The following is a 55,686-nucleotide window of genomic DNA, read 5'->3' on the forward strand; positions in this document are numbered from 1 at the left end:
TATAGACAATGTGCTTCTTCCGGCCATCAACGGCGCCCGCAAGGATAACCCGAGTGAACTCGCTGCCTCCCTGTCACTGTTCCAGACGAAGATCGGGGAAGTGAAGTTTCTGCTATCCGAACTTTTTCAGGCGGCTGCGGCCATGGAAACGGGTCGCGATCCTCTGACCCGCGCGCTCAATCGTCGTTTCATGCCCTCGATCCTGACCCGCGAAGTGCGCATGGCGTCCCAAAAGGCAATGGATCTTAGCGTTCTGATGATCGATATCGATCATTTCAAGAACATCAATGACACCCACGGGCACAGCAGCGGCGATGCGGTTCTTCAGCAGGTGGCCGAAACGATCCTTTCGCTCTGCCGTCCAAGCGATTTCGTGTTCCGCTATGGCGGGGAGGAATTTCTGGTCGCGCTTGTCGAAGCCGACGAGGACAAGGCATTTGCAATCGGCGAGGAACTGCGCAGACAGATAGCCCAACAACCTATGAACCTGCCCGATGGCGCACGTCAGTCTGTCACCCTGTCCATCGGTGTTGCGGCATTCAACGGCCATCCGGATTACAGCCACCTCGTGAACGCTGCTGACCGGGCGCTCTATCGCGCCAAGCAAGCCGGTCGCAATCGCTGTGAAAAGGAAGTGCCGCTCGCGATTGATTGATTGCAGAGGCATTTTGACATCTGGCGGTTACACTGCAAAACCGCCATATGCTCCCATTATGACGAATAGCTCCGTTTTCCCCGTTTCCGAAATTGCCTCACCAAAGCCGCGCGAGCGCGACGCGCTGGAGACGCTTTTCCTGCCGCAACAGGCTGATGCACCGCCCGTGGACTGGATTGTCGCAGACGGGCTGACGGACTACGAGGAAGCACTTGCCTTCATGGAAGCGCGTGTGCAGGCCATTCGGGAAGGCACCGCTAACGAACTCGTATGGCTGGTCGAACATCCTTCGCTTTACACGGCAGGAACAAGCGCCAATGCAAGCGACCTGCTGGCGCCCGACAGCCTGCCCGTGTTCAACACGGGGCGCGGCGGGGAATATACCTATCACGGGCCAGGCCAGCGTGTTGCCTATGTGATGCTGGACCTGAAACGCCGCCGCGAGGATGTGCGTGCCTTCGTGACGGCGCTCGAACAATGGATCATCGAGAGCCTGGCCGAGTTCAACATCAAAGGCGAACGGCGTGAGGATCGCGTTGGCGTATGGGTAACGCGGCCTGAAAAGCCCCGCCTGGCCAATGGCGGCATGTGCGAAGACAAGATCGCGGCTATCGGCATCCGTCTGCGGCGCTGGGTGAGCTTCCACGGCATAGCCATCAATGTCGAACCGGATCTCAACCATTATTCCGGCATCGTGCCTTGCGGCATCTCCGAACATGGCGTTACCAGCCTTGTCGATCTGGGCTTGCCGGTGACGATGGGCGACATGGACGTCGCTTTGGGAAAGGCGTTCGAGACGGTATTCGGTCCGCGTCAGCTCAAATAGTTCTGCTCACGCCACTGCGTCGGCCTTCACCCGGCGCTCGCGCATGAAAACATAAAAACCCGATCCGACGATGATTGCGATACCGAGCCATTTCGATGGCGTCGGGAAATCGCCGAATACTATCAGGCCAACCAGAACCGCATTGACGATTTCAAGATACTGGAACGGCGCCAGCATGGATGCTGGTGCGAGCTTGAACGCCTGCACGACCATGAGGTGACTGACAGTGCCGATTGTTCCAAGAAGCAGCAGGAGCAGCCAGGGCTGGATGCCCTGCGGCAGCCCGAAACTCAGATCGCCAAGCCCCGCCGCAGTTCCATAGATCATGGCGAGCCCCGCAAACATCCAGCCGCCCACACCGGCATAAAACTGCATGACAAGCGGGCTTTCCTTCGCACCGTATTTGCGATTCAAAATGAGGTAGATCGCAAAAGTTACGGCGGTCGCGAGCGGCAGAAGCGAGACCGCGCCGAAAATCTCGAAACTCGGCTGGATTACTATCATCGTCCCGATGAGACCGATACCGACAGCACTGAATCTTCTCCAGCCCACTTTCTCCTTCAGGAAAATGGCCGAAAACAGCGTCAGAATAAGAGGCTCGGCAAAGAAGACGGCCATCGCATCGGCCAGCGGCATATACTTGACTGCCGTAAAGAAGCAGAGCCCGCCAAACCCCATCAGCGCACCGCGAATGAGGTTGCCTGCCAGATGCTGCGTTCGCAACGCTGCGAAGCCGCCGACCATGAGCAGGATGAAGAACATCAGCCAGCACTGAACGAAGAAGCGCATGAAGGTCACGGTTGCCGGAGGCATATGGTCTGCCATGGCGAGCCACTTGCCGATGGCATCCATCAGCGGCAGCAGAAGCACCGAGAGCACCATGATCGCCATGCCTTTTACGTGCGCTTCCATGCCGCCTGTCGCGCTGCTCTGCATTTCAAACTCTCGGTATCTGGAATGTCCCCGCTATGGCTCTATGCGAACTGCCGCAGCGTTTCCATCCAATTTGACCGGAATTGCCCCGCTTGTTTGACTTTCGACCACTTTCTGGTGCAAATCAGTTCCGTTCTGAACAAAACCCTTTGAAAAAGCCGTGCGCAAACGGAACGTAAGGCGAACTTTAGTCGCCTTTCGCGAGCGCGCGTGGCATCATTCAAGTGATTCGCGAACAGTATTTTCCGGTCTTTGGCGAGCAGGCTCGACAGCGGCCTCCTGAAATTCAGATAGAGAGCTTTTCGGAACAAATGGACGATAGCAACGATCTCTTCTCGAGAGTGGTCAACAATGCCCGGGCCCGAGAACAGGAACAGGGGCGACAGAGCGAAAAACCTGTGGCGCCGCAACCTGTTGCGCAGCCGGTGGCAGCGCCGTCGCTCTCTGTTCCAAAGCCGGTAACGGCCAAGGCGCCGCCTGCTTCATCGGCAGGCGATGACTATAATGCTTCATCCATCCGTGTTCTGGAGGGTCTGGAACCCGTACGCCTGCGCCCCGGCATGTATATTGGCGGCACGGACGAAAAGGCGCTGCATCACCTCTTTGCGGAAGTCATCGACAACTCGATGGACGAAGCGGTGGCAGGACATGCCAATTTCATCGAAGTCAGTTTCGATGCCGACGGATTTGTCACCGTTTCGGACAATGGGCGCGGGATTCCAGTGGACGAACATCCTCAGGTTCCGGGAAAATCCACACTCGAAGTCATCATGACCAAGCTGCATGCTGGCGGCAAATTCGACGGCAAGGCTTATGAAACGTCAGGCGGCCTGCACGGCGTGGGTGTTTCGGTGGTGAATGCCCTTTCGGATGTGCTTGAAGTGGAAGTCGCACGCAATCGCCGTCTTTATCGGCAGCGTTTCTCGCGCGGTATTCCGCAGGGCGGACTGGAAGATGTCGGCGAAGTGCATAACCGTCGCGGCACCCGTGTCCGTTTCCACCCGGACCCTGATATCTTCGGCAAAACGGCGCAGTTCGATCCGCATCGTCTCTATCGCATGGCGCGATCAAAAGCCTATCTGTTCGGCGGGGTTGAAATCCGCTGGAACTGTGATCCTTCCCTCCTCGACCCGAAGAAGGAGACGCCTGAAAAGGCGGTGTTCCACTTCCCCGGCGGCCTGAAAGACTATCTGGAGGCATCGCTCGGCAAGGAACATCAGGTCACGCGTGAGGTTTTCGCAGGCAAGACCGAAAAGCAGGGTGGCCACGGCGCGGTTGAATGGGCCGTTTCATGGTTTGGCGGGGACGGTTTCGTCCATTCCTATTGCAACACCATCCCGACCGGCGATGGTGGCACCCACGAGGCAGGCTTGCGCATTGCGCTGACACGCGGCCTGAAAGCCTATGCGGAACTGACCAACAATAAACGCGCCTCGATCATCACCACTGACGACGTGATGGTGTCGGCGGCGGGAATGTTGTCGGTCTTTATCCGCGAGCCGGAATTTGTCGGCCAGACCAAGGACAAGCTGGCGACCGTCGAAGCGCAGCGCATCGTGGAAAATGCAATCCGGGATCCGTTCGATCACTGGCTGACGGCTTCGCCGCAAGAAGCATCACGCCTTCTGGAATGGGTAATCGATCGTGCAGACGAGCGTTTGCGCCGCCGTCAGGAAAAGGAAACTGTCCGCAAAAGCGCTACGCGCAAGCTGCGCCTGCCGGGCAAGCTCGCCGATTGCACCCAGAACGCTGCGGCTGGGGCGGAACTGTTCATCGTCGAGGGTGACTCGGCAGGCGGTTCGGCCAAGCAGGCACGCAATCGCGCCAACCAGGCCATTTTGCCGTTGCGCGGCAAGATTCTGAACGTTGCCAGCGCAGGACGCGAGAAGCTGACGGCGAACCAGCAGATTGCAGATCTCATTCAGGCACTTGGTTGCGGCACACGCAAGAACTATCGGGAAGACGATCTGCGCTATGATCGCGTCATCGTCATGACCGATGCTGACGTCGACGGTGCGCATATTGCATCCCTGCTCATCACATTCTTCTATCAGGAAATGCCGGACCTGATCCGCAACGGCCACCTCTATCTGGCAGTGCCTCCGCTTTTCCGCTTGAGCCAGGGCGGAAAGGTCGCCTATGCGCGAGATGAAGCCCACAAGGATGAGCTTTTGCGCACCATGTTCACCGGGCGCGGCAAGGTGGAAATAGGCCGTTTCAAAGGCCTTGGCGAAATGCGTGCCGAGCAGCTCAAGGAAACGACCATGGACCCGAAGAAGCGAACGCTTTTGCGTGTCCAGGTGGACGAAGAATATGTCGATGAAACCCGCAACACGGTCGATGAACTGATGGGCACCAAGCCGGAAGCCCGTTTCCGTTTCATTCAGGACCGGGCGGCTTTTGTCGAAGAGCTGGATATTTAGAGCACGTTTCCAGAAAGCCTGAACTGCTCGTGTCCCATGAACGGCAACTCGCAAGCGCGATGCCGTTCATTCTCTTTTTCAATAAAACTATTTAAGCCATTGTTAAAATGAAGCTTCAAGCTTTCACATCGATGCCGAGCTTGGCTTCAATTTCCTCAATCGATTCCTTGACGAAGAATGTCTGGTCCGTGCTCAGCGTCACAATACGCGTGCCGGTTCCATAAGTATTGTAGCACAAAACATGATTGAAATTCACGGCGAGCTTCTCCCCGTTTACTTCCGTCAACATGATCCACATCGCTTGCCTCCTCGTGATGTATTCACTCTCAAGAAGGATAGGCGCGACAGAACGTTCGGCAATGGTTGCGACAAGCTGGCTTCAAAGCTTTGCGCGCATTCTCACCTTTTCAACCTGTTTCCCGAAGCTTTCCGACCACTCCTCTCCTTGCCACTCGATCCGGAAACCAACCTTTTCATAAAGATAGATCGCGGGGAGATTATCCGCATGCGTCCCGATCACCGCTTCATCGAAGCCGTCGAACAGGACTTGCGCCATGAGGGCATCAAGAAGCTGTCCGCCAATTCCCTGACCGTGGCAGGGCGGATCGACCCATAGGTCGGAAATGTAATTGCTTCGAGGCACTCTCGCACCCCAGCCCGCAATAATTCCAGCCTTTTCGGCGGTCAGCACACCATCAGCATTCTCTTGAAGGTCGTGCAGGAATTTGGCTTCCAGCGCGTGCTGCCGATCAGCAGCCAGTTCCACACCACGAGCCGCAATCCGCCACGCCCTGACTGCCAAGGCGGCCATGGAAACAAATTCGCCGGGGAAGCCCCGGCGAATAAGAAGATCGGATTTTACCACCATTTTGCCGGAGTAAACCGTCCGGCTGCCTGTTCGATGGCGTGCGCCGCCTGGAATAGCGTCTCTTCCTCGAACGGGCGTCCGATGAGCTGAAGGCCAAGTGGCAGGCCGTGGTCATTGACGCCCGCAGGCACGGCAATGCCCGGCAGGCCGGCCATGTTGACCGTCACCGTGAAGATGTCATTGAGGTACATCTTTACCGGATCGTTGGCGAGGTCCTCATCGGCAAGGCCAAAGGCAGCCGATGGCGTCGCTGGGGTCAGGATCGCGTGAACGCCCTTGGCGAATGCGTCCTCGAAGTCCTTCTTGATCAATGTGCGTACCTTCTGCGCACGCAGATAGTAGGCATCGTAATAGCCAGCCGAGAGAACGTAAGTGCCGATCATGATGCGGCGCTTGACTTCCTTGCCGAAGCCCGCCGCGCGGGTCTGTTCGTACATGTCGGCAATGTCCTTGCCCGGCACACGCAGACCATAACGCACACCGTCATAACGGGCGAGGTTCGAGGACGCCTCCGCAGGCGCAACGATATAATAGGCAGCCAGCGCATATTTCGTGTGCGGCAGCGAAATATCGACAATTTCCGCACCGGTATCTTTCAGATACTGAATACCCTTCTGCCAGAGTTCCTCGATTTCGCCCGGCATGCCATCGACGCGATATTCCTTCGGAATGCCGATCTTCATGCCCTTGAGCGATTTGCCGAGAGCAGCTTCGTAATCCGGAACAGGCAGATCGACGGACGTGGTGTCCTTGAGATCAAGCGAAGCCATCGATTTCAGCAGGATAGCCGCATCGCGCACGTCGCGGGCGATCGGCCCGGCCTGATCGAGCGAGGATGCGAAGGCCACCGTGCCCCAACGCGACACGCGGCCATAAGTCGGCTTGATGCCAACCGTGCCGGTAAAAGCCGCTGGCTGACGGATCGATCCGCCTGTGTCGGTTGCGGTCGCGCCAGCGCAAAGCTGCGCTGCAACCGCGGCAGCCGAACCGCCCGACGAACCACCCGGTACCAGGTCGGCGTTGGAACCCTTGGCGCGCCATGGATTCTTGACCGCGCCATAATAGGAGGTTTCGTTGGACGAGCCCATGGCGAATTCGTCCATATTGAGCTTGCCGAGCATAACCGCGCCATCCGCCCACAAATTGGCGGTGACGGTCGATTCATATTCCGGCTTGAAACCGTCGAGAATGTGGGAGCAGGCCTGCGTGTGCACACCCTTGGTCGCAAACAAGTCCTTCACGCCCAGCGGAATGCCTTCCAATGCGCCCGCCTCGCCCTTGGCGATGCGCTCATCCGAAGCCTTCGCCATCGAACGCGCCTGATCGTGTGTCACCTTCACGTAAGCGTTGATGGTGTCATTCGCAGAGTCGATAGCGGAAAGATAGGCGTCGGTCAGTTCGGTCGCTGTGATGGCTTTGGCCTTCAGCTTGTCTCGCGCCTCGGCAATGGTCAGTGCGGTCAGTTCGCTCATCGTCAAATCCTGTCAGTGCGCCTCAGTGAGACGCTTTTCAAAAAAGGCGCTGTATTCAGATTCGGGATAGTCCAGAACCACACCGCAGCGCGTAAAACCTGAATTCTCATAAAGCCGCCATGCCCCGGCAAAACCGGGACCAGTTCCCGTTTCGAGTACCAGACGGGTAACGCCGCTCGCCCTCGCCAGATCGACAATCGCGTCGACCAGAATAGAGCCAACGCGCTTGCCGCGCACTTCCGGGAGGGTAAACATGCGCTTCACCTCGGCGATGCCATCTCCATGCATCTTCAAGGCACCACACCCGACAGCCCTGCCGTTTTCGTCGCGCGCTACAAAGACCGTCGTATCCGGCCCCGCCATCTGCTCCACCGTCATCTTGAACTGGAATTCCAGCGGCGACAGCGGCAGGAGATGCGCATTCAGGCCGTCGACCAGCGCGCGCACATCGTCCTGCAAAGGGGGCTCGACTGAAACCCGAATGGCCATGACCTACTCCACGACCTTTGGGACGACGAAGAAATTGTCTTCCGTAACCGGTGCGTTGGCGACCACTGCGGCAGCAATGCCGCCATCGGTCACCTTGTCTTCGCGCATGCGCATGTCCATTGGCGTAACGGAAGTCATCGGCTCGATACCGTCGACATCGACTTCGTTCAATTGTTCGACAAAGCCCAGAATAGCATTGAGTTCGCCGGTCATGCGTTCGGCATCGTCGTCGCTGACAGCGATGCGCGCCAGATGCGCGACGCGCTTGACGGTGGAAATATCGACGGACATCCTGTTCTCCGCAAATGCACTAACTTTGTATCCACGCACATCTTGTCCGAAAACCGCATTGCATGTTCCGGGATGCGCTTCAGATCGGGCGGCGACCCGCCACCCCTGAAAAGGTTTCCTACCGGCTATAACGGCGCGACTGTTGAAGCGCAACATTTCTTGCGCCTCAAAAGGCCTTTAGAAGCTGTGGACAGTTCCAGCCGGATCGGTCAGCACTTTTGTCTCGCGATGGTCTGCCATTCCGGCCACGAACTTGTCCGCCGTCTGATCGATGATGGGGAACGAGCCATAATGGCACGGCAGCACGGTTTTGAAATTGAAGTAACGCTGGCAGGCGAGAGCCGCAACCGCACCGCCCATCGTAAAGCGATCGCCAATGGGAACGATCCCGATCTCAGGCTGATGAAGCTCGTTGATAAGCCCCATATCGGAAAAGATATCCGTGTCTCCCATATGGTAAAGCGTCGGCGCGTCCTCGAAATGGAACACCAGACCGTTCGGATTGCCCAATGCCTGCGAGACGCCGTTTTCCGTCAGCATTGCCGAGGAATGAAGTGCGTTGACGAATGTGATGGTAAAGCCGTCATGCGCCACCGTGCCGCCAGTATTGCCGGGATCAACCTTTTCCACGCCCTGACTGCCGAGCCAGCTTGCAAGATCGGCGTTGGCGATAACCGTCGCACCATGTTCCCTGGCAATTGCTACCGTATCGCCGACATGATCGCCGTGGCCGTGCGTCAGCGCGATGTGAGTTACACCGCTGGTTACTTCCTTGAAATCTATGCCCTTCGCACCGGGATTTCCGTTGAGAAACGGATCGATGAGAATGACGGCCTTTGCAGTTTCAACGCGGAAGGCGGCGTGGCCAAGCCATGTAAGTTTCATAAACTCTCTCCTCAATCTCTGTTTCCGGCTCGATTTCCAGTTTGCGAACAGATATGACGCCAATAAAGTTGAAGGCAATAGAAACCACTTCAAAATCCGATGAGGACCGATGGCTGTCGTTGAAATCGAGGAAATTCCGGCGCTGCTTCAGCCCGGAAAGACCATTGCCGGACTGGACTTGGGAACCAAGACCATCGGCCTTGCGGTATCGGACCTCGGTCTTTCCTTCGCCCATCCGCGCCCGGTCATTAAACGGGTGAAGTTTTCGATCGACGCACAAGTGCTTCTGAAAGCCCTCGACGCCGACAAGGTCGGCGTTATCGTCATCGGTTTGCCTATGAATATGGATGGAACATCCGGCCCCCGCGTTCAGGCCACGCGGGCATTTGTGCGCACCATGCAGCCTCTCACCGACCTGCCCTTTGTGTTCTGGGACGAGCGCCTGTCGACGGTCGCCGCCGAACGGGCGCTTATCGGCATGGACGTCTCACGAGGCAAGCGGGCCGAACGTATCGATTCGGCGGCCGCAGCTTTCATTCTTCAAGGGGCGCTCGACCGCCTGCACAGCATCAGGCGGTTGGCACCTGACGATTACGACGCCGGATAAAGCTGGTCGAGAATGCGTTCCGCATTGTGGCGTGCATCCAGCATACCATAGGTCGACCGCCACTGTCCGCCGAGGCGGGTTTCAATGAATGCGTCAGCCACATCGTCGGCACCAAGCTGGCGCAGTTCTGCGGCGGCGGCGGCATAGGCCAATTGCTCGGTCAGAAGGCGTGCAACGCCCGGATCGGTTTCAGTGAGCTGCAATGCAGCACGGAGCACATCAAGCGTCCCCTGCCCGCGCGGGCCAAGCTGCCCGCCGATCCACTCCAGTACTTCATCGAAAAGCCCCGGCGCGCGGGACAGCACACGCGCGACATCCAGCGCCATGACATTTCCGGACCCTTCCCAGATCGCGTTGACCGGCGCTTCGCGATAGGCACGCGCAAGATTGCCTTCCTCGATATAGCCGTTGCCGCCTAAGCACTCCATTGCTTCATAGAGTAAGGCAGGCGCGATCTTGCAAACCCAGTATTTCACCACCGGCGTCATGCAGCGGGCAAACGCCGCCTCTGCGCGATCACTTGCAGCCATATCAAAGGCGCGTGCCAGCCGCATGGAAAGCGCGGTCGCACCGGCAACATCGAGCGCCATATCGGCGAGTACGCGCTGCATCAATGGCTGTTCGATAAGAGCCTTGCCGAACACCTGCCGGTGACGACTATGATGCACGGCTTCGGCGAGGCCCGATCGCATAAGTCCAGCCGATGCCACTGCGCAATCGAGCCGCGTCAGCGTGACCATATCCATGATCGTCTTGACGCCCTCGCCCGGATTACCGATCAGATGACCAACCGCGCCGTCAAATTCCACCTCCGATGAGGCGTTGGACTTGTTGCCGAGCTTGTCTTTCAGGCGCTGGAAAAAGAATCCGTTCCCGCTTCCCTGGGAAGTGAGGCGCGGAAGCAGAAAACAGGAAAGACCGTCTTCTGCCTGCGCCAGCGTCAGGAACGCGTCCGACATAGGAGCGGACATGAACCACTTGTGGCCAGTAATGGCATAGGTGTCATCTTCGTTGCGGATGGCGCGGGTCGTATTGGCCCGCACATCGGTTCCGCCCTGCTTTTCGGTCATACCCATGCCAAGCGTAATGCCCTGCTTGGCAAATGCGGGCTTCTGCGAAAAGTCGTATTTTCTTGAAAGAATGACCGGCGACCATTCCTTGTAGATGTCCGGCGAGGCCATGAGCGCAGCAAGCGATGCGCTCGTCATGGTCAGCGGGCAAAGATGCCCCGCCTCAAGCTGCGCCGTCAGGAAAAAGCGCGAGGCGCGTGCCTGATGACGGCGACCGGTTTCCAGCGGGTTGCCCTCCCAGATGGAACAATGCAAGCCGGCGGCGATCGAGCGTCGCATCAGCGCATGATAGGCTGGATGATATTCAACCAGGTCGATACGGTTGCCCTGCCGGTCATGGGTGCGCAATTTCGGCAGCTCGGTGTTGGCGAGACGCGCAAGGTCCTGTGCTTCAGCCGACATGACGAAACGGCCCGTCTGCTCCAGATCCGTATGCAGTTCCTTCGGGAAACGTGCCGCAATCTGCATCAGAAGCGGATCGCCCAGATAGGCATTGTTGCCCGTCATGGGCGGTGTCTGGTTGGTCACGTCGTGCGTTTTCAAAAGCTCGTTCCGTCTTGTGCGATTCAGTTCTATTTAGGGTTCTTGCATCGCATTTGCTAAAATTTTGCCATCCCGAACGCAATTTGTCGTCAGGTCAGCACAGGTTTTTCTTGGTGAATCGCCCATAGCCATTATAAGGACGGTTGCGGGACCTGCCTCATGGTCCTATACGGGTGACTTGCCATGACAAATCAAACGGTCCCTCCGCTTTTCCCTCACCGCCACCTGCTGGGCATCAAAGGGCTTTCGCCCCTGGACATTCTCTGCCTTCTTGATCTCGCCAATCAGGAAATCGCTGTTTCCCGACAGCCCGAGAAGAAAAAGTCCGTGCTGCGCGGTCGCACGCAAATCAATCTCTTCTTTGAAGCATCGACACGAACGCAATCATCGTTCGAGCTGGCCGGAAAACGGCTTGGCGCAGACGTCATGAATATGTCGGTCGGCAATTCGTCGGTCAAGAAAGGCGAAACGCTCATCGATACAGCGATGACGCTGAACGCCATGCAGCCGGACATATTGGTCATCCGTCACGCCTCCGCAGGCGCTGCCGCCCTGCTCGCGCAGAAAGTCGGCTGTTCGGTCGTCAACGCCGGTGATGGCGCGCATGAACATCCCACACAGGCACTTCTTGACGCTCTCACTATCCGCCGCGCCAAAGGCCAGATCGAAAATCTGATCGTCGCGATTTGCGGGGATGTGCTGCATTCCCGCGTGGCACGCTCCAATATTCTGCTTCTCAATGCGCTTGGCGCGCGGGTGCGTGTCGTCGCACCATCCACGCTCCTGCCTTCCGGCATGGCGGACATGAGCGTCGAGGTGTTCAACTCGATGGAAGAAGGCTTGAAGGACGCGGATGTCGTCATGATGCTGCGGCTTCAGCGTGAGCGTATGGCCGGTTCATTTGTGCCGTCGGTACGCGAATATTTCCGCTTCTATGGCCTCGACAAGGAAAAGCTGAAACACGCCAAGCCGGACGCCCTTGTCATGCATCCCGGCCCGATGAATCGCGGCGTTGAGATCGCATCCGACGTTGCCGACGGACCGCAGAGCGTCATCCAGCAACAGGTTGAAATGGGGGTTGCGGTGCGCATGGCCGTAATGGAAGCCCTGCTCGACCCACGACGCAACCTGGGCAATGGAGAAAATGCATGAGCGCGATCCTCTTTGAAAACGCGCGCATCGTCGATCCGTCGCGTGGTCTGGATGAAACCGGCAGCGTTTTGATCCGCGATGGAAAGATCGTTGCCGCCGGTGCCGACGCCCGCAATCAGGGTGCGCCGGAAGGTGCCGAAATCGTCAACCTGAACGGCAAGGCAGTGTTACCCGGTTTGGTAGATGCGCGTGTATTTATCGGTGAACCCGGCGCAGAACATCGCGAAACCATCGCCTCGGCAAGCCGTGCGGCAGCTGCGGGCGGCGTGACCTCCATTATCATGATGCCCGACACCGATCCGGTGATCGATGACGTGGCGCTGGTGGAATTCGTCAAGCGCACGGCACGCGATACGGCCGTCGTCAATGTGCATCCGGCAGCGGCCATCACCAAAGGCTTGCGCGGCGAAGAGATGACCGAAATTGGCCTCTTGCGCGATGCCGGTGCGGTCGCCTTCACGGAAGGCAGGCAGACCATCGCCAATACGCAGCTCATGCGGCGCGCGCTGACCTATGCTCGCGATTTCGATGCCGTGATTGCCTGCGAAACGCGCGATCCCTACCTCGGCGCAAACGGCGTGATGAACGAAGGTCTGTTTGCAAGCTGGCTTGGACTTTCCGGCAGTCCCCGGGAAGCGGAAGTGATCCCGCTGGAGCGCGATCTGCGTCTGGCAGCGCTGACCAACAGCAACTATCACGCCGCACAGCTTTCCTGCGAAATGTCAGCGGAAGCAGTACGCCGCGCCAAGAATCTGGGCGCCAAGGTGACGGCGGGCGTATCGATCAACCATTTGTCGCTCAATGAGAACGACATTGGAGAATTCCGCACCTTCTTCCGTCTTTCCCCGCCCCTGCGCAGCGAACAGGACCGCCTTGCCATGGTCGAAGCCGTGAAAAACGGCACCATCGACATTGTCGTTTCGGCTCACGACCCGCAGGACGTCGATACCAAACGCCTGCCTTTCTCGGATGCAGAAGCCGGCGCCATCGGCCTCGAAACACTTCTGGGAGCTGCACTCCGCCTCTATCACAATGACAGCATTCCGCTCCTGCGGCTGGTGGAGGTTCTATCGACAGCTCCGGCAAAAATTTTTGGTCTGGATGCCGGTACGCTCAAACCGGGCGCCAAGGCCGATCTTGCGATTGTCGATCTGGAAGAACCATGGGTCGTGCGAGAGGAAGACCTGCACTCACTCTCAAAAAACAGCTGCTTTGAAAGTGCGCGTTTTCAAGGCCGCGTCGTCCACACATTAGTCGCCGGAAAGACCGTATATTCGGCTTGAAAAACACCGCATAACCCGGAACAATCAACCGAAAATTCCGGGTAGGCGGAATCAAGAAGCAGCAGGGGACGTTCATGGCCGAATCGGGATTTGTCAGCTTGACGCTCGTAGGAGCACTCGTCTTCGGCTATTTTCTGGGCTCGATTCCTTTTGGGCTGGTTCTGACCCGCCTTGCAGGGTTGGGTGATGTCAGGTCCATCGGCTCGGGCAACATCGGGGCGACGAATGTACTGCGCACCGGTAACAAGAAGCTTGCCGCAGCAACCCTGATCCTCGACGCCCTCAAAGGCACGGTCGCCGTTCTGATCGCTTCACGCTACGGGCCCGACGCCGCAATCGGCGCGGGCTTCGGTGCCTTCATCGGGCATCTTTTTCCGGTATGGATCGGCTTCAAGGGCGGTAAAGGCGTTGCCACCTATCTCGGCATCCTGATCGGTTTGGCATGGCCCGGCGCGCTCGTCTTTGCCGCCGTATGGATCGTAACCGCACTTCTGACGCGTTATTCTTCCCTTGCAGCACTTGTCGCCAGCATCATTGTTCCAATCGCGCTTTACTTCCAGGGCAATCCCGCAATCGCAGTCCTCTTCGCGATCATGACAGTCTTTGTCTTCTACAAACACAAGACGAATATAGGGCGCCTGATAAACGGCAGCGAAAGCAAGATCGGAGCCAAGGGATGAAGGAAAGCGCGAATTCGAAAACTGGAATTCGCCTCTCCGACCGCCAGCGTCTCAACTGGCTGCGCCTCATCCGAACCGACAATATCGGCCCTGTCACGTTTCGCGACCTGATTCTGTTTTGCGGTTCAGCTTCAAGCGCGTTAGAAATGCTGCCCGATCTCAACATCCGGGGCGGCAGCGCACGGCCCATCCGCGTCATGTCCATGGACGATGCAGAGCGCGAGCTTGAAACCATCGAACGATCCGGTGCCCGTCTTGTTGGAATGGGCGAACCGGATTATCCGCCGCAGCTGAAAAATTGTGAAGCTCCGCCCCCGCTGGTCACGATCAAGGGAAATGCCGCTGTTTTCAGCAAGCCTCCCGTTGCAATTGTCGGTTCCCGGAACGCCTCGGTGATTGGCGCGCGTTTCACCGAACGCTTGGCAAATGATCTTGGCGAAGCGGGGTTTGCTGTTATTTCCGGGCTTGCCCGCGGCATCGACGCCGCTGCCCACCGCGCAAGCTTGAAGACAGGAACCGTCGCCGTGCTGGCAGGCGGGCTTGATCGTCCCTACCCACCCGAAAACCTGCCCCTTTATCGCGCCATACCGGAAGAGGGTGGCGTACTCATAAGCGAAATGCCGATGGGCGCGGAGCCTCGCTCGCGCGATTTTCCCCGTCGCAATCGCATCATTGCGGGGCTCTCGCTGGGATTGATCGTCGTCGAAGCTGCCGAACGATCCGGTTCGCTTATCAGCGCACGCATGGCCGGCGACATGGGGCGTACAGTATTCGCTGTGCCGGGCTCACCGCTCGATCCTCGTGCGCGCGGCACGAACCTGCTTCTGAAACAAGGCGCAACATTGGTAACGGAAGCAAACGACGTTATCGAGATGCTCCGGCCGCTGGCCGGTTCAAGCGCGTATCAAACGGATATGCCGACACAACCGGATCTTTTGTCTCCGGCCATGGAAGAACCAGAATCTTATCAACCGATTGCGACGGAGGAACAACGGGACATTGTTATTGATGCACTTGGCCCGGTGCCGACCGATATCGACACGCTGGTTCGCCATACGGGGCTGGATACCGGTGCTATCCAGCTCATTCTTCTGGAACTGGACCTGGCCGGGAGGCTGCACCGATATGCCCGTAATCAGGTCGCCCTTGTCCCTCTAGAGTAGCTTCTTATGTCTTGGCTTCGTTGTGAAGTGCCTCTCGCGCTTCGACAAGAGCCATCTCGATCATATAGGACAGCAACAGATAATCTGTATTCTTTGCCATTAAATTGAGCTGCTCCAGCATCTGCTCGATATATGTCAGCGTCTCGTGCCGAGTCGCGCTCTGTACATCGTCACCGTCTTCCATGTCTGGAAAACTCGTTGTATCACCCATACCTATCTCCCCGCGAGATAAATCACTCTTTGTTTCATTTCATGCTACTACTGGTTACGCTCAACTTAACAGCAATCTTAAGTTGTATTTCGTTATTTTTGTCGTCCTGCTCTTGACCAAACGCTGCCTGCTGTTCATGTGAAGGCAACGAATTTCTCGCGGAGAGGAGATATTTTGTCTCCATGGGACGCGAATCTGGGCTGCTTTAAATGAACGTCGTTGTTGTCGAATCGCCTGCCAAGGCAAAAACCATCAATAAATATCTTGGTTCGAACTATAAGGTTCTGGCCTCGTTCGGTCATGTGCGAGACTTGCCAGCTAAAGACGGCTCGGTTCGCCCCGATGAAGATTTTGCAATGTCGTGGGAGGTGGACAGCAATTCCTCCAAACGTCTTGCAGATATTGTCAAAGCGTTGAAAGACAGCGACGGCATCATTCTCGCAACCGACCCGGATCGCGAAGGTGAGGCCATTTCCTGGCATGTGCTCGAAGTACTGAACCAGAAGAAGGCGCTCAAAGGCAAGACGGTCAAGCGTGTGGCATTCAATGCCATCACCAAGAAAGCTGTTCTCGATGCCATTGCCAATCCACGCGATATTGATGAGCCTCTGGTTGACGCCTATCTGGCGCGCCGCGCACTGGACTATCTCGTCGGTTTCACGCTTTCGCCCGTGCTGTGGCGCAAACTGCCGGGCGCGCGGTCGGCTGGCCGCGTTCAGTCAGTAGCGCTGCGTCTCGTCGCGGATCGCGAATCCGAGATCGAGCGCTTCATCCGGGAGGAATACTGGAACATTGCCGCGCTGCTGAAGACACCGCGCAATGACAGTTTTACGGCCCGTCTGACCGCTGTTGACGGCAAGAAGCTCGGCAAGCTCGATATCAAGAATGGCGAACAGGCGACCGCCATTCGCACCATGCTCGAAGGCGCAAGCTTCAAGGCGCTGTCCGTTGAGGCAAAGCCGACCAAGCGCAATCCCGGACCGCCATTCACCACGTCAACCCTGCAGCAGGCGGCATCCGGCCAGCTCGGTTTCTCCGCATCGCGCACCATGCAGGTGGCGCAGCGGCTATATGAAGGCGTCGATGTCGGTGGCGAAACTGCTGGCTTGATCACCTATATGCGTACCGACGGTGTGCAGATGGCGCCGGAAGCCATCAATGCGGCCCGCGATGCAATCGGCAAGAGCTTCGGCGCGAAATATGTGCCGGAAAAGCCTCGCTATTATTCCAGCAAGGCCAAGAACGCGCAGGAAGCGCACGAAGCCATCCGCCCGACGGATTTCTCCCGCCACCCGAAGGACGTACGCCGCTATCTCGACGACGATCAGGCACGGCTTTATGAATTGATCTGGAAGCGAGCCATCGCAAGCCAGATGCAGGCTGCGGATATCGAGCGCACCACCGTCGACATTGAGGCGGTCAATGGCTCGCGTTCGGCCCTCCTGCGGGCCAATGGATCGGTCACCAGGTTCGACGGCTTCCTCGCTGCCTATATGGATCACCGCGAGGAAGAAGACGACGAGGAGGATAGCGCAAAGCTGCCGGAAATTCGTTCAGGCGAAGCCCTGGCACGCGAAAAGATCGATGCGACGCAGCATTCGACCGAGCCTCCGCCACGCTATTCGGAAGCTTCGCTCATCAAGAAGATGGAAGAACTGGGCATCGGCCGTCCTTCGACCTATGCCGCCACGCTGGCCACGCTGCGTGACCGTGAATATATCACGATCGACAAGCGCAAGCTTATTCCAGAGCCCAAGGGGCGTCTGGTTACGGCCTTCCTCGAAAGCTTCTTCGAGCGTTATGTGGAATATGATTTCACGGCTGACCTTGAGGAAAAGCTCGATCTCATTTCCGACGGCAAGCTTTCGTGGAAAGATGTGCTGCGCGATTTCTGGCGCGATTTCTCCGGCTCCGTCGATGACATCAAGGAACTACGCGTTACCAATGTTCTCGATGCGCTGAACGAAGAGCTGGCACCGCTGGTGTTTCCAGCGCGCGAAGATGGCAGTGATCCTCGCTCTTGCCCGACCTGCGGCACGGGCACCCTGTCGTTGAAGCTTGGCAAATACGGTGCTTTCGTCGGCTGTTCCAATTATCCGGAATGTAAATATACGCGCCAGCTTGGCGGTGACGCCAATGGCGAAGCCGCGGCTGCGGATGAACCGAAATCGCTCGGCAAAGATCCGTTCACCGGTGAGGAAATCACTGCACGGACGGGCCGTTTCGGCCCCTATGTCCAGCGCGGCGAAGGCAAGGAAGCCAAGCGCGCCAGCCTCCCGAAAGGCTGGACTATCGATGCGCTCGATCATGAGAAAGCCGTTGCGCTTCTGTCGCTGCCGCGTGATATCGGTCAGCATCCCGAGACCGGCAAGATGATCTCCGCCGGGATTGGTCGCTATGGGCCCTATGTCAGCCACGATGGCACTTTCGCCAATCTGGAAAATGCCGAAGAGGTTTTCTCTGTCGGTCTCAATCGTGCGGTATCGGTTCTGGCCGACAAGCAATCAAAGGGTGGCGGTCGTGGCCGTTCTACTCCGGCAGCATTGGCGACGCTTGGCGACCATCCAGACGGCGGGTCAATCACTGTTCGCGACGGTCGCTATGGACCTTATGTCAATTGGGGTAAGGTCAACGCCACCTTGCCCAAGGGCAAGGACCCGGCGAGCGTTACGCTGGAAGAAGCGCTGGCGCTGATTACGGAAAAAGCCGGCTCTTCCAAGAGCAAGAAAGCCCCTGCCCCCAAAGCTTCGGCCAGCACGGAAAAGAAAGCTGCTGCAAAGAAGCCTGCGGCCAAGAAAGCGCCAGCAAAAGCCAAGTCGACAGCCAAGCCGAAAGCCAAATCCAAGGCTGAGGCGGCAGAGGAGTAACAATTGGCACGCCGTTTTTCCAAATCCGATACCGGTCGTTCCGCGCGGACCGAACGGCGTGCAGCCAAAGCAAAATCCGCCGAGGGCAAGAGCGATCCCCACGCGTTTCTGCCTACCCGCGAAGAGGTCCTCAAATATATTGAGGATAATCCCGACAGGGCGGGAAAGCGTGAGCTGGCGAAAGCCTTCAACATCAAGGGCGATGCGCGGGTCTATCTGAAAGACCTTCTGCGCGAGCTTTCTGACGAGGGCCTTGTTGAAAAACGCGCCCGCAGGCTGTCTCGCCCCGGTGCGCTACCTGCCGTCACTGTGCTTGATATTACCGGACGCGACGAAGATGGCGGTTTGCTCGCACGCCCGTCGGAATGGGATGAAGCAGGTTATGGCAAGCCACCCATCGTCCTGATCCGCCGCACCCGGCTCAACAAAGCTTCGGAAGGCGGCCCGGCTGTCGGCGTTGGCGATCGCGTTCTAGCCAAAATATTCCGCAATGAAGATCGTGACGGGCCGGACTATACAGCGCGGGTGATGAAGCGTCTCGAGCACCGAACAAATGCGGTGCTCGGTATTGTGCGCAAGCTCGGCAACGGTGAATGGCGGCTTGACCCGGTAAACCGCAAGCAGCCGGAAGTGCAGCTCGATCCGGGCCATCTGGAAAATGCGGAAGCCGGTGATCTTGTTGAAGTCGACCTGATTTCCTCCCGGCGTCAGGGACTGCCGCGCGGCAAGGTTCGGCAGGTGGTGGGCTCGATCGACAGCGAAAAAGCCCTGTCGATGATTGCCATCCACGAGCATGAAATCCCGCATGTTTTCCCAGCTGAAGCGCTGAGCGAAGCGGAAGCTGCGACCGCAGCCACGATGGATGGCCGCGAAGACTGGCGCGATATTCCACTTCTCACCATCGATCCGGCGGATGCCAAGGATCATGATGATGCTGTTTACGCCGAGCCGGACAAGGACCCCGAGAATCCGGGGGGCCAGATCGTCATTGTGGCTATAGCGGATGTCGCCGCCTATGTCCGTCCCGATTCTGCGCTCGACCGCGAAGCCCAAAAACGCGGTAACTCGGTCTACTTCCCAGACCGCGTCGTGCCGATGCTGCCCGAGCGGATTTCAAACAACCTCTGTTCGCTTCGTGAACTGGAAGACCGCCCTGCCCTTGCGGTCCGTATGGTTTTTGCGGCCGACGGACGCAAGAAATCGCACAAATTTCACCGCATCATGATGAAATCGGCGGCGAAGCTGGCCTATTCGCAGGCGCAGGCCGCGATCGACGGTGCGCCGGATGACAAGACTTCGCCTATTCTCGACAGCATACTGAAACCGCTTTGGAACGCCTATACCGTGCTGAAGCGGGGGCGTGACGCGCGCGAACCGCTGGAACTCGATCTGCCGGAAAAGAAAATCCTGCTCACGCCCGATGGCAAGGTCGACAAGGTGATCGTCCCGGAACGGCTCGATGCGCACAAGCTCATCGAAGAGTTCATGATCCAGGCGAACGTTGCCGCCGCTGAAACATTGGAAGCGCGCCGCCAGCCGCTTATTTTCCGCATTCACGACGCCCCGGCGCTTGCAAAGCAGGAAACCTTGCGTGAATTTCTGCGGACGCTGGACCTGAGCCTCGCCAAGGGGGCCGAACTGCAGCCGGCGCAATTTAATCGGATTCTTGAGGCCGTCGAGGGCTCTGATCATCAGGAACTGGTCAACCAGGTGGTGTTGCGCACACAGAGCCAGGCAGAATATAGCCCCGACAATATCGGACATTTCGGCCTGCATTTGCGCCGCTATGCGCACTTCACCTCGCCGATCCGCCGTTATGCCGACCTTATCGTTCATCGCGCGCTGATCAAGGCCCTGAACCTCGGCAACGATGGCCTCACCGCCGATGAAGAAGCGCATCTGGAGGAAATCTCTGCGCTGATTTCCTCAACCGAGCGTCGCGCCATGCTGGCCGAACGCGAAACGGTGGATCGTCTTATTGCTCATTTCCTCGCCGCACATCTCGGTGATGAATATGAGGGACGCGTTACCGGGGTGACGAGAGCGGGTCTTTTCGTGAACCTTGCGACATATGGCGCAGACGGGCTGGTGCCCATTTCAACTTTGGGTCATGAATACTATCTATATGACGAAGCGAACCATGCGATTGCCGGTGAGCGGAGCGGCAAGGGCTTCCGTTTGGGCGATACAGTGACGGTTCGGCTTGTGGAAGCGCTCCCCGTGGCGGGTGCGCTTCGTTTTGAGATGGTTTCGGAACCGCATCCTTTGCCAATGGCGACCCGCTCGCATCACAAGGCAAGCCGGACGATGCGTGGACGAAGGGGTAAACCCGCGGGCATCCCGCGTCAGAAGAGAAGAGGTCGCTGATGAGCACGCTAGAGGCCAATTCCGCGCAGAATATACAGGTTTTCGGAGGGGAAAGCCCCAAGGCGGCCCACCCAAAACGCCCTTTGGGCGAGGCCATGTGGCGCGGATTTCGCGGACGTTGCCCGCATTGCGGTGAAGGAAAACTGTTCCGGGCCTTTGTGAAACCGGTGGCGCAATGTTCCGTGTGTGACGAAGACTACACAGAACAACGTGCTGACGATCTTCCTGCCTATCTGACCATCTTGATCGTAGGGCACGTAGTCGTGGGTGCCTTCATGGGCGTTGAAGCGACCACCAATCTTCCACTTTGGGCTCATATGGCGATCTGGGGTCCCCTGACCGTGATCATGTCGCTGCTGCTTTTGCAGCCGATCAAAGGCGCAACCATCGGGCTGCAATGGGCGCTGTACATGCACGGTTTTGGAGGCAAGGGTGACGGTGAATATGGCGACGTGACCTAAACGTCACCGTGACCGCCATGGTTCAGCTTCCATCCTCGCCAATCAAAGCCGGAAAAGCTTTGCGGCCGCGTGACGCGGCATCGCTGTTGCTTGTCGACCGGTCGGGAAGCGCGCCGCGCATTCTCATGGGTCGACGCCACGCCAGCCTCGCCTTCATGCCGGGCAAATTCGTCTTTCCAGGCGGCCGGGCAGATCCGATCGATGGCGCTATCGGCGCGACAGCAGAACTGCACAACAATGATGTTGCCAAATTGCTTGCCGGCATGGGGGCTCGTGCATCGTTGCGCCGCGCCCGGGCCCTCGGTCTATGCGCCATCCGCGAGACTTTCGAGGAAACTGGCCTTCGCATAGGGCAAGCGGCCTCGGCACCGGTTATCCTGCCTGCACATCGCGACTGGTCGGCATTTTTCGACAATGGCATGATACCGGCGCTCAGCAGCCTGCGCTATTTTGCCCGCGCGGTTACGCCGCCAGACAATGTTCGCCGTTTCGATACCCGCTTTTTTATCGCCTTCCGTGATCATATACCGGAACTTGATGGACAACCGCTCGTTCCCAGTGGGGAACTGGAAGATCTGGACTGGGTTTCTATCGATCAAATCGACAGGCTCGATGTGGCCCATATCACCCAGGCAATCCTGAAAGAAGCGCGCGCGCTTCTGACAAATGCCGACTCTGAACTGCCCGCCACCTTGCCGGTGGTACAATATTGCAAGCGGCATGGCCGCTTTGTCCGCGAAGTGATCTGAACTCCATGAATCAAGAAATCCAATCCGCCGATCTTGTCCCGCAAGAACCAGGCGGCGGGCCGGTAGAGGGCCAGTTGCACTGGCGTTCGCTCGCTGCAGCCATCGCCACAATCAGCGCGGTTGGTGCAGCAATCGGCCTGGGCATTCCACTGTTGAGCGTTCTTCTGGAAAGCCGTGGCCATTCTGCTAGCCTGATTGGAGCCAATACCGCCGTTGCGGGCCTGGCCTCCATCGTTGCCGCACCCCTTGCCGCGCCTATTGCCGCGCGGCTGGGCGTGGTCAAGGCGATTTTCCTTATGCTTGTCATTGGAAGCGGGGCTTTTCTCGGATTCCATTTCTTTCAGCCCCTCTGGGCTTGGTTTGCTCTGCGCATCGTTCTGCATTTCGCGCTGACCGTCCTTTTCGTCCTGTCGGAATACTGGATCAATGCATCGGCACCACCTGAAAAGCGTGGCCTAGTGCTCGGCATCTACTCCACATCGCTTTCGCTGGGCTTTGCGCTCGGACCGTGGCTGTTCTCGAAGATCGGCAGTACAGGAGGACTGCCTTTCTATGTCGGCTTCGCCATCATCATGATCGCCCTCATACCGGTTGCGATCGCGTGGCGTGACAGCCCCGATTTCGAGGAAGGTGAACACGTCCCGTTTCTGCCCTTCATTTTTGCCGTACCGACGGCGACCATGGCCGTCTTCGTGTTCGGCGCTGTTGAAACCGGTGGCTTCGCGCTCTTCCCGGTCTTCGGCGCGCGTATCGGTTATCCGGAGGCCGATGCAGCCCTGCTGCTTACGATGATCGGGCTTGGCAATGTTCTGATGCAGATTCCGCTTGGCATTGTCAGCGACCGCATTTCAGACCGTCGCAAGCTTCTGCTTTTCTGCGCCACCACCGGCCTCATCGGCATGATCGCACTGCCCTATCTCATGCAGCACTGGTATCTCATGGCAGGCATCCTGTTCCTTTGGGGCGGCGTGGTGGCGGGCCTCTATACGATCGGCCTCGCGCATCTCGGTTCCGAACTGACGGGGCGGGAACTGGCGTCCGCCAATGCCGCCTTCGTGTTCTGCTATGCCATCGGGATGCTTGCCGGACCGCAGGCCGTCGGCGTCGGCATGGATATGATGGGCCCCAAGGGATTCCCGATGACTCTCGGTGTGTTTTTTGCCGCATATGCACTCTTTGCAGCAGGAAGGCTGCTTTTGCGGAAGAAGCGGGCTTGACTTTTCGCCGCCAATACGTAGTGTCGCGCCAAATTTCCGCTGCCGGATGAGATTACCGGAATCGCTGGAGGTTTCCATCCATTGAGCATGATCCCGAGAATTGGGAACCGGTTTTCGGCAAGATCATGCTCCGGCAAAGATACAGAGCAGGTAATTCGATATGGCCAAGGCTACGACGATCAAGATCAAGCTTTTGTCGACCGCTGACACCGGCTTCTTCTACGTAACGAAGAAGAACAGCCGCACGATGACGGAAAAGATGACAAAGACCAAGTACGACCCGATTGCGCGCAAGCACGTCGAGTTCAAGGAAACGAAGATCAAGTAATTCGTTTCCGGTCGTCATCGACAAGACGATTGAAAAAAGCCGTCTCCTTCGAGACGGCTTTTTGTTTCCTGCCCATGTTCAACTTTCAGGCCGCCGAGGAGACGATGCGATTTCGTCCTCCCTTTTTTGCCTGATAGAGCGCCGCATCAGTTCGCGAGAAAAGGGCTTCGGCGCTGTCCCCTATCAGCCTCAATCCGGCGATGCCCATGCTCACGGTCAAATTGACCTTGTGCTTGCCGTTGGCGACAGAAAAAGGCGCCTCCGATACGGCAGTCCGGATTCGCTCCGCGACAGCCCTTGCGGCCTCCACATCGCTGTCTGGAAGCACCACGACGAACTCCTCTCCGCCGTAGCGGCATAGAAGATCCATGCCGCGAATATTCTTGCGCAGGCGTGCCGCAAACTCGCGAAGGACATCGTCGCCCGCATCGTGCCCGAACTGGTCGTTGATCCGTTTGAAATGATCGAAGTCGAGCATGATGACAGACAATGGCCGCTCGCGCCCCATGGCGCGTGTCAGCAGGACGGGCATATGCGTATCCAGATAGCGGCGATTATGCAGCCCCGTCAGGCTGTCCGTCACTGCCATGGTAATCGTGCGATTGAGGCTTTGCCGCAAGAGATCGTTATAGCACTTCCGTTTTATCTGCGTTCGCAAGCGTGCGAATAGCTCCAGCTTCTCAAGTGGACGCATGAGATAGTCGTTTACGCCAAGTTCCAGCGCGCGCACCACCAGCGCCCCTTCATCTTCCCGCACGACAAGAATGATCGGCACCAGCCGTGTGCGCTCGATAGTTCGCAACTGGGAGCACAGGCGCAGCGGGTCATAGTAAGTGAAATTGGCTGAAACGACGATGCTGTCGTAATCGGTATCTATCGCCCGGATCAGGGCTGTGTTCGCGTCGCTGGCCACGTCCATGCGATAAGTCTCTCCAAGAATGAGACGAAGGCGCGCGGCCGCCAGTTCATCCTCATCGACGATGAGAATGCGAGCCACCTCATCCTTATCGGCATAATTCCCGCCCATCTTGCTTGCCAGCAGCGTCTCCACCTCTGCGTCCGCTACGGTGCCCGTCCGCTGGAAGAGCTCGTCAGAGACGAGTTTCAGCCGCGCCAGGCTCTTTACGCGCGACATAAGCTGAAGATCGCTGACGGGCTTGGACAGAAAGTCGTCGGCACCGGCTTCGAGACCTCGGATCTTGTCCTCCGCACCATCAAGCGACGTTACGATGACAACAGGGATGTTGGATGTGCGGGGATCGTCCTTCAAACGACGGCAGACTTCAAAACCGTCCATGTCCGGCATTAATATGTCGAGCAGGACGACATCAATCTGTCCGCCCAGACAAATCTCTATGGCCTCCGGCCCGCTGTAGGCCGTAACGACCTCGTAATATTCGGAGAGCAGCCTGGCTTCGAGGAGCTTTACATTGGAATCCACATCGTCAACGACGAGAATTCTTGCAGTCATGATGCCCCCGCCCTGATTTCCGCTAAGCGTCGCCCATATAGGATTTGATTGTTTCTATAAAGCGGGGCACCGATATCGGCTTGGATATATAGGCTTCGCAGCCCCCCTGCCGTATACGCTCCTCGTCGCCTTTCATGGCAAATGCCGTTACGGCGATCACCGGAATATGCCGCAGCTCGTCATCGTCCTTCAGCCATTTCGTGACTTCCAGCCCCGATACCTCCGGAAGCTGTATGTCCATCAGAATCAGGTCGGGTCGATGCTCACGCGCAAGGTCCAGCGCCTCAAGCCCGTTTCTCGTACGGATGGTCTCGTATCCGCTGGCTTCGATTAGATCGCGAAACAACTTCATATTGAGTTCGTTGTCTTCGACAATCATTACGCTTTTCGGCATCGAATATTCCTTGGTCTTATTCCCTGCAGCAACCCGGCATTTTCTCGATCTTCTTATCTGACAATGGACCGAAATAGACCACTAGAAAGTTCTCCACTTTCAGACCACGATCAGTTTAACCTCATTTCATTGATGAAAGGCAAATAATTCCATTGTTCCTCGACGGAGCGGCAGCTACACATTCGGCCAGACAACGAAAAAAGCGGAGAAACCACATGAAAACGCTGATGAGTCAGGCGGATGCGGAAGCGATCGCTATTGAAGCTTTAGCGTGGCTGGCGCAAGACAAGGACCTCCTTCCTCGCTTTCTCGCCCTGACCGGCATCGAAGCGGGGTCCATACGGCAGGCCGCGCTTGAGCCCGGCTTTCTCGCGGGGGTACTGCAATTTTTCCTGTCTCATGAACCGACACTGTTGCGCTACTGCGAGGAAGCAGGACGAGATCCGGCAACAATAGACAAAGCCCTCACGCACCTGCCCGGCGGTCTGAACCAACACCTCTAGGAGTGTGCTCAACCACCACATGACAAAGCCCGGCAAGCCGGGCTTTCTTATTGATCATTCAGCAGCAGGAGTTGCTGTAGCAACCTCGACTTCATTCGAAACCGACAACACGTTCAATTCGTGCTGCTTGCCATCGCGCGCCGTCCAGGAAATTGACTGGCCCGGTGCAAGGCCAATCAACGCGGTGCCGATTGGCGTGAGTATGGAAATCTTTCCCTGCGCAATGTCCGCTTCGCCAGGATATACGAGCGTCACCCGACGCTCCTGTCCGTCATTGGAGCGAAACTCGACAGTAGAGCCCATGTGGATCACATCCTGCGGCAAGCGCTTTGCAGGCACGACTTTTGCCCGGTCGAGCTCGGCCATCAGTTCCTCGGCAATCTCCTCGAGACGTTCCGAAACATTGGTGGCCAACCCCATCAGGCGTTCATAGTCGATTTCGCTGACGACGATATTGGGCTTCTTGCGATTCTTTCCGCTCATGGCGAGTGCTCACTGCTGTTGAAAGGTAATAAATCTCCGTGCTGTTAGGCACGAAGCTGTTCAGATTGATTGTGGAGAAAGCGCTTATTCGAAATCCGCTTTGGACAAGCGGCGTACCGTCCCCCGGAGTTCCCCTGCGCTAGGCAGAACTCGAGGGTAGCTATCCCGTGATCGGATGAACCCGATGGAGTATGGATGCAAAACGGTTGTTCATGGCACTAAACTTGGTGATATTCCCGGCAATGTCAAGTGTAAGAACCTGCAGGACCTATATGCCGGTGGCGCTTCAGCCTTTCGATGCTATAAAAGGATGTTCCTTTTATGTTCATCAGACGGTTCGTCCTCATGGCTGACACCACTGCCCCTAACAGTCCGGAAAAAGGTGTATGCCGCGATTGCCTTGCGCCGCAAAAGACGGATACCGGCAGGCGTTGCCATGCATGCGGCAGTCCGCGTCTTCTTCGCCATCGCGAGCTTTACAGGCTCTCCCTCGCCCATATTGATTGCGATGCATTTTACGCCTCGGTCGAAAAGCGCGACAATCCGGAGTTACGGGACAAACCCCTCATTATCGGCGGCGGGAAGCGCGGCGTCGTATCGACTGCCTGCTATCTCGCCCGTATTCATGGTGTGCGGTCCGCCATGCCCATGTTCAAGGCGCTGGAAGCCTGTCCGGACGCAGTTGTCATCAAACCCAATATGGAAAAATACGCGCGCGTCGGTCGCGACGTACGGCAAATGATGCGTGACCTGACGCCTCTCGTCGAGCCACTCTCCATCGATGAGGCATTCCTGGATCTGAGCGGCACCGAGCGACTGCACAAAGCGCCCCCTGCAATCGTTCTGGCGCGCTTTGCCAAACGGGTTGAGGATGAAATAGGCATTTCCGCCTCGATAGGACTTTCTTACTGCAAATTTCTGGCCAAGGTTGCATCAGACATCGAAAAGCCGCGCGGTTTTTCTGTTATCGGCGAAGCGGAGGCATTGGCCTTTCTGCGGGACCGATCGGTCAGCACGATCTGGGGCGTCGGCAAGGCCTTTGCAGCCAAACTGGAAAGTGACGGAATCCGATCCATTGGCCAACTCCAGACGATGGAGGAAGGAACGCTCATGAAAGCCTATGGCACCATGGGCCAGCGTCTTTACCGCCTGTCGCGAGGACAGGATAGCCGCAAGGTCGAGCCTGATCACGACACGAAAAGCGTCTCGGCGGAGACGACCTTCAACAACGACCTGTCGGATGCAAATGATCTCGTTCCGGTGCTTCGCGCACTTGCCGAAAAAGTATCCCGGCGACTAAAAGCGGGCGACATAGCCGGACGCACCGTCGTCTTGAAGCTGAAAACCCGCGATTTCAAATTGCGGACCCGCAATCGCCAGCTTTCCGACCCCACCCAACTTGCAGATAGAATCTTCCGCCATGGATTGCAGCTTCTTGAAAAAGAGCTGGATGGAACGAAATTTCGTCTGCTTGGAATTGGCGTTAGCGAACTTTCTTCAAGCGACCGGGCCGATCCGCCCGATCTTGTGGACACACAGGCCACCAAACGCGCCGTCGCTGAGAATGCCATCGACCGGTTGAGGAACAAGTTCGGGGTGAGTGTTGTCGAAACAGGCTATACTTTCTCCAAGGGTAATCTGGCCCGCCCGCAAATGCCACCAGACAGAGATGAACAGCCTTGAGTTTTCTCGTCGTGGAAACCCATGGAGAAATTTTCTACATTTGCCTCTAACGGCTTGACGAGACCGGTCTGTATCAATATTGGAACGGACCAAGGCAATGCCAAGTGATTTGGCAACAGCTTTACGGAAGGCCTCGTGGCGGAGTGGTTACGCAGAGGACTGCAAATCCTTGCACCCCGGTTCGATTCCGGGCGAGGCCTCCAAATTTTATCAAATAAAATCAATAAGTTGCCAAGTTTACTATTGACACCCTAGCGGGTAACCTTGCTGCGCATTCTGCAAATTGATCCCCATAAATTACGACCGGTTACAAAAAGGTCTGGCAAATCCACCCGACACATCTGATTCCGTTTGTTGTGATGAACGAAGCAAGGTAGCGGATCGCCAGCCCGAAAAACTCACAGGCATGCTCTGTGAGCCGCCCGTCTCAAACAAGTCCCCGATTGTTCGTGGCGTTATGCTCGAGAGAGCTTTAAGCCGGCGCAGTCTGGCCCGTGGATATCAAGCCTTTCGATAGCGATTCCATTGATTGCTGGCACTAGAAGGACCTCGCGACCACAGTGCGTCGGCACCCGATACGAGCGTTGACGGTTACATAGCGTCGGATTCGGATCGGTGCCGGAAAATTCGCTTTTCCGGCACCGATATCCAGCTCTTTTCAAATTCGCTACGGCTTCAGTGACATCTGACAGTCACCTCCAGTGCTAGACGGTTCACTTCACAGTGACGTTGGAAAGCCGGCCGTTTTCAAACTGAAAAGTCGCGGTGCAAGCAGGGCCAAAACCAGTTCCTGTCCATGGCGAGATATTGAGAACATAGTCGCTGTCTTCGCCATTATATCCCTTTTCAAAGGCAACAGGAACCGAGTCGATGGTCCCAAATGATCGAATGACCTGGCATCCGCTTCCTTCTTCAAGCCAGTTGTCGGGCCCCTTGGCATTTACGACTTGTCCGTTCTCTATCCTGAAATATACGCCCGGCTGATAGCAGGACAGCGATCCGGCCGTGCCGTTCACAACGTAAAAATTCGTGCCCGGCAAATGATTCATATCCTGTATTGTATCGGTGTTGCCTGTTATCTGTTCGATCAATTCGCTCGGTAGCGAGACAGGTGGCGTCCCGGCTTTAGCCCATTCCACCAGTTTTTCCGGCGTAACATCCTCGACAGTCGTCGTGGCTTCGGTAATGCCGGTGGACGCCGTCGCGACCAACTGAGCGAGAACATCCGGGGTTTTGTTGCTGACGTTGCCGTTGCGAGGCAGGTTTCGATACTGCATTTCAACGGTTTGGCATAGTCGTGTCAGATCCTGCGCCAGCCCCAGATTAGTGGCTGAAAGCAGACCGGCAACACCGATCACCCAAAAAAGAATCTTCATCTCAATCTTTACTCCCTGTCGGCGCTTCCGCGTTGAACAGCCTTCATACATTTTTTGTCATTCCGTTCTCAAAATCATTTGGTATTTCAAGTTTTGTTCGATTTCCCAAGATTTTTTATGCAGCGCGGACCTGCGAGCCCCAGTGTTAAACCCCACCATTCCTAGCCAACCAAACCGCCCAACGGAACCCTCAGTCGTCACCCAAACCTGCGGTTGATTGAAATCAACTTCATCACTGGCTTCTTATGGTAGAGTGGCATCTCTTTATCATAATGGAACTCAACGTGGCCCATCCTCTTCTCATCGATAAAGTAGCCACAGCAATTGAACAATGTGGCTGGGAAACTGTCGACATTCTGCAAATGAATAACGTGATGGCGAAAGCAACCATCGCCGCCATTTACGATGTTCTTGTTGACCACGCTCAACAAGCAAACAGAGAAGACGTTATCGAGTGGCTGATCGCCAGTCCGATGGGAAATAAGAACTCGCAACGATAAGCGAGATTAATACAAGATTATTTAAATCCTCCAACGAGCCTCTGTTGGAGACAGGAATCAATTAACAGAGTTATCCGACCGCTGTCAGATCGAGTACTTTCGCAGTATACGAAACCGCAAGCGTCATTTACGACCGCGCTGCTGTTCAACACACTTCCTTGCGTCCTGCCCCGGAACACACTGATCCTTTTTGGAGTTCTGAAGTCGGCCCTGCTTCTGCGATTCGGACGCTTTAGGAACGTCAACGCTGTCAGGATCAGACGGCGGCCGTCCCGGTGCCGCCGGCGGGTTGCCCGGCACTTCGGGTTCCTGTGTGCCTGACTGTGTCGGCATCCCCGATTCCTGGGCGAAAGACACACTCGAAAAGCTTAACAGTAGCGCCATAAGGACTGAAAGTTTCATTTTTTCACTCCGACAGTTGGACCAATAGTAGGTTCAACGAAATTCGGAGTGAAAATGTTCCTCACCTGAAGCGGTTGGACGCTCGCTACCACTATGTCTAGAAAGTCAAAGGAACACCAAGTTCCTTTTCACACTGGGTCAAATCCTCGGAAAATTTCGTCAGCAAAGGATCGTAGTCTGGTTCATCAGTGCTGTCGCTTTTAACGTACTCGGATATTGTCTGCGAAACTTTCATGAGAGAGTCAGCAGCGACGTCACAACTTACGAATGCCTTATACTCAGTGGAGCTTGCATTCCCGCCTGCGGCTTGTCGCCAGTCAGATTGTGCACGTGCGACGGGAGTCGTCACCTTTTCTTCCATCGCGACGCCCAGCTCCCTGGATCGCCCATCGGAACTCTCTCCCAGTTCGATATAAGTCATCATCCCCGAAACGACGGCTTTATGAAGCGTCAACGCATCTTCTTTCGCACCAGCAAAAGCCGGAGATACGGAAACCAAGGCTAAATTCATAACAATAAAACTAGATGCCAAACGCATAAATCACTCCCGGACAATGTAGCGCTCGAACTTATACCGATGAGCGGACCTAGCGCAAATCCGCCGCTTGCTCAGACGTTTTTAGTGGGACGCGCATACTGGTTATCGAAACAGATAACGGCTCAGCTATGGGCACCCTTAGCGCCAGGCTGACATGTCAGGCTTATGACGTGCCGCTCAGGCTTCCTTAACAGAGTCGTTTGAGCATACGGCTGTCTGCTTCAATGAAGCAGAACGATGAGTGCGGTTGCGCAGGAAAACGAATACGACGACGAAATTGAGATGGTTCTTGCCTACCACAAAGGCGACGCGCGGGCCGCGATAGAGGCGCTTCTCAAAGATCGGGATTTTCTCGTTAAAGAGGTCGCAATAGCCAGCATGCTGTCAGTCACGGCTATACCCGAGGCTGGAAGCCGACGGTGTTCGTGAAATGAGCGGCAGATCCCGCGGTGAGCCCCCGAAGACTCTCATCAATAAGGAATACCCTTTTCAGGTCGTTTTGTATTTGACGGATGAGCTACGTCGAGCGCTTTCGGACGTAATTGCGGAAGAACGTCGGCTAGGGGCCTATCACCTTCATGGATATCAATATCATGAAGACTATCATTTCTCGATCGTGAAATTCGCGACGCAGGAAGGCCAGGGGGAATTCATTCGGCTATACGGCGGTGTGCCCTACGACACGACGGACAAGAAATCCAAGCCGTGGGAGACGTACTTTGATCGATGAAAATACGACCTCCTTTTCTGCAAGAAATGCCAGCGTCGACACGGATCATGGATCTAGTCCAGTGGTACGAACTATATGGTTATTGCTGTCGCTGCGGACATATCGGGTCGGTGGATCGGATGATCCTTCTTAGAAAGTTCGGCACACATAATCATGTCCTCGAGCGCCAACACCGAGCTAGGCATTCACAGGCCTTGCGGCGGCGGTAAGCCAGCAGCTTTAGCTGCGTCTACCTTCGCAGGCTCGGGACGTGCCCGAACCTTCCCGCCCTGCGGGTGTACGACATGTTCAATAACCAACCCAAGCGCTTCGACTTCCTCGCGGAACTTGTCGTAGGCATATCGGTCGTAGGCGATAGCTTGAATGTCAAAGGCTTGGTCGAGTTGCTGCACCCGCGAGGCCACGAAATCATATCGAATTCGCTTCCCAGGCGGGGCATTCAACCAGCCCTGTTTTACCCAAAGCGCATACGGGGCTTTATCGGCCTGTTCTCGCGCCTCCAGAGTATCAGCTGGCGTCCAAGCCTCCACCCACGCATCAAACGTCGGCAGATTGACTGTAGATCCGTCTTTTGGTGACGGTTGTGGTCGTAGACGAAGGCGCGCGTGCGGTTGCGTGCCATGTGTGCTCCTCGTGTTGATTGCGGTGTGCCGTTGGTAGCGGCAAGAGGAGTGTGGGATGTCACAATAAATGTGGTGTTAATGGCTGATGCCGCCCGGCAACTATTTTCGGCCTGGCCTCAAATCAGGTTGTGTTTTGAGAATCCTAAAAGCAGGAAAAGTGCGCACTTCTCAAATTACGAGAACTGCGCGCCGCGCGCTTTGTGCGTAAGTTTCTATATAAGAACTCTTACGCACCAAAAGCAGCGTGCATTTGCGAACTTCTTTTAGGGTTTTTCGAGAAGTGCGCAAGAAGAAGTGAGCAGTATCAGAAGTTGTATTTTGATTGTGACAGAAGGTTGTAAATTAGGCCGGAATCGCTCTGCGTGCCTCTTGCGCCGGAGTGAGACTCGAGGTTCAACAGCCGTTGTCTTATTAAGGGTGGCACGGATGAAAACGATATTCCTTGCGGTCGGTGTATTGCTTATGGCGGCCTCAAAAAGCGGCAGCCAAAACACATCAATTTATCCATCTGCGACCGTGCACAAAGAAGAGTTTCTTTTGTACCTGTCCATCGCGCTTGTCGCGAAAGAAGGCTGCGAAAACTATGAAGTCAATTCGCAATACGTGAACGGCTATATTGACGCCTCGGGGATAGAACCAAAGAGCGACCCATTGCTGCTCGTTCTCCTGGAGCAATCACGCACAGATATTGCTAAAGACAAAACAAACTACTGCAGGAACGCACGATCTTTGTCATTGCCACGACCACTAGATCAACGTGCCGTTCCCATCAGACAAAATTAAGTAGGAAACTCGAAATTGCCATCCGACCCCTCTCAAGATATAAGTTGATTGTTTTGGCGCGCTTGTTAACAGATCAAATAAAAGAAGATTACGGTTTTGCGATGAAAAGAACAATTATTACTTTATTGATACTGTTTTTCTCTAAACCAGTATTAGCAGAAGATTCAGTACCGAGGTTCAATCCGGGTGTGTCTCGGGATGAGTATATGACAAACCTTGCAGACTCCTTTGCAGCCCTCGTTTATTGCCCTTCTCTCGACCTGAATAATGAATATATTGATAGCTTGGGCGAGGGGCTTGAGAACATTAAGCCTATGCAAGACGCAACATTTACAAGCGCATGAACTTATCTATGAACTATGGGGCAATGGACATAGAGCGTTTTTGCGATAATGCGATTGAACGCTTCCATAAAGATACTATGCCAAATCCATCAGTTGCCCCATTTTTGAAAAATTTGGACGAGTAGCATCTCTAATATGAAAAAACTGCTGCTCTATGGCGGGACTTATTGAACGCAGCAATAGCTGGCTGTAAACTTTGTCTGCGCTTAGCCAAGCCGGAAGGAAAGACTTGGCAAGTGGATCAGCTGGGGCCGGCTTGCCGGCAGACGGGTTTCTTCCGCCCTCCCAGCACCAATCATTGTATGAGGTTACTGTTTGGTGTTAATCGGCTTCCGCTTTTTAGCCCATAGAGGCCATATATGATCGCCGCCTATGTTTCATCTGCCGCCGTTGGCGTGGCGCCTATCTCTTATTGAGGCGTCGTCCGAGTAGAACTCGTCTCATCATCTCCGCCTGTGTCTTCTTGGCACTGTGCGCAATTTTCAGTGTTTGGTTCCTTAATACAGGCGAGACTTACGGCATTATGGGCAAGAACGGCATCACTCCCGATTGGTCGCGGCAATAAAAAAGCGGAGCCGAAGCCCCGCTTTTCAAAAACTTAGCATTAACTTACTAGCCTATCGGGTTTAGAACTTCGCGCCGACCCGCAGTGCAAATGCGTGGTCGCGCGCGTCCGTGCCGCCGAAGCCGGTTTGGTACTCCACACCTGTAGTCCAGGCATTATTGAAGCTGAAATCGAGCGACAGGCCCACATTGGCGCTATCGCTGCTCTCGCCTTCAACATCGAGTGCATACGGAAGCCCACCCAGCGCGCTATATCCCATGGCGGCCCGGCTGGAGCCTTGGAAATCATGAGCATATTCGGCGCGGACACCAGGGGTCAGACGCCCCCATGTGTAGTCGATGGAGTAATTGGCGCGCAACCCGACCACACCCGTGACAGTGTCCAAGGTCTGATCGCCATAGGTCAGCCGGTAGATACTGTCGCCACCTTCCGAATAGCCATCGAGCCAGGAGCGCGACATTTCCACCCGGCCATAAGGAGAGACCAGCCATGCTTCTTGGCGAAATTCATAAGCAGCTGTCAGCGATCCAAACAATTGATAGCCATCACGTCTTCCGTCGATCAAACTGCCGTCTGCCGTGATGAAACGGGTGGAGTCAAAATCCAGAATGCTGCCGCCTACAAGCGCATCGATATAGAAATTGTCGATCGGTTTGAAGCTACCATAAATCGCAGCGCTATAGGCATTGGCGCGGCTTTCCGTGCTATTTTCGCCAATATCTGTGCGATCCCGCCCGTATCCAACACCGAAGCCCGCCACGAAGCGTTCCGAGAACCGGTAGTCGATGCCGCCACTCACGCCGACAAGCGTATAGTCCAGGTCGAGCTTGCCGCCATCGCGCTGACCGAAGTTCACAAAGCCGCTGCTCCAGAATGCGAATGGTCCAAGATCTGGATCTATGGAGGACGCAGGCTGCTCCAGGTCTTTCAGCCCAACAGCCTTGCCCGGAAAGCTATCGCGCTTTTCGGGGGCATAGCCGAGTGTTGAAATCTCCGCAGACGATGCTGACGCAGAGGGATTGCCTGGGTCTTCCGTTAGCTGTGCCGACGATGAACCACCAAGCCGTACACCGAGACTGGACTTCCGTCGGTCGCCTTCATCATGCAACTGCTCAAGCCGGTTTTGGAAATTCCGGGTTTGAACCTGCGCAAAGCGTCGTGCGGCACTTGTCTGCGCGTTCAACAAGCCGACCACTTCGGGATCGAGCGTCGGGTCGGTGAAAACCATGGCCGCACGGTTGACCACAACCGTGTAGCTGCGATTGGCCCCACTTGGCGCAGTTACGACAATAGAAACCGTGTTCGCACCAATAGTCAGCCCTATAGGAGCACTATGACTTCCAGACGCAACGCTGCCCCCTGCAACGGTTACCCGGGCGGAGGGATCGGAAATGGTTGGCAAGAAGGAAACGCTCTCGACCGTGTTTTCAACATTGAGGGAATAGCTGACTGTTTCTTTGTCAAATGCCGGATCTAGCGATCCCACACTGGGAACGAGTCCGGCAAGCGTTGCATCCCCTGACGCAATGCGCGTGACATTCACTGTATAGCTGCGTGTCGTTCCATTTTGCGCAGTGACGACAACCGTCAGCGTCGTATTGCCGATACCCACGGGAATGGCACTGCTCGCACTACCGGACGCAACGGGTGCTCCGTTGACTGTGATTGTTGCTGTCGGATCAGCAGAAGTGGGCGTCAATTCCAACGATGATGTTTCGGTTGAAACCGCCAGCACGTAATTCGTAGCGCTCGACGAAAATGCCGGCTCAAGCGATCCAACGCTCGGAACAAGGCCTACCAGATCGGCATTACCGGACTGCGCGCGGATGACATTGACGGTATAAGTCTTCGTTGTGGTTCCATCCTGCGCGGTAACAGTCGTCGTAACGGTGTTGCTCCCCGCCACTAATGGAATTACCGCACTGGACGTTCCGTTCGGCGTTGGAGACCCGTTGACGACGACCGTTGCGTTAATATCTGCAAGAGATGGTATGAACGAAATGTTTTCGACATCATTTGCGACATTCAACGTATATGAGCTCGTGTTGGGGGCAAAGGCAGGCACTAAAGTACCTGCGCTGGGAATGAGGTTTTGCAAGTCTGGGTTTGGTAAAGGATTCAGTGTAAGAGACAGCGTATTGGAACTAACGTTACCATTTCCTGCCACGTTGACGACAGATCCGGCTTCTACTTGCAGTACGGTTGCGCCTACCCCCGACATTGTAACAATAAAAGTATAGGTGATATTGTCTGCAGTAGTCAGGGAGTGTGCAGCAGCGCTCGCTGTCCCGACAATAGACATGTCGATATCTGCTATGGTGAAGCCGGTTACCGGCTCGGAAAAAGTTGCTGTAACGGTTTTTATGTTGTCATACGAAGAGGAAGTGGATGAAAGAACAACCGTTGGTCTTACCGTATTGACCATCACTCCTGATAAAACACCGACATTATTTAGAGTAAGTTGAGCTGCATCACCTACGTTGTTGCTAATGGAACCACCGTTGACCGCCAACGCGCCAAGAGCAATTCCGTCCATATCCATGTCACCGGACTGGACAGTATAAGAAAATATGAGGACGTTTGTACCACTGCCGGTCGCATAGACCGCTTGCTTCGTTTCTGAGCCGATAGTAACTGACAATGAAGGTGCGCCAGTGACAAATACAGGTTGGTCAAAATTTACGGAAAAATTAAGCATTGAGCCAGCGTTGTAATAGCCGTTAGCTGGAACAATAACTGACGATACTCTCGGTACGGTTGCTGAAATCGTGAAATTAGCTGAGCTTTCGGAGTACTCGTAGGGGGGATTGACATCTGAGGCCCGAAAGAGAAAGGTATCGGCACCGACAAATTCTGCATTAGGTGTATAAGTAAAATTTCCGTCGGCATTGACTACAACAGTTCCATTAGCTGGCGCGGTCACCAGACTGAACGAAGCTGTAGCCCCCACGGCCGTCAATTTACCGGAAATTGCTGTATTCTTTGAACTACTGAAGTATTGCGGCGAAGTCACCGGAGCAGCATAGGCGGATACGAGGGATAAAAGAACACTCATTAGTCCTAGAAAGGCAATCAAACACTGGTTTGATCTAAAAAAGCCACTCGCACCAATCGTCCCCATTGTCCTTGCTTGCCCCCCGCCGCATCGAATAACTATTGTTCTATTCTCACTAAAATAGATCGGCGACAAGAGGGTTACCGGTTGCAAAGATACAAAAAGAAATACGGCAAGTGCCGTATTTCCTAAACCGCCCTCACAAACGATGTCGTTTTCCGCTGTACTGGATCGCGCTCCTCGACCTTCGCCAGGAAACCTTCCTTGAATAGTGCCATGGTAATAAGGCTGGCCCGCTTCTTCTGCACCTCGTCGTCATTATCCAGCCCAAGCGCATAAGCCACGGCGTGCCCAACCCAATCCTTGGCCTGCCGTGCCTGCTTATACATGCCGCCGTTTACAGCGCGACGGATAGCTTCTTTTTGTTCATCGGTCAGGCCTTCGGCCACTTCCTCGCTGGACGGCCAATGCCATTCCGTCACTACGGGCGCATGGTCCTGCGGCTGCGTCAGGCCGCGGCCATTGCCCAGCGCCACGCTTTCGATATGTCGCCAGTCCAACCGGTGTGAGAGCGGCGTAAGGTTCGACTTGCCGTATGTGATCGAGAAATAGCCGAACCGATCCATGCCGGGAATGCCAGCCTCATTGGCCTGAGCTTCCGGCATGCGGTTAAGCACGCGCACGGAACGCGCCGCACCGATCAGAGCCACATCCGCTCAAGGCATTCTCGGAGGGTCTATCGCTTGTGAGTTCACAGTAGCACTCTGGTCCGCAGAAGTTTGCCAACCCGTCAATACGACCGCGTGGTTCAGGGTGATGTTCGGAGTTGTGAAGTCCGGTGACGGATGGCGCAATGCATCCGTCGTCGTTGTCGTAGGCCATGCGTCACCACGAGCACACGCATGTCGGGCCAGTCTTCGATCAGTTCCTTGCAGATCGTACCCAGCACGAGGCTCTTGCCGCCGCCCGTCGGAAGCACGATAAGAGGCGAGCCGGGTTGTTCGCGCCAGTAGTCGTAAAGGCCGTCAACCGCGGCGCGTTGATAGTCGCGTAAGGTTAGCATTTGGGGGCGTTACCTTGTTTGGGAAAAAGTTGACTTTGCCTCATGGATTTTAGGCGGTGTAATAATCGCATATAGCGGGGTCTGCGGATTGATATTTGGGTGGGTATTATCCGGATCGCCTTCGTTTATAGAGGCGATAATCACCATGACAAAAGACTATGGAACAGTAGTTTCTGGCGCTTCTGTTCTGGTTGCTATTGTAGTTGCCTCTCAACAGTTACAGATGACCATTAAACACAACAAAACAGCCATCCGATCAAATAACCTTGAAAGAACCATTATTATTCAACAAGTTAAAGCGATGTTTCAACGAATTATTAATTTGTGTGAGAAGACTGACATACGTTCGAAGGCTTTGCTAGAAACAACTGAGAGAGAATACATGGCCTTAAGCACTCAAGCGCCACCACTTATTCTCGAAAACTTGCGCGCTGTTGAGGGTAGTTATGTAAAAGCATATCAATCGGAACTGGACAAATTACCCCCGCATATTCATCAAGAGATGTATGCTCACTGCAAATCTCACGCTGAAAAAATGATCTTTCGGTTGGAGCAGTTTGAGGAAACAATTGCCGAATACCTGAACGCTAACTAATGATGTTTGCCCCATCCACCCAAATCTCACCCGTCGCCATTCGGTATGTAACGGTCTCCGCAACCTCGTCCGCATCGATCTGCTCGCCATTTATCAGTCCCGGTAGATAGAGGTGAGCCGGGCAGCCGTCGCGTTGCTCGTCGATCGACAAAGGCTTGTTCCAACGCGCGCATGACATGTGGCAGTCACCGCCATGCTCGGGCTGAACGTGGAGGCAGGTGCGGCAGTTGACGCGCGGCTGACGCGATCGAGAATGGCACCAGCGTCGAAGCCTTCCGCAGCGCCATGTTCGACAAGATGATCGAGCGCCAGAACCAGAGCCCAACTTTCCCGCATGTGGAGACGCGCGGCCTGGGCGGAAGTGACGACGCAAACGATGCACGCATTGAAGCGTTGGCCTGCCGTATGAGCGGCGAGAAGCCTTCCGAGCGTGCCCGCCAGTACATGTCATGGACCCTTGAGCAGCACGCCCGTGCATCGCTGGAGGCCGCTGGCGTGAACACGCGCAATCTGTCGCGAGATGAGGTCTTTGTCGGCGGACGTCAGCGGAGCTACGCCATGCACACCACAAGCGATTTCCCGCTCCTGCTGCAGTCGGCAGGCGAGCGCGTTCTGCTGGCGCAGTACGAAGCCGCACAGTCTCCGATCAAGCAGCGCCTTTGCCGCTCGACCACCATGTCGGACTTCCGCAAGGCGCAGAAAATCAAGATCGGCGATATCGATACGCTGGCACCGTTGAATGAAGCCGGTGAGATCAAGGCCACCACGCGTGGCGAGGCCGGCGAGTCCTACGGTCTCAAGACCTTCGCTCGCATCTTCAGCCTGTCACGCAATGCGATGATCAACGACGATCTCGGGGGGCTGGCGGACTGGTCGCGCGCTGCTGGACGTGCCGCTGCCGAGACTGAAAATCAGGTTGTCGTGAACCTGCTGTTGTCCAATCCGAAGGTTGGAGAAGACGATACGGCGCTATTCCACGCCAATCACAAAAACCTCGCTGCCGCTGGTGCGCCTCTGAGCGTTGAAAGCCTGTCTGAGGCCCGTAAGGCCATGCGGAAGCAGAAGGCATTCGGCGGCAAGCTTCCCGCCGGCGTGACGCCCGCATTCCTGCTCGTCGGTCCTGAATTGGAAACCGACGCCGAGAAGATCCTCGCGACTCTGGCAGCGACGTCCTCGAGCGACGTCAACCCCTTCAGCAACCGTCTCGAGCTCCTGGTCGAGCCGCGCATCGAGGACAAGAGCTGGTACGTGTTCGCTTCGCCTACGAATGCAGCCATCATCGAATGGGCGCACCTGTCGAGTGCGCAAGGGCCGCAAATCGCTTACCGCGAAGGCTTCGAGACCCTTGGCGCTGATTTCCGCGTGCATCTCGACTTCGGCGCAGGCGTGATCGATTTCCGCGGCGCATACAAGAACCCCGGCGTCGAACCCGACGAGGCCTAAGCCGGGCTGAGATTCCCCGTCATCAAGAGCGGGAGGGGATAGGAGGGAAGCCACATGGTCTTACCCTCCGCCAGTGTGGTGAGCTGGCACTCCGAAAATCACCCCACAGCCTGCCCCGATTGCTTCCGGGGCGTAGGCGAGTAGCCCCGAGAGGGTCACATCCGGGGGACCACTGCCCACAAGGCCCCTGGACCCGCTGGAGAGATACAGCGGAGCGCGGGTGGCATCTCCGGCCCCTCACGGTTGCTTTCCCGTGGGGGGCATTCTCTTCCCCGAAAGGATTTCCCAATGGCTATTTTCGACCGCCTGGACCGCGCCGTAAGCCGCACGGTCGACAGGACATACGCAATTCGGTTCGAGGGTCACCCGCAGGCGTCAAACCCAAACGGTAGGTCGGGACCGGACCCACAGCGGGAAGTCTGGCTGGGCAAAGGCGTCCTTGAGGAATCGCCGCAGTACGACTCTATCGAGATCGGAAAGCGTGACCGTGCTGGCAACGACCTGAGAGCGATCCACGCCGGACAAAGCATCAAGCTTTCCGTCGACAAGAACCGCTATCCGCAGGCAGCGAGCGCCCGGCAGAGGGATCGCATCCGCCTGGACGACCTTCGTGTGTTCGAGGTCGTGACGATTAAGCCCGACGGGATGACCCGGGTCGTTTTCGTGCTTGTCGAGTTGAAGTGAGCCGGGCGTAGATCAGCCGCCGCAGATCAGCGTAGATTCTCGCCGTAGATCACCCAGGGGGGCCCGCTATGGAGCCAGCCGATTCAGGAGCTTCGAACGCATGACCCGCACGATCACGGTGCGGTTCGCGTGGATGATGGTCGGATTCGTCGTCGCCGCTTATGCGATTATTCGGCTGAATTAGCCCTGATCGGGCGGAACATTTGGTTATGAATGAAGTTATGCAGAGCGGCCCATGTGGTCGCTTCTTTCGTTATAAATCAATAGCTTACGTGAAGAAAGTGGCTCCCCGGGCCGGATTCGAACCAGCGACCAACCGGTTAACAGCCGGTTGCTCTACCGCTGAGCTACCGGGGAACAGGTGCTCGTTGCGTCAGCGAGGTGGCGTATAGCAAAAGGATTTCGCCTTTGCAAAGGGCTAAATCCATTTTTTTTCATCTTTTTGCATTCTGCCCTCGAAACCCTATATTCTCTGGGAGATTTTCCGCCTGTGAATTGTAACATATCAGCCTGAGAGACGACCCAGTGAGTGATCAGTACGCCGAAATGCCCCGAAAAAAAGCCCTTGTGATTCTTGGTCGGCGAATCCCCATGCCGCAATCTGTCATGATGCGTCGTATGCTTGGCGGCTCACTCGTAGTGGGCGGGTCTCTGGGGTTTCTTCCGATTCTAGGCTTCTGGATGCTTCCCCTTGGACTTATCGTTCTGTCGCACGATTCTCACCGCGTCCGTCGCTGGCGCCGCCGAAGTGAAATTCACATCTGGCGCAAATGGTTGAAGCGGAAGCCAACCGACACGCCAACTGCTCGGTGAATCAACATCCAGACGAAGCAAGCACCGACGGGTCAGCACCTGGAATTGAATTCGGGTCTATTTGCGCAGCTCGCCCGGGGTGAGCTGCCGATATTTCCGCAAAGCTGTGGTTAGGTGGCTCTGGCTGGAAAAGCTCAAATGGCGCGCAATATCTCGTATCGACATAGATGTCTTTTTAAGCAGCCGCTCGGCTTCATCGAGTTTTAGCCCCATCAGGTACTGATGAGGTGTCTGTCCGAAACTATTGCGAAAGGACGTTGAAAAATGGCCCGCCGAAATTCCGACCAAATCAGCCATATCCCGGACCGAAACAGGCTGATGAAAATTCTGGGAGAGGTATGTTTCAATACGATGGCACGCCAACTTGCTGAGTCCAGCTTTGCTATCAGTGGAAATTCGATTGCCCGGTGCACTGCGAGCTATCGTATGCATGAGGACCAAACCAAGAGCGCGCAGATAAGGCTCATCCCCCTCACCTCGCAGGCGGATTTCATCCCAGATCATATTTGATATCGGCACGCATTCTTTACATAGGAACCTTGCAGCACTTCCAAAGTTCTTGATCTCGTGCTTCCAAATATTCTCGAAAAAAACGTCCCGAAGAAGCTGTCCATCAAAATGCCCTATCAATACTTCTGCGGGCTCGGGCCAATCGATTGTCAATTTCACGAAAGCCGGAATGATAAACACGGTACCGGTCGGGCAGTCGGAATTCTCGCCATCCCGGCCAGAACAACACCACCTCAGATTGCGAACCTGTTCTCTGAAGACGAGGAAAGTCGTCCCGCTTGCGCGATAATTGACCGGCCCGATCTGCGTAGTGGTGCAGGTGAAGCCCCATCTAGTCCCGCTCATATGTGGTTCATACACAACCATTCCTCAGCCCCATCCCAGAGAATATTCAACAACAAGTCAGTCAGTAAGCTCATCGTCACCTCATTCATTCAATCCACGCAGAGAATAAACTTGGTTTATCGGGAGCCCGCATGCCCCTCCGGCACTAGCGCACCCTTCGCAATGCAACCCATCATGGCATGTGCAATCTATACGTGTAGATGCTTTTTGCAATCGGAATCTTGAGCCCTAGCCAGCCTTATAGATGCAAATGGATCGCAAAAGCACTTGTCAGTCGACTGTTATTCGATTATGCAATTGCGAATTATTAGCAAAAAGGATTGAAATATGCGGAATTGCATTCTACGAACAGCAACGCTTGGTCTTTTGAGTGCAGCTCTCGTCTGGTCTAGCGCAACCGGTGCGCTGGCGGAGAAATTCAAGGCCGTGACGACATTTACCGTTATTGCCGATATTGCGCAGAATGTTGCGGGCGATGCTGCAATCGTTGAATCTATTACGAAGCCAGGCGCGGAGATTCACAATTACCAGCCCACGCCCGGAGACCTGATCAAAGCGCAGGATGCAAAGCTGGTACTCTGGAACGGGCTGGGGCTGGAGCTTTGGTTCGAAAAATTCTTCTCCCGTCTCAACAATGTTCCAAGCGCAATCGTGTCCAACGGCGTGAAGCCCATGGACATCACCGAGGGCCCATATAACGGTAAGCCGAATCCACATGCATGGATGTCCCCGAATGCCGCGCTGATCTATGTCGATAATATTCGGGACGCCTTTGTCAAAAACGATCCTGCCAACGCAGCTACCTACAAATCAAACGCCGAAGCCTACAAGGCAAAGATCAAAGCCGCTATCGACCCGATCCGGGCAGAGATGGAGGCAATCCCAGAGGAAAAGCGCTGGCTGGTTTCGAGTGAGGGCGCATTTTCCTATCTCGCGCGGGACTTCAACCTGAAGGAACTTTATCTCTGGCCAATCAATGCAGACCAACAGGGCACGCCCCAGCAGGTTCGCAAAGTGATTGATGGAGTGCGTATAAACGGCATCTCCGCCGTATTTTCGGAGAGCACCGTATCCCCCGCCCCTGCGAAGCAAGTAGCCCGCGAAACCGGTGCAAAATATGCCGGGGTTCTCTATGTCGATTCACTTTCAGAACCGGATGGTCCCGTGCCGACATATATTGACTTGTTGAAAGTTACCTCGCGCACCATCGCTGATGGCCTTAAGCAATGAATTTTTCCGTAGATATTGAGAAAGTACTTCACTCCGCGCCGGAAAAAGGAATCTATGTAAAAGACGCCACGGTCACTTACCGGAATGGCCATACGGCCCTGCATAATGCGAGCTTTGCTATTCCGACCGGAACAATCACGGCGCTGGTAGGCGTTAATGGCTCAGGAAAATCAACCCTGTTCAAGGCGATCATGGGGTTTGTAAAACTCGCCAAAGGTGAAATATCCATACTCGGAATGCCGGTCGAAGCTGCACTGAAGCGCAATCTGGTGGCCTATGTTCCGCAGAGCGAAGATGTCGACTGGAATTTCCCGGTTCTCGTTGAAGATGTCGTCATGATGGGACGCTACGGCCACATGGGCATGCTGCGCATCCCGCGCCGTCCCGACAAGGAAGCGGTAGAGAATGCGCTTGCCCGTGTGAACATGCTTGAGTTTCGCCATCGGCAAATCGGCGAGCTTTCCGGCGGGCAAAAGAAACGGGTGTTTCTTGCGCGAGCGCTGGCCCAGGATGGACGCGCCATTCTTTTGGACGAACCCTTTACCGGCGTGGACGTCAAGACCGAAGAAGCGATCATCGTTCTTCTTCGCAGCCTTCGGGATGAAGGACGCGTCATGCTGGTCTCGACGCATAATCTCGGCAGCGTTCCCGAATTCTGTGACCGCACTGTATTGTTGAAACACACGGTGCTTGACTACGGTCGGACCGCCGAAGTTTTCACGCAGGCAAATCTCGAAAAGACTTTCGGCGGTGTGTTGCGCCATCTCGTACTGACCGGGAATGAACGTTCCGGACGAGCACCCGTCAGCGTCATAACGGACGATGAGCGCCCGTTCGTTGTTTATGAAAAAGGGGGTTCGGCGCCCCACAACCGGAGCCCGAAACAATGACGCTGCTGCTTGAGCCATTCAGCTATAACTACATGTTGAATGCGATGTGGGTTTCCGCCTTGGTGGGTGGCGTGTGTGCCTTTCTCTCGGCCTATCTCATGCTGAAAGGCTGGTCGCTTATTGGTGACGCCCTTTCCCATTCAATCGTTCCGGGTGTTGCCGGCGCTTACATGCTTGGCCTCCCCTTCTCCATCGGCGCGTTCTTCTCGGGCGGCCTTGCAGCGGCAGCGATGCTTTTCCTCAACCAAAGGACAAAGCTGAAGGAAGACGCCATCATCGGCCTGATCTTCTCCTCGTTCTTCGGGCTCGGGCTTTTCATGATCTCGCTCAAGCCGACGGCAGTCAGCGTTCAAACCATCGTTCTGGGCAATATCCTCGCCATCACCCCGGAGGATACATTGCAGTTGGCGATTATCGGCTTCGTTTCCCTGTCGCTCCTTCTTTTGAAGTGGAAAGACCTGATGGTGGTGTTCTTTGATGAGAGCCATGCGCGTTCGATAGGACTGAGGCCCGTTCTGCTGAAGATCATGTTTTTCACATTGCTGTCGGCATCCACTGTCGCTGCCATGCAAACGGTCGGCGCATTCCTCGTCATCTGTATGGTGGTGACGCCGGGCGCAACCGCTTATCTGCTGACGGACCGGTTTTCGCGACTGCTGTGGATCGCTGTCGCGATTGGCTCTGTCACAAGCTTTGTCGGGGCCTATGTGAGCTATTTTCTGGATGGTGCGACGGGGGGCATAATCGTTGTGCTCCAGACACTGGTTTTTCTCAGCGTATTCCTCCTGGCTCCAAAGCACGGACTGCTGGCAGCACGGCGCAAGGCTTCATTAGCCCTCAGGGAGTTCCCGCAATGATCATTTTTGAAACCCTGGCTGCCCCATTTCAGTTCGAGTTCATGCGCTATGCCTTGGCCATTTCAGTCCTCATCGCGATCCCTACGGCATTGCTGTCGTGCTTTCTGGTTCTCAAGGGCTGGTCATTGATGGGGGATGCGATCAGCCATGCCGTTCTTCCGGGTGTGGTCGTCGCCTACATCATCGGAATACCTTTCGGCTTCGGAGCGTTTGTAGCGGGCATGTCCTGTGCTCTTGCAACGGGTTATCTCACCGAGAACAGCCGTATTAAACAGGATACAGTGATGGGCATCGTATTCTCCGGCATGTTCGGCCTCGGTCTGGTTCTTTATGTTGCGATCCGCTCGACGGTCCATCTGGACCACATTTTGTTTGGCGACATGCTCGGCATAACATTGTCCGATCTGGTCGAAACGGCCGTTATTGCCGCACTCACCGCTGGCATCCTTCTCGTCAAATGGCGGGATTTCCTGCTACACGCATTCGATCCGGCACAAGCCCGCGCAGTCGGTCTGCCGGTCCGCCTGCTGCATTATGGCCTGCTTTGCCTGATCTCGTTGACTATTGTCGGCGTTTTGAAAGCGGTGGGTATCATTCTGGCCATTGCCATGTTGATTGCGCCGGGTGCGATTGCGTTTCTGCTTACACGCAAGTTTAGCACCATGATGTTGCTCGCCGCAGCAATTGCGGTTTTTGCTTCCTTCTTCGGGGTCTATCTGTCGTTCTTCACCGACAGCGCGCCTGCCCCTACAATCGTTCTGCTGATGACAGTGATATTCCTTGCCGCGTTCATTTACGTTTCCCGACAGACTGGCAAAGTCGAAGAGCGGCTAGACGCTGACGGTGAAGTTCGGTTCTAAAGTCTCTACCAGACCTGCTCGTGTCTGACGTGGACAGCATTGCAAAGCTGTCCACGTCATCGGCGTTGCGTCATACAGCTGTTATGAAATCCCGATAAACAGCCACCAAACGGCGTTCCATAACGGAACTCGAGACAGTTTTCCGGCGCAATTTCATTTTTGCGGCTTGTCGAGGTTGCTTAAAGATGCTTCAATCCAATTTGCACGGCTGTGCAGACAATATAAAATCAGCCGGCGATCCTGGGGAGGAGACGCTTATGCCTGCGTTTTTGGAGGTGGCGGACGCGCGCGTTCGCTATGGCAATAATGAAGTTCTCAAAGGCGTAAACCTATCCGTCAAAAAAGGCGAGTTCGTCGCGCTTCTTGGCTCCTCTGGCTGCGGCAAGACAACGTTGTTGCGAGCCATTGCGGGCTTCAACATGCCATCCGGCGGCGCAATCCGGGTGAACGGCAAGGATGTGACCAGACTGCCTCCGGACAAGCGCGGCATGGCACTTGTCTTCCAGTCTTATGCGCTCTGGCCGCACATGACTGTTGCGCAGAATATGGGCTATGGCCTGCGCATACGCGGCGTAGCGACGGAAACCATCAAGCAGAAGGTCGAAGACGTTGCGCGCCTGCTGGGACTGGATGCCTTGCTGGAGCGCAAACCTGCCGCCCTTTCCGGCGGCCAACGCCAGCGTGTCGCCCTCGGGCGCGCACTCGCCATTCAGCCTGACATCCTGCTTCTAGATGAACCGCTGTCCAATCTCGATGCACGCATCCGACTATCGGTTCGCCATGAAATCAGCGCCTTGCAGCGCCGTCTCGGCATCACCGCAGTTCATGTGACACACGACCGCGAAGAAGCCATGGTCATGGCCGACCGTATCGTCATTCTCAACAATGGTGAAATCGCCCAGGCTGGCGCGCCCGAAGAAGTCTACAATCATCCGGCGTCGGATTTCGTCGCAGCATTCATGGGCGCGGAAAACCTGATCGAGGTAGCGATCCAGATCAAGGCTGATCGCATCGAGATCGCCGTCGGCGCCAATAACACGGCCAGCACTATTTCCGCAAGTCGCCGCAATCTGTCCGATGGCTTGGCATCGGCACGTTTCCGCAGCGAAGCAGCACGCCTTACCAAGCCCGGGACTGATCCCGGTTCGCCCGTAGCCGAATTGGTCCTCAATGGCACAGTCGAACAAACCAGTTATCCCGGCGGCCTTTGGAGACATATGATCCGTGTTGGGGATAGGCACATCATGGTCGACGCTCAGGAGAGCCACCAACCTGGGGCAAATGTAGAAATCCGCATACCGGAGCATGCCCTGTTTTTGTTCGACACGTAGTCCGTGGGCTGTAGCTTCGCTGCCCGCGCCTAGTGTTGAATTAAGGAGATCCGAGATCAATGCACTACGGAATCTTTAATAACCCCTGCGATGCACGGCTGTGCATTGAAGCCGCAATCCGCATCGCCGGCCGAAGTGGGAGAATACCCGTTTCAAGCTTGCTTTCATGGGCATGCGCCCCCGCGATTATTACCGTTCCCGATCAACAGCACCACCGGATGCTCCGCATCTGTTTTCAATCATAAGACCGGAAACCCCGGTTTCAGACAGGAGTCCTTTCATGAGAACTATCCTGAACGCGGCAATGGCGATCGGCATCACCGTTGCACCGGCTGCCGCCGACGAACTTACCGTCATCACGGCAGGCGACCAGAACATGGTCGATTACATCAATCAGTATCTTGGACCGTTGTTCGAGAAGGAGAATCCCGGCACGACCGTTCGCGTGGTCGGAACCGGTCCTGGCGATGCCGGCTCGCAGAAGGTTCTCGAACGCTTCGAAGCCCAGTCGAAAGCTGGCGTGGAAAAGTGGGACACTGACGTCGCTGTCGTCCACGAGAAATTCGTCGGGCCGATGGTAACGGCAAAGTTCCTCGAAAATTATCGTGGCAAAATCGACAGCGGCAAGCTGGTGACACGCGACAATGCAAAAATGGCGCTCGGCACCGATGTCGACGGTTATGTCATGCCGATGTTCAACAGCCAAACCGCGCTTGCCTATAATCCCGCGCTCGTCGCCAACCCACCGAAGAGCTATGATGAGCTTGTGGCATGGGCAAAAGAAAATCCGAAGCAGTTCGGTTACAACGGGATAAAGGGCGGAGCGTCCGGCGTTAGTTTTGTCATGGGTTGGATTTATGCTTATGGCGGCGACGCAGAGAAGCTGATGAAGGGTCCTTTCGAAGAAGGCGAAGCAAAGAACTGGGACAAGGCGTTTTCCTCGCTCAAGGACTTTACAAAGAACGCCACCCTTACCCCAGGCAATGCCGGTACACTCGACATGCTGAGCCGAGGCGAAATCGCAATGGGACCGGTCTGGGTAGACATGTTCTATTCGTGGAAGGCCAATGGACAGCTACCGCCGGAAATGAAACTTGTCCTTCCCGCACCCGGAATGCCGGGACAGCCGATGCACTATGTGATCCCGGAAAAGAGTGCGCACAAGGAACTGGCTGAAAAGTTTGTTGCGTTGGCGACAAGCCCGAAGATACAGGCTGAAGGCATCGTCAAGCGCTTCAACTGGTATCCGGGCATCGATGCCGACCACGTCAAGGCAGAGCTGGACGGCGACACCTGGAACAAGCTCTTCACGGATATTTCGCCGGACGACCTTGCGAAATATGGAAAGCCTTTCCCGATCGCGCCCTATAACACCGCGATTCTGGAAGCATATGAACGTCAGGTAGGCAACTAAACCCTACAGCTTCGATTGGAGTGCTCGGTTGGACGTGGTTTCAAGCCGAGCACTCCTATGCTTACCGTCATGAGGTTTCGAATGTCGCATCGACTAACGGGGTTTCTTCTTGTCGCGCCCGCGCTGGCGATCGTGCTGTTGTTGTTCATCGTACCACTTTTTGGGGCGATCACCGGAGCTTTCCATGTTTCCGGTGAATGGGGAACCGGCAACTTCACCAAGGCATTCGAGCTATATTCCAGCGACATCATCTTCACTTTCGTCATCGTCACATTGTCGTCGCTGCTCATCGCGTTGTTCTCTATCGCTATCGGTGGCTATCTGACACTCGGCTCCAATCCGCGGGCAGTTACCGTTCTGCGCTGGCTCTATCGCTGGCCGCTTTTCATCCCCTTCATCGTCGTCGGCCAGATACTTCGCACCTTCCTGGCCAAGAATGGGTTGATGAACAGCCTGCTCATCGAAACCGGTGTCCTCACGCCACTGCAGGCAATGAGCTTTCTGGACTGGCGCGGCATCGTCATCGCATTCGTCTGGAAACAGACACCATTTGTCACGCTGCTGCTGGCGGGCGCCATGGCATCCCTTGATCGCAGCACAATCGAATCCGCTCGCAATCTTGGCGCAGGACGGCTGCGCATTCTCATCGAGATCGTGCTTCCTCAAGTCCGCCAGACATTGCTCGTTGGATTGATATTGAGCTTTGTCACCATGATGTCCGTCTTGTCCGTCCCATTGATGATCAATGCGCAGTCGCCAACGATGATCACGGCGAACATGGCGTTCCGCATCAATGCCTACGGCGATTACGGCGTCGCAAATGCGCTGGGTACGATCTCGCTTCTCATGACCAGCCTCTTCGCCTGGGCTTACCTGCGCCAGACCATGAAGGAGCACGGCCAATGAGCAACATTCTCGACTGGCGCTGGATACCACGCGGCATATTGCTTGGTCTGCTGGCCTTCGCGATTTTCGGACCGCTCGCGAACCTGCTCCTGTGGGCTGTAGCTGAGCGTTGGTATTTCCCGCATACACTGCCGCTTCAATATGGATTTTCATTCTGGGCGAATGTGTTTTCGCCTCGCGGCAATGCGCTCTCATCGCTCGGCACAAGCGTCCTTATTGCAGCGCTTACCGTGATCGTATCGCTCGGCCTCGCCATTCCCGCCGGTTATGCTCTCGCACGATTGAAACTGCCCTTTCGCGGCTTGATCCTGTTGACGCTGCTCATCCCGCAAGCTTTCCCTAACCTGCCCGTTTACGTGAACATTGCGCAGATGTTCTATTCCTTCGGCCTGAATGGAACGATCACCGGTGTGGTTCTGGTGCATGTCACCCACGGGCTGGTCTATGCCGTATGGATCGCCACGGCAGCGTTTTCAGCAATTGATCGCGAGATCGAAGAAGCGGCTCGTTCAATGGGCGCTTCCGCACTCAAGACATTCTTCGACATCACCCTGCCGATAGCCGCGCCCGGCCTGCTTGCAAGCGCGATCTTTGTCTTTCTTGAATCGCTCGACGAGTTCACCGGCACTTACTTCGTCGGCGCTCCGGATATTTCCACCCTGCCCCTGCTGCTTTATACAGCAAGTTCCGGCGGCAATTATCAAATCGCATCGATCAGCGCTCTGATATTGCTGGTGCCGTCAATTGCCTTCATGTTCGTGGTCGAGCGCTTCCTCAGGGCCGATGTCCTTTCAAAAGTAGGGCGATGAAATGCCAGATAAAGAAACACAGCGAGAGCAGGACATCGCGGACAGCCTGCCTCGATTTATCAGCGCGCACGAAGTCGCACTGGAGGCTGGCGTATCGCGCTCCGCCGTGTCCCGCACCTTTACACCAGGCGCCAGTGTCTCGCCTGCGACACGCGAGAAAGTGCTGAAAGCTGCCGAAAAGCTCGGCTATCAGGTCAATGACCTTGCACGCGGCCTTCTGGCCAATCGGAGCCGTATTGTCGGGATGATCGCGGCAGATCCCGACAGTCCGTTTCGCTCCCGCCAGATCGCAGCACTTTCCCGTCGGCTCGCAGCCCGCGGCAGTGTTCCTGTTCTGATTCCGACCGGCCAACACGGAGAGAACCTCTCTGCCGCGCATGAAACACTGCTGCGTTATCGTGCGGAAGCGACGGTGGTTCTTTCTGGCATGCCGTCTTCGTCATTTGTCGAGCTTGCCCAACGAAACGGCCAGACCCTCATTCTCGTCGGGCGAACAGAAGAGGGAGCCGACCACATCCATATCAACAATCGGCTTGCCGCCGAAACGGCTGTCGAAATCTTCGCGGCACGGGGCATGAAAAAACTAGGCCTCATAACGTCGAATGTTGGCAGCCTCAATCTGGTCGAGCGCGAGGAAGCCTTCGTCGCGAAAAGCAAAAGCCTTGGGTTGAGCGTCAGCGTGCAGCGTGGCGAACTGACAGATTATGACGGCGGTTACGGTGCCGCCTCTCTGATGCTGGGCGAAAGAGAGCGCGTCGAAGGCATTTTCTGCGTCAACGATCTCATGGCATTCGGCATGATGGACTGCGCGCGCGATGTCTTCAATCTCTCCATTCCCGACGATGTCTCAGTCATTGGCTTCGATAATGTCGCGGAAGCACGTTGGGGTGCCTATCGACTGACCACATTCGATCAGAACGCAGAACGGCTTTCCGCCGAGATCATCCGGCTGTTGGACGAGCGGCAGACCGCACCGAACGCACCACCTCAGACAATTATGCTCGAATTGCCACTCATCCTCCGCAGCAGCGTGAGGCCCATTAAAAATGACCGCAGCGTTCGGGAGATGCAACAGCAATGACCTTCCATTCCATCTGGTTGCGTCCCGCCCGTGACGATCTCCGATTTCTCGAATCTATCGTGACCGATCTGGCTTCCAGCTTCAATTCACCCATATTCGAGCCGCATGCGACACTCGTGCCCGATATGAAACGTACGGCAGATGAACTGCTGCCCCTGGTGCTCAGCCTTGCAGTCGGTCGCAAACCGCTGGACGTTCTGGTTGACGATGTGGCGGGAACCGAAGCTTATTTCCGGTCCTTCTATGCTGCACTGCAGAAAACACCGACACTGATGAGGCTGAAGCAGGATTCTCTGGATATTTCGGGGGAGAAAGACGTTTCGACCTTTCTTCCGCATGTCTCGCTTGCCTATGGCGTCGCCGACCACGCCTCGCGCGACACAGAGATGGCGCGCATGGCACGCTTGCTTGTCGGCCGCAGCATTCGCTTCGACAGAATGGTGATTATCAGTTCTTCAAGTGAAACGCCCATCGACCAATGGATCGTCAAGCACGAGGTCTATCTCGCGGGATAGAAAAACCCGCCAGGTCTGGCGGGCCTTTGGAACTTTGGGCTCAAAGAGGGCGCGGATACTGTCTGTAGACGGTTTCGATGTCCGCCATTACGTCATCCGAGAGCTTGACCTGGTGAGCTGCGATATCAGTCTTCAGCTGGTCGACAGTTGTCGCACCAATTATCGCCGACGTCATGAACGGGCGCGTCAACGCAAAGGCGATTGCCATCTGGGCGATATCGAGCCCGTGCTTCGTGGCAACATCGATATAGGCGCGGACGGCTGGCTCGGAATGAATATTGTTGCGCCAGAGGCCACCTTCGGAAATGGCTGCGCGTGAACCGGAAGGCAGTTTCCCACCCAGATATTTTCCGGTCAGCACACCGGCGGCCAGCGTCGAATAGGCCAGCAACCCTACGTTTTCGCAGAGCGACAACTCTGCCAAGTCGAAATCGAACTGGCGCTGCAAAAGACTATATTCATTCTGGATCGAGGCGACGCGCGGCAGGCCATGCTGTTCGGCCAGACGAAGCCACTGCATTGTTCCCCAGGCTGTCTCATTGGAAAGACCGATGTGTCTGATCTTTCCGTCGCGAACCATGTCTCCAAGTCCGAGCAGCACGTCGTGCATCTGTTCGGTTTCTGCAGCCCCGTCCGTAGTGGAAGGATCGAAAGTCCAGCTTTGGCCAAAATGATAGTGCGCCCGCATCGGCCAATGGACCTGATAAAGGTCGATATAGTCAGTCTGAAGCCGCTTCAGGCTGTTTTCCACCGCTTCGCGGACACTGTTGCGGCTTGGCTTGGCACCATTTCGAATCCACTTCTGCCTGCCGCCGCCAGCAATCTTGCTTGCCAGCACGATCTTGTCGCGTTTTCCGGATTTCTTAAGCCAGGTACCGATATAGGTCTCTGTCTTGCCATAGCTTTCCGGGCTCATGGGGATGGCATATCCCTCGGCCGTATCAATGAAGTTGATACCGGCATCGAGAGCGATGTCGAGCTGCTCATGAGCATCGGACTCGGTATTCTGCACGCCCCAGGTCATGGTGCCGAGGCAAATTTCAGTTACAGTAAGGCCGGTACGGCCTAAAGGCTTCATTTTCACGAGATTTTCCGGATCGATTGTTCGCGACTGCGCGATATGAGAGTGGAGCCAATTGATAGCCCCGCTCGACCGCGGCTGACAAGCCTGTCACGAAATTTTTAAATCAGCCTACAGAAAACGCTCGGCCGAATAGGGCTTTGGATCGACAAATGGCTCTTCTCCGACAAGCATCTCTGCAAGCAAGCGCCCCGTCGCTGGCCCCAGCGTAAGCCCGTGATGAGCGTGGCCGAAATTGAACCATAGCCCTTTATGCTTCGGCGCGGCCCCGATGACCGGGCGCATGTCCGGCAGGCAAGGACGCAATCCAAGCCAGGGCGTGGTTTCGACAGCTTCTCCCAATTGCGGCACAAGCTGGCGCGCAATCTTCTCGTCTTTTCTGAGTTGAATATAATTTGCGGGCGCATCGGGTGAAGCGAACTCTATGCCCGTCGATAGCCGCACCCCCTGCACCATAGGCGCAAGAACATAGCCTGCTTCTTCGTCGACAACGGTATGGCCGAGCCGCGAACCGTCCTTCATGGTGAAGTGAAGATGATGACCCCGCTTGATGCCAAGCGGGATTGGATAGCCGAATTTCCTGAAGACGAGACCGGACTGCGGACCGAGCGCCACGACCACGTCACGCGCGCGCGCAATGCCGTTCTCAGTCGTAACCTGCCAACCGCCCGCCTCCGCTGTCAGGGTTGCAGCATCGCCATGAACGAAAACCCCACCGTTTCTGATAAACAGATCGGCATAGGCTTTGACCAGTCCTCCCGGGTTAACGACGGTCTTCGGATCGAGCCAATGAATGCCGCCAGCCACATCGCCCAGCGACTTTTCTCGTTCCCTCAATGCTGCTGCATCCAGAATGTCATAGGACAGTTTGAAACGCTGCAGATCGGGCAAACGGCGCACCGCTGCGTCGAATGCCGAAGATGACCGGAAAACTTCGATCCACCCCTGTGACCGGATCAATTTTTCACTGCCGGACCGGGCCACCAGATTGTCATGCTCCCGGACGCTGGCCTCAATCAAGGGCAACATGGCATCCGTCGCAATCTTCAACCGTTCCGGCGACGATTCCCTCCAGTATCGAAAAAGCCAACGAGCCATTTTCGGTATGTAGAAGGGGTTATAGCGAACGTCCGAACGGCGGTTCATGCCGTAACGAACAAGCGTCCAGAAGCCTTGCGGGAAGGAATAGGGTATGACGCTTGAACGCTCGATCAGACCGGCATTGCCGAAACTGGTGCCATTGCCGGGGTCGTTTTTGTCGACCAGGCACACCGAACGGCCCCGCGCCTGCAGATGCAGTGCCGTGGATACACCAACAATACCCGCCCCCAGAACGATGACATCTTGTTGCTGAATCGGCATTTACGCATCCATAAAACAAAGAAATAAACGCGCCGATTTCAGCCGGCGCGTTGTTGCTTACAGCAAAGAGCTGCCTTTATTACAAGCAATCAGTAGATGTCGAAGTCGAAATATTTCTTCACGATCGTGGCATAGGTACCATCGTCGCGAATTTTCTTGATTGCTGCGTTGAATTGTTCGCGCAGGTCGTCATCGCCCTGACGCAACGCTATCCCGGTATCGGTCTGCGTATTGGGAATATCACCAATAAGCTTGCAGCAATCCGCGCCGTCACCCTTGATCCAGTCGGAGATCGGGAACTTGTCGGAAACGACTGCATCAAGGCGTCCGCTTTTCAGGTCTGCGTTGGCTTCATCGGCAGTCGGATAAAGCTTCACGTCGGCACCGGCCTTGCCGTAGACATCTTCGGCATAGTTACCCTGCGTGGTCGACCCCTGAGCACCAATCGTCTTTCCCTTGAAGGCCTCCGCATCCAGGGATGTGATGGGGCTGTCCTTCGGCACGGCAACGGAAAGCGGCGTGGAGTAATACTTGTCGGTGAAGGCGACTTCTTTTTTGCGCTCTTCCGTGATGCTCATCGAGGCGACGACCGCATCGAACTTGTTCGACTTCAGTCCGGGTATCATCCCGTCCCAGTCGTTGGCGACGATGGTGCACTTGGCGTCCATCGCCTTGCACAGGGCCTCAGCAATTTCGACATCCAGACCCTGAAGCGAACCATCCGCAGCGACAAAGTTGAAAGGTGGATAGGCACCTTCCGTCGCGATGCGGATTTCCTTCCATTCCTTGGCCTGCGCTGGCAAGGCAGCGATTACAGATGCAACGCCTGCAAACAGGATGGCTTTCAGCATGGTCGTTCCCCTTATTCCTTTGTTATAATTATATTATCGGAGCATTAACAGTTCAG

The 55,686-nt window shown here is 55.8% G+C and carries 57 protein-coding genes, 2 tRNA genes and 1 pseudogene (1 of these 60 cut by a window edge); 36 read left to right on the forward strand and 24 right to left on the reverse strand.

What is annotated here, in order from left to right:
• Both ABWW28_RS09490 and lipB read left to right on the forward strand, forming a co-directional pair.
• Window positions 1-655, forward strand: the final stretch of a protein-coding gene (locus ABWW28_RS09490) for a GGDEF domain-containing protein (protein WP_176587727.1). The gene continues 767 nt to the left of window position 1, outside the view; only the last 655 of its 1,422 coding nucleotides appear in the window; the start codon falls outside the window, past its left edge; it ends in the stop codon at window positions 653-655.
• Window positions 656-713: 58 nt separating this feature from the next.
• The gene (gene lipB, locus ABWW28_RS09495) at window positions 714-1,481 is read left to right on the forward strand and encodes a lipoyl(octanoyl) transferase LipB (protein WP_176587726.1); all 768 of its coding nucleotides are present in this window, start codon (window positions 714-716) and stop codon (window positions 1,479-1,481) included.
• Window positions 1,482-1,487: 6 nt separating this feature from the next.
• Here the strand turns inward: lipB and ABWW28_RS09500 are convergent, their stop codons facing one another.
• Window positions 1,488-2,417: a DMT family transporter gene (locus ABWW28_RS09500; protein WP_006468924.1), complete on the reverse strand. Its 930-nt coding sequence runs from the start codon at window positions 2,415-2,417 to the stop codon at window positions 1,488-1,490.
• A 308-nt stretch (window positions 2,418-2,725) separates the two neighbouring features.
• Here ABWW28_RS09500 and parE point away from each other — a divergent pair, with 308 nt between their 5' ends.
• Window positions 2,726-4,837, forward strand: coding sequence for a DNA topoisomerase IV subunit B (gene parE, locus ABWW28_RS09505; protein WP_006471386.1), 2,112 nt, complete (start codon window positions 2,726-2,728; stop codon window positions 4,835-4,837).
• Window positions 4,838-4,952: 115 nt separating this feature from the next.
• On the opposite strand, the gene ABWW28_RS09510 is transcribed toward parE, so the two are convergent.
• From ABWW28_RS09510 to ABWW28_RS09535, 6 genes are all read right to left on the reverse strand, one after another.
• Window positions 4,953-5,135 (reverse strand): hypothetical protein, encoded by a 183-nt coding sequence (locus ABWW28_RS09510; protein ID WP_006471387.1) that lies wholly within the window; start codon window positions 5,133-5,135, stop codon window positions 4,953-4,955.
• An 81-nt stretch (window positions 5,136-5,216) separates the two neighbouring features.
• Window positions 5,217-5,705, reverse strand: coding sequence for a GNAT family N-acetyltransferase (locus tag ABWW28_RS09515; RefSeq protein ID WP_176587725.1), 489 nt, complete (start codon window positions 5,703-5,705; stop codon window positions 5,217-5,219).
• Window positions 5,696-7,177, reverse strand: coding sequence for an Asp-tRNA(Asn)/Glu-tRNA(Gln) amidotransferase subunit GatA (gene gatA / locus ABWW28_RS09520; protein ID WP_176587724.1), 1,482 nt, complete (start codon window positions 7,175-7,177; stop codon window positions 5,696-5,698). The genes ABWW28_RS09515 and gatA overlap by 10 nt, the downstream gene beginning before the upstream one ends.
• Window positions 7,178-7,189: 12 nt before the next feature.
• Window positions 7,190-7,666 carry a GNAT family N-acetyltransferase gene (locus ABWW28_RS09525; RefSeq protein ID WP_176587723.1) on the reverse strand — a complete coding sequence of 159 codons (477 nt, stop codon included), beginning with the start codon at window positions 7,664-7,666 and terminating at the stop codon, window positions 7,190-7,192.
• A gap of 3 nt (window positions 7,667-7,669) precedes the next feature.
• A complete protein-coding gene (gene gatC, locus ABWW28_RS09530) occupies window positions 7,670-7,957 on the reverse strand; it encodes an Asp-tRNA(Asn)/Glu-tRNA(Gln) amidotransferase subunit GatC (RefSeq protein ID WP_006471389.1) in 288 nt (95 codons plus the stop codon).
• Window positions 7,958-8,134: 177 nt separating this feature from the next.
• Complete coding sequence (locus ABWW28_RS09535; protein ID WP_176587722.1) at window positions 8,135-8,842, reverse strand: metal-dependent hydrolase; 708 nt, start codon at window positions 8,840-8,842, stop codon at window positions 8,135-8,137.
• 109 nt (window positions 8,843-8,951) lie between these two features.
• Here ABWW28_RS09535 and ruvX point away from each other — a divergent pair, with 109 nt between their 5' ends.
• On the forward strand, window positions 8,952-9,449 hold the full coding sequence (gene ruvX / locus ABWW28_RS09540; RefSeq protein ID WP_176587721.1) for a Holliday junction resolvase RuvX: 498 nt from the start codon (window positions 8,952-8,954) through the stop codon (window positions 9,447-9,449).
• On the opposite strand, the gene ABWW28_RS09545 is transcribed toward ruvX, so the two are convergent.
• Window positions 9,434-11,062 carry an acyl-CoA dehydrogenase family protein gene (locus ABWW28_RS09545; RefSeq protein WP_176587720.1) on the reverse strand — a complete coding sequence of 543 codons (1,629 nt, stop codon included), beginning with the start codon at window positions 11,060-11,062 and terminating at the stop codon, window positions 9,434-9,436. The genes ruvX and ABWW28_RS09545 overlap by 16 nt on opposite strands.
• A gap of 183 nt (window positions 11,063-11,245) precedes the next feature.
• Between ABWW28_RS09545 and ABWW28_RS09550 the strand changes: the two genes are divergently transcribed.
• The 4 genes from ABWW28_RS09550 to dprA all read left to right on the forward strand — a co-directional run bounded on the left by ABWW28_RS09550 (window position 11,246) and on the right by dprA (window position 15,340).
• Window positions 11,246-12,214: an aspartate carbamoyltransferase catalytic subunit gene (locus ABWW28_RS09550; RefSeq protein ID WP_176587719.1), complete on the forward strand. Its 969-nt coding sequence runs from the start codon at window positions 11,246-11,248 to the stop codon at window positions 12,212-12,214.
• Window positions 12,211-13,497 (forward strand): dihydroorotase, encoded by a 1,287-nt coding sequence (locus ABWW28_RS09555; RefSeq protein ID WP_176587718.1) that lies wholly within the window; start codon window positions 12,211-12,213, stop codon window positions 13,495-13,497. The genes ABWW28_RS09550 and ABWW28_RS09555 overlap by 4 nt, the downstream gene beginning before the upstream one ends.
• Before the next feature lie 74 nt (window positions 13,498-13,571).
• Entirely contained in the window at window positions 13,572-14,177 is a 606-nt protein-coding gene (plsY, locus tag ABWW28_RS09560) for a glycerol-3-phosphate 1-O-acyltransferase PlsY (RefSeq protein ID WP_176587717.1), read from the forward strand.
• Complete coding sequence (gene dprA, locus ABWW28_RS09565; protein ID WP_176587716.1) at window positions 14,174-15,340, forward strand: DNA-processing protein DprA; 1,167 nt, start codon at window positions 14,174-14,176, stop codon at window positions 15,338-15,340. The genes plsY and dprA overlap by 4 nt, the downstream gene beginning before the upstream one ends.
• A 4-nt stretch (window positions 15,341-15,344) precedes the next feature.
• Here the strand turns inward: dprA and ABWW28_RS09570 are convergent, their stop codons facing one another.
• Entirely contained in the window at window positions 15,345-15,551 is a 207-nt protein-coding gene (locus ABWW28_RS09570; protein ID WP_113462729.1) for a hypothetical protein, read from the reverse strand.
• 209 nt (window positions 15,552-15,760) lie between these two features.
• Between ABWW28_RS09570 and topA the strand changes: the two genes are divergently transcribed.
• The 6 genes from topA to rpmG all read left to right on the forward strand — a co-directional run bounded on the left by topA (window position 15,761) and on the right by rpmG (window position 23,540).
• Complete coding sequence (gene topA / locus ABWW28_RS09575) at window positions 15,761-18,418, forward strand: type I DNA topoisomerase (protein ID WP_176587715.1); 2,658 nt, start codon at window positions 15,761-15,763, stop codon at window positions 18,416-18,418.
• A 3-nt stretch (window positions 18,419-18,421) separates the two neighbouring features.
• The gene (rnr, locus tag ABWW28_RS09580) at window positions 18,422-20,785 is read left to right on the forward strand and encodes a ribonuclease R (protein WP_176587714.1); all 2,364 of its coding nucleotides are present in this window, start codon (window positions 18,422-18,424) and stop codon (window positions 20,783-20,785) included.
• A complete protein-coding gene (locus ABWW28_RS09585; protein WP_006468941.1) occupies window positions 20,785-21,246 on the forward strand; it encodes a DUF983 domain-containing protein in 462 nt (153 codons plus the stop codon). The genes rnr and ABWW28_RS09585 overlap by 1 nt, the downstream gene beginning before the upstream one ends.
• Before the next feature lie 17 nt (window positions 21,247-21,263).
• Window positions 21,264-21,995: an NUDIX hydrolase gene (locus tag ABWW28_RS09590; RefSeq protein WP_176587713.1), complete on the forward strand. Its 732-nt coding sequence runs from the start codon at window positions 21,264-21,266 to the stop codon at window positions 21,993-21,995.
• Between the two features lie 74 nt (window positions 21,996-22,069).
• Complete coding sequence (locus ABWW28_RS09595; protein ID WP_006471394.1) at window positions 22,070-23,212, forward strand: MFS transporter; 1,143 nt, start codon at window positions 22,070-22,072, stop codon at window positions 23,210-23,212.
• Between the two features lie 160 nt (window positions 23,213-23,372).
• On the forward strand, window positions 23,373-23,540 hold the full coding sequence (gene rpmG / locus ABWW28_RS09600; RefSeq protein WP_002966024.1) for a 50S ribosomal protein L33: 168 nt from the start codon (window positions 23,373-23,375) through the stop codon (window positions 23,538-23,540).
• An 85-nt stretch (window positions 23,541-23,625) separates the two neighbouring features.
• Here the strand turns inward: rpmG and ABWW28_RS09605 are convergent, their stop codons facing one another.
• Window positions 23,626-25,011 carry a PleD family two-component system response regulator gene (locus tag ABWW28_RS09605; protein WP_176587712.1) on the reverse strand — a complete coding sequence of 462 codons (1,386 nt, stop codon included), beginning with the start codon at window positions 25,009-25,011 and terminating at the stop codon, window positions 23,626-23,628.
• Window positions 25,012-25,033: 22 nt separating this feature from the next.
• Window positions 25,034-25,405 (reverse strand): response regulator, encoded by a 372-nt coding sequence (locus tag ABWW28_RS09610; protein ID WP_006468945.1) that lies wholly within the window; start codon window positions 25,403-25,405, stop codon window positions 25,034-25,036.
• A 215-nt stretch (window positions 25,406-25,620) separates the two neighbouring features.
• Between ABWW28_RS09610 and ABWW28_RS09615 the strand changes: the two genes are divergently transcribed.
• Entirely contained in the window at window positions 25,621-25,908 is a 288-nt protein-coding gene (locus tag ABWW28_RS09615) for a DUF3572 domain-containing protein (RefSeq protein ID WP_113462734.1), read from the forward strand.
• 54 nt (window positions 25,909-25,962) lie between these two features.
• Here ABWW28_RS09615 and rnk read toward each other — a convergent pair whose 3' ends face one another.
• The gene (gene rnk, locus ABWW28_RS09620) at window positions 25,963-26,391 is read right to left on the reverse strand and encodes a nucleoside diphosphate kinase regulator (protein WP_025090179.1); all 429 of its coding nucleotides are present in this window, start codon (window positions 26,389-26,391) and stop codon (window positions 25,963-25,965) included.
• 345 nt (window positions 26,392-26,736) lie between these two features.
• Between rnk and ABWW28_RS09625 the strand changes: the two genes are divergently transcribed.
• On the forward strand, window positions 26,737-28,074 hold the full coding sequence (locus ABWW28_RS09625; RefSeq protein ID WP_176587711.1) for a DNA polymerase IV: 1,338 nt from the start codon (window positions 26,737-26,739) through the stop codon (window positions 28,072-28,074).
• Between the two features lie 129 nt (window positions 28,075-28,203).
• Window positions 28,204-28,277, forward strand: a tRNA-Cys gene (locus ABWW28_RS09630).
• Window positions 28,278-28,787: 510 nt separating this feature from the next.
• On the opposite strand, the gene ABWW28_RS09635 is transcribed toward ABWW28_RS09630, so the two are convergent.
• On the reverse strand, window positions 28,788-29,450 hold the full coding sequence (locus ABWW28_RS09635) for a hypothetical protein (protein WP_176587710.1): 663 nt from the start codon (window positions 29,448-29,450) through the stop codon (window positions 28,788-28,790).
• A gap of 284 nt (window positions 29,451-29,734) precedes the next feature.
• Here ABWW28_RS09635 and ABWW28_RS09640 point away from each other — a divergent pair, with 284 nt between their 5' ends.
• Window positions 29,735-29,950 (forward strand): hypothetical protein, encoded by a 216-nt coding sequence (locus ABWW28_RS09640; RefSeq protein ID WP_176587709.1) that lies wholly within the window; start codon window positions 29,735-29,737, stop codon window positions 29,948-29,950.
• A gap of 499 nt (window positions 29,951-30,449) precedes the next feature.
• Here the strand turns inward: ABWW28_RS09640 and ABWW28_RS09645 are convergent, their stop codons facing one another.
• Window positions 30,450-30,890, reverse strand: a complete 441-nt coding sequence (locus tag ABWW28_RS09645; RefSeq protein ID WP_176587708.1) for a hypothetical protein — start codon at window positions 30,888-30,890, stop codon at window positions 30,450-30,452.
• A gap of 237 nt (window positions 30,891-31,127) precedes the next feature.
• On the opposite strand from ABWW28_RS09645, the pseudogene ABWW28_RS09650 reads away from it, so the two are divergent.
• Window positions 31,128-31,324 (forward strand): annotated as a pseudogene (locus ABWW28_RS09650) (hypothetical protein).
• Window positions 31,321-31,620 carry a hypothetical protein gene (locus ABWW28_RS09655; protein ID WP_353390887.1) on the forward strand — a complete coding sequence of 100 codons (300 nt, stop codon included), beginning with the start codon at window positions 31,321-31,323 and terminating at the stop codon, window positions 31,618-31,620. Before ABWW28_RS09650 ends, ABWW28_RS09655 begins: the two are co-directional and overlap by 4 nt.
• Before the next feature lie 185 nt (window positions 31,621-31,805).
• On the opposite strand, the gene ABWW28_RS09660 is transcribed toward ABWW28_RS09655, so the two are convergent.
• On the reverse strand, window positions 31,806-32,150 hold the full coding sequence (locus tag ABWW28_RS09660) for a hypothetical protein (RefSeq protein WP_176587707.1): 345 nt from the start codon (window positions 32,148-32,150) through the stop codon (window positions 31,806-31,808).
• Window positions 32,151-32,669: 519 nt separating this feature from the next.
• Here ABWW28_RS09660 and ABWW28_RS09665 point away from each other — a divergent pair.
• Complete coding sequence (locus ABWW28_RS09665) at window positions 32,670-33,026, forward strand: hypothetical protein (protein ID WP_113476994.1); 357 nt, start codon at window positions 32,670-32,672, stop codon at window positions 33,024-33,026.
• Between the two features lie 44 nt (window positions 33,027-33,070).
• Window positions 33,071-33,370 carry a hypothetical protein gene (locus ABWW28_RS09670; protein WP_176587706.1) on the forward strand — a complete coding sequence of 100 codons (300 nt, stop codon included), beginning with the start codon at window positions 33,071-33,073 and terminating at the stop codon, window positions 33,368-33,370.
• Window positions 33,371-33,996: 626 nt separating this feature from the next.
• Here the strand turns inward: ABWW28_RS09670 and ABWW28_RS09675 are convergent.
• From ABWW28_RS09675 to ABWW28_RS09685, 3 genes are all read right to left on the reverse strand, one after another.
• The gene (locus ABWW28_RS09675; protein WP_353390890.1) at window positions 33,997-36,990 is read right to left on the reverse strand and encodes an autotransporter domain-containing protein; all 2,994 of its coding nucleotides are present in this window, start codon (window positions 36,988-36,990) and stop codon (window positions 33,997-33,999) included.
• Between the two features lie 188 nt (window positions 36,991-37,178).
• A complete protein-coding gene (locus ABWW28_RS09680; protein ID WP_313011543.1) occupies window positions 37,179-37,700 on the reverse strand; it encodes an ATPase in 522 nt (173 codons plus the stop codon).
• A gap of 98 nt (window positions 37,701-37,798) precedes the next feature.
• Window positions 37,799-38,053, reverse strand: coding sequence for a DEAD/DEAH box helicase family protein (locus tag ABWW28_RS09685; protein WP_247886188.1), 255 nt, complete (start codon window positions 38,051-38,053; stop codon window positions 37,799-37,801).
• Window positions 38,054-38,198: 145 nt separating this feature from the next.
• On the opposite strand from ABWW28_RS09685, the gene ABWW28_RS09690 reads away from it, so the two are divergent.
• Entirely contained in the window at window positions 38,199-38,648 is a 450-nt protein-coding gene (locus ABWW28_RS09690) for a hypothetical protein (protein WP_176587704.1), read from the forward strand.
• Here the strand turns inward: ABWW28_RS09690 and ABWW28_RS09695 are convergent.
• Window positions 38,641-38,826, reverse strand: a complete 186-nt coding sequence (locus ABWW28_RS09695; protein ID WP_353390892.1) for a hypothetical protein — start codon at window positions 38,824-38,826, stop codon at window positions 38,641-38,643. The two genes, ABWW28_RS09690 and ABWW28_RS09695, sit on opposite strands and share 8 nt — an antisense overlap.
• A 107-nt stretch (window positions 38,827-38,933) precedes the next feature.
• On the opposite strand from ABWW28_RS09695, the gene ABWW28_RS09700 reads away from it, so the two are divergent.
• Both ABWW28_RS09700 and ABWW28_RS09705 read left to right on the forward strand, forming a co-directional pair.
• Complete coding sequence (locus tag ABWW28_RS09700; RefSeq protein ID WP_176587703.1) at window positions 38,934-40,091, forward strand: phage major capsid protein; 1,158 nt, start codon at window positions 38,934-38,936, stop codon at window positions 40,089-40,091.
• 288 nt (window positions 40,092-40,379) lie between these two features.
• On the forward strand, window positions 40,380-40,775 hold the full coding sequence (locus ABWW28_RS09705) for a hypothetical protein (RefSeq protein ID WP_176587702.1): 396 nt from the start codon (window positions 40,380-40,382) through the stop codon (window positions 40,773-40,775).
• 282 nt (window positions 40,776-41,057) lie between these two features.
• Here ABWW28_RS09705 and ABWW28_RS09710 read toward each other — a convergent pair.
• Window positions 41,058-41,132, reverse strand: a tRNA-Asn gene (locus ABWW28_RS09710).
• Window positions 41,133-41,321: 189 nt separating this feature from the next.
• Here ABWW28_RS09710 and ABWW28_RS09715 point away from each other — a divergent pair.
• A complete protein-coding gene (locus tag ABWW28_RS09715) occupies window positions 41,322-41,588 on the forward strand; it encodes a hypothetical protein (RefSeq protein ID WP_210268871.1) in 267 nt (88 codons plus the stop codon).
• Window positions 41,589-41,645: 57 nt separating this feature from the next.
• Here ABWW28_RS09715 and ABWW28_RS09720 read toward each other — a convergent pair whose 3' ends face one another.
• Window positions 41,646-42,443 (reverse strand): AraC family transcriptional regulator, encoded by a 798-nt coding sequence (locus ABWW28_RS09720; RefSeq protein ID WP_247886187.1) that lies wholly within the window; start codon window positions 42,441-42,443, stop codon window positions 41,646-41,648.
• 327 nt (window positions 42,444-42,770) lie between these two features.
• On the opposite strand from ABWW28_RS09720, the gene ABWW28_RS09725 reads away from it, so the two are divergent.
• The 10 genes from ABWW28_RS09725 to ABWW28_RS09770 all read left to right on the forward strand — a co-directional run bounded on the left by ABWW28_RS09725 (window position 42,771) and on the right by ABWW28_RS09770 (window position 52,336).
• Window positions 42,771-43,673 (forward strand): metal ABC transporter substrate-binding protein, encoded by a 903-nt coding sequence (locus ABWW28_RS09725; protein WP_176587699.1) that lies wholly within the window; start codon window positions 42,771-42,773, stop codon window positions 43,671-43,673.
• Entirely contained in the window at window positions 43,670-44,563 is an 894-nt protein-coding gene (locus ABWW28_RS09730) for a manganese/iron ABC transporter ATP-binding protein (protein WP_176587698.1), read from the forward strand. Before ABWW28_RS09725 ends, ABWW28_RS09730 begins: the two co-directional genes overlap by 4 nt.
• Entirely contained in the window at window positions 44,560-45,420 is an 861-nt protein-coding gene (locus ABWW28_RS09735; protein ID WP_176587697.1) for a metal ABC transporter permease, read from the forward strand. Before ABWW28_RS09730 ends, ABWW28_RS09735 begins: the two co-directional genes overlap by 4 nt.
• Window positions 45,417-46,280: a metal ABC transporter permease gene (locus ABWW28_RS09740; RefSeq protein ID WP_210268855.1), complete on the forward strand. Its 864-nt coding sequence runs from the start codon at window positions 45,417-45,419 to the stop codon at window positions 46,278-46,280. Before ABWW28_RS09735 ends, ABWW28_RS09740 begins: the two co-directional genes overlap by 4 nt.
• A gap of 257 nt (window positions 46,281-46,537) precedes the next feature.
• On the forward strand, window positions 46,538-47,611 hold the full coding sequence (locus ABWW28_RS09745; RefSeq protein WP_176587696.1) for an ABC transporter ATP-binding protein: 1,074 nt from the start codon (window positions 46,538-46,540) through the stop codon (window positions 47,609-47,611).
• A 280-nt stretch (window positions 47,612-47,891) separates the two neighbouring features.
• Window positions 47,892-49,025, forward strand: coding sequence for an ABC transporter substrate-binding protein (locus tag ABWW28_RS09750; protein WP_176587695.1), 1,134 nt, complete (start codon window positions 47,892-47,894; stop codon window positions 49,023-49,025).
• An 81-nt stretch (window positions 49,026-49,106) separates the two neighbouring features.
• On the forward strand, window positions 49,107-49,931 hold the full coding sequence (locus ABWW28_RS09755) for an ABC transporter permease (protein WP_176587694.1): 825 nt from the start codon (window positions 49,107-49,109) through the stop codon (window positions 49,929-49,931).
• Entirely contained in the window at window positions 49,928-50,740 is an 813-nt protein-coding gene (locus tag ABWW28_RS09760; protein WP_075041882.1) for an ABC transporter permease, read from the forward strand. The genes ABWW28_RS09755 and ABWW28_RS09760 overlap by 4 nt, the downstream gene beginning before the upstream one ends.
• A 1-nt stretch (window position 50,741) precedes the next feature.
• Window positions 50,742-51,821: a LacI family DNA-binding transcriptional regulator gene (locus ABWW28_RS09765; protein WP_176587693.1), complete on the forward strand. Its 1,080-nt coding sequence runs from the start codon at window positions 50,742-50,744 to the stop codon at window positions 51,819-51,821.
• On the forward strand, window positions 51,818-52,336 hold the full coding sequence (locus ABWW28_RS09770) for a haloacid dehalogenase (protein WP_176587692.1): 519 nt from the start codon (window positions 51,818-51,820) through the stop codon (window positions 52,334-52,336). The genes ABWW28_RS09765 and ABWW28_RS09770 overlap by 4 nt, the downstream gene beginning before the upstream one ends.
• A 40-nt stretch (window positions 52,337-52,376) precedes the next feature.
• Here ABWW28_RS09770 and ABWW28_RS09775 read toward each other — a convergent pair whose 3' ends face one another.
• The 3 genes from ABWW28_RS09775 to ABWW28_RS09785 form a co-directional block, all read right to left on the reverse strand.
• On the reverse strand, window positions 52,377-53,414 hold the full coding sequence (locus ABWW28_RS09775; RefSeq protein ID WP_176587691.1) for an aldo/keto reductase: 1,038 nt from the start codon (window positions 53,412-53,414) through the stop codon (window positions 52,377-52,379).
• 114 nt (window positions 53,415-53,528) lie between these two features.
• Entirely contained in the window at window positions 53,529-54,779 is a 1,251-nt protein-coding gene (locus ABWW28_RS09780) for an NAD(P)/FAD-dependent oxidoreductase (protein ID WP_176587690.1), read from the reverse strand.
• Between the two features lie 89 nt (window positions 54,780-54,868).
• Window positions 54,869-55,630: an ABC transporter substrate-binding protein gene (locus ABWW28_RS09785; RefSeq protein WP_151657414.1), complete on the reverse strand. Its 762-nt coding sequence runs from the start codon at window positions 55,628-55,630 to the stop codon at window positions 54,869-54,871.
• Window positions 55,631-55,686: the final 56 nt, after the last annotated feature.

It is taken from the genome of Brucella sp. NBRC 14130, assembly GCF_040371715.1.
GTDB classification, from domain to species: domain Bacteria; phylum Pseudomonadota; class Alphaproteobacteria; order Rhizobiales; family Rhizobiaceae; genus Brucella; species Brucella intermedia.

Bases quoted from the DNA above. Each gene is read 5' to 3' on its own strand.
- plsY (WP_176587717.1), top strand. From the start codon at position 13,572: ATGGCCGAATCGGGATTTGTCAGCTTGACGCTCGTAGGAGCACTCGTC.
- ABWW28_RS09500 (WP_006468924.1), bottom strand. From the start codon at position 2,417: ATGCAGAGCAGCGCGACAGGCGGCATGGAAGCGCACGTAAAAGGCATG.
- ABWW28_RS09610 (WP_006468945.1), bottom strand. From the start codon at position 25,405: ATGCCGAAAAGCGTAATGATTGTCGAAGACAACGAACTCAATATGAAG.
- ABWW28_RS09685 (WP_247886188.1), bottom strand. From the start codon at position 38,053: ATGCTAACCTTACGCGACTATCAACGCGCCGCGGTTGACGGCCTTTAC.
- ABWW28_RS09625 (WP_176587711.1), top strand. From the start codon at position 26,737: ATGGCTGACACCACTGCCCCTAACAGTCCGGAAAAAGGTGTATGCCGC.
- ABWW28_RS09665 (WP_113476994.1), top strand. From the start codon at position 32,670: ATGAAAACGATATTCCTTGCGGTCGGTGTATTGCTTATGGCGGCCTCA.
- ABWW28_RS09635 (WP_176587710.1), bottom strand. From the start codon at position 29,450: ATGAAGATTCTTTTTTGGGTGATCGGTGTTGCCGGTCTGCTTTCAGCC.
- ABWW28_RS09585 (WP_006468941.1), top strand. From the start codon at position 20,785: ATGAGCACGCTAGAGGCCAATTCCGCGCAGAATATACAGGTTTTCGGA.
- ABWW28_RS09780 (WP_176587690.1), bottom strand. From the start codon at position 54,779: ATGCCGATTCAGCAACAAGATGTCATCGTTCTGGGGGCGGGTATTGTT.
- ABWW28_RS09555 (WP_176587718.1), top strand. From the start codon at position 12,211: ATGAGCGCGATCCTCTTTGAAAACGCGCGCATCGTCGATCCGTCGCGT.
- ABWW28_RS09725 (WP_176587699.1), top strand. From the start codon at position 42,771: ATGCGGAATTGCATTCTACGAACAGCAACGCTTGGTCTTTTGAGTGCA.
- ABWW28_RS09510 (WP_006471387.1), bottom strand. From the start codon at position 5,135: ATGTGGATCATGTTGACGGAAGTAAACGGGGAGAAGCTCGCCGTGAAT.
- ABWW28_RS09645 (WP_176587708.1), bottom strand. From the start codon at position 30,890: ATGCGTTTGGCATCTAGTTTTATTGTTATGAATTTAGCCTTGGTTTCC.
- ABWW28_RS09715 (WP_210268871.1), top strand. From the start codon at position 41,322: ATGCCCCGAAAAAAAGCCCTTGTGATTCTTGGTCGGCGAATCCCCATG.
- ABWW28_RS09590 (WP_176587713.1), top strand. From the start codon at position 21,264: ATGGTTCAGCTTCCATCCTCGCCAATCAAAGCCGGAAAAGCTTTGCGG.
- ruvX (WP_176587721.1), top strand. From the start codon at position 8,952: ATGGCTGTCGTTGAAATCGAGGAAATTCCGGCGCTGCTTCAGCCCGGA.
- ABWW28_RS09750 (WP_176587695.1), top strand. From the start codon at position 47,892: ATGAGAACTATCCTGAACGCGGCAATGGCGATCGGCATCACCGTTGCA.
- ABWW28_RS09755 (WP_176587694.1), top strand. From the start codon at position 49,107: ATGTCGCATCGACTAACGGGGTTTCTTCTTGTCGCGCCCGCGCTGGCG.
- ABWW28_RS09675 (WP_353390890.1), bottom strand. From the start codon at position 36,990: ATGAGTGTTCTTTTATCCCTCGTATCCGCCTATGCTGCTCCGGTGACT.
- topA (WP_176587715.1), top strand. From the start codon at position 15,761: ATGAACGTCGTTGTTGTCGAATCGCCTGCCAAGGCAAAAACCATCAAT.
- ABWW28_RS09745 (WP_176587696.1), top strand. From the start codon at position 46,538: ATGCCTGCGTTTTTGGAGGTGGCGGACGCGCGCGTTCGCTATGGCAAT.
- ABWW28_RS09515 (WP_176587725.1), bottom strand. From the start codon at position 5,705: ATGGTGGTAAAATCCGATCTTCTTATTCGCCGGGGCTTCCCCGGCGAA.
- ABWW28_RS09720 (WP_247886187.1), bottom strand. From the start codon at position 42,443: ATGAGCGGGACTAGATGGGGCTTCACCTGCACCACTACGCAGATCGGG.
- ABWW28_RS09605 (WP_176587712.1), bottom strand. From the start codon at position 25,011: ATGACTGCAAGAATTCTCGTCGTTGACGATGTGGATTCCAATGTAAAG.
- ABWW28_RS09775 (WP_176587691.1), bottom strand. From the start codon at position 53,414: ATGAAGCCTTTAGGCCGTACCGGCCTTACTGTAACTGAAATTTGCCTC.
- ABWW28_RS09785 (WP_151657414.1), bottom strand. From the start codon at position 55,630: ATGCTGAAAGCCATCCTGTTTGCAGGCGTTGCATCTGTAATCGCTGCC.
- ABWW28_RS09705 (WP_176587702.1), top strand. From the start codon at position 40,380: ATGGCTATTTTCGACCGCCTGGACCGCGCCGTAAGCCGCACGGTCGAC.
- ABWW28_RS09550 (WP_176587719.1), top strand. From the start codon at position 11,246: ATGACAAATCAAACGGTCCCTCCGCTTTTCCCTCACCGCCACCTGCTG.
- dprA (WP_176587716.1), top strand. From the start codon at position 14,174: ATGAAGGAAAGCGCGAATTCGAAAACTGGAATTCGCCTCTCCGACCGC.
- ABWW28_RS09695 (WP_353390892.1), bottom strand. From the start codon at position 38,826: ATGTCATGCGCGCGTTGGAACAAGCCTTTGTCGATCGACGAGCAACGC.
- gatC (WP_006471389.1), bottom strand. From the start codon at position 7,957: ATGTCCGTCGATATTTCCACCGTCAAGCGCGTCGCGCATCTGGCGCGC.
- gatA (WP_176587724.1), bottom strand. From the start codon at position 7,177: ATGAGCGAACTGACCGCACTGACCATTGCCGAGGCGCGAGACAAGCTG.
- ABWW28_RS09760 (WP_075041882.1), top strand. From the start codon at position 49,928: ATGAGCAACATTCTCGACTGGCGCTGGATACCACGCGGCATATTGCTT.
- ABWW28_RS09615 (WP_113462734.1), top strand. From the start codon at position 25,621: ATGAAAACGCTGATGAGTCAGGCGGATGCGGAAGCGATCGCTATTGAA.
- ABWW28_RS09690 (WP_176587704.1), top strand. From the start codon at position 38,199: ATGACAAAAGACTATGGAACAGTAGTTTCTGGCGCTTCTGTTCTGGTT.
- ABWW28_RS09730 (WP_176587698.1), top strand. From the start codon at position 43,670: ATGAATTTTTCCGTAGATATTGAGAAAGTACTTCACTCCGCGCCGGAA.
- lipB (WP_176587726.1), top strand. From the start codon at position 714: ATGACGAATAGCTCCGTTTTCCCCGTTTCCGAAATTGCCTCACCAAAG.
- ABWW28_RS09525 (WP_176587723.1), bottom strand. From the start codon at position 7,666: ATGGCCATTCGGGTTTCAGTCGAGCCCCCTTTGCAGGACGATGTGCGC.
- ABWW28_RS09770 (WP_176587692.1), top strand. From the start codon at position 51,818: ATGACCTTCCATTCCATCTGGTTGCGTCCCGCCCGTGACGATCTCCGA.
- ABWW28_RS09735 (WP_176587697.1), top strand. From the start codon at position 44,560: ATGACGCTGCTGCTTGAGCCATTCAGCTATAACTACATGTTGAATGCG.
- ABWW28_RS09535 (WP_176587722.1), bottom strand. From the start codon at position 8,842: ATGAAACTTACATGGCTTGGCCACGCCGCCTTCCGCGTTGAAACTGCA.
- parE (WP_006471386.1), top strand. From the start codon at position 2,726: ATGGACGATAGCAACGATCTCTTCTCGAGAGTGGTCAACAATGCCCGG.
- rpmG (WP_002966024.1), top strand. From the start codon at position 23,373: ATGGCCAAGGCTACGACGATCAAGATCAAGCTTTTGTCGACCGCTGAC.
- ABWW28_RS09765 (WP_176587693.1), top strand. From the start codon at position 50,742: ATGCCAGATAAAGAAACACAGCGAGAGCAGGACATCGCGGACAGCCTG.
- ABWW28_RS09655 (WP_353390887.1), top strand. From the start codon at position 31,321: ATGAGCGGCAGATCCCGCGGTGAGCCCCCGAAGACTCTCATCAATAAG.
- rnk (WP_025090179.1), bottom strand. From the start codon at position 26,391: ATGAGCGGAAAGAATCGCAAGAAGCCCAATATCGTCGTCAGCGAAATC.
- ABWW28_RS09570 (WP_113462729.1), bottom strand. From the start codon at position 15,551: ATGGGTGATACAACGAGTTTTCCAGACATGGAAGACGGTGACGATGTA.
- ABWW28_RS09740 (WP_210268855.1), top strand. From the start codon at position 45,417: ATGATCATTTTTGAAACCCTGGCTGCCCCATTTCAGTTCGAGTTCATG.
- ABWW28_RS09700 (WP_176587703.1), top strand. From the start codon at position 38,934: ATGTTCGACAAGATGATCGAGCGCCAGAACCAGAGCCCAACTTTCCCG.